Origin of the sequence: Idiomarina zobellii, from assembly GCF_900100855.1 — a bacterium.
In the GTDB taxonomy this organism is placed as follows: domain Bacteria; phylum Pseudomonadota; class Gammaproteobacteria; order Enterobacterales; family Alteromonadaceae; genus Idiomarina; species Idiomarina zobellii.
The window spans coordinates 55443-111934 of sequence record NZ_FNCB01000004.1; the positions used below are offsets into that span (position 1 = coordinate 55443).

Annotated in this window: 58 protein-coding genes and 2 tRNA genes (2 of these 60 cut by a window edge); 31 read left to right on the top strand and 29 right to left on the bottom strand. The window is 47.0% G+C overall.

Annotation, left to right across the window (positions count from 1 at the left end; genetic code table 11):
- Positions 1–2024, top strand: partial view of a S9 family peptidase gene (locus BLT32_RS05605; protein WP_053953549.1) — the 3' portion only. It extends 469 nt beyond the left edge of the window; the window shows 2024 of its 2493 coding nt (coding positions 470–2493); its start codon lies off the left edge, out of view; it ends in the stop codon at positions 2022–2024.
- Positions 2025–2034: 10 nt separating this feature from the next.
- Here BLT32_RS05605 and rrtA read toward each other — a convergent pair whose 3' ends face one another.
- Entirely contained in the window at positions 2035–2604 is a 570-nt protein-coding gene (gene rrtA / locus BLT32_RS05610; protein WP_053953550.1) for a rhombosortase, read from the bottom strand.
- Positions 2605–2681: 77 nt separating this feature from the next.
- Between rrtA and ggt the strand changes: the two genes are divergently transcribed.
- Both ggt and BLT32_RS05620 read left to right on the top strand, forming a co-directional pair.
- Positions 2682–4421, top strand: coding sequence for a gamma-glutamyltransferase (ggt, locus tag BLT32_RS05615; RefSeq protein ID WP_053953551.1), 1740 nt, complete (start codon positions 2682–2684; stop codon positions 4419–4421).
- A gap of 1 nt (position 4422) precedes the next feature.
- Positions 4423–4866 carry a hypothetical protein gene (locus BLT32_RS05620; RefSeq protein ID WP_053953552.1) on the top strand — a complete coding sequence of 148 codons (444 nt, stop codon included), beginning with the start codon at positions 4423–4425 and terminating at the stop codon, positions 4864–4866.
- A 1-nt stretch (position 4867) separates the two neighbouring features.
- On the opposite strand, the gene BLT32_RS05625 is transcribed toward BLT32_RS05620, so the two are convergent.
- Both BLT32_RS05625 and hspQ read right to left on the bottom strand, forming a co-directional pair.
- Positions 4868–5236 (bottom strand): histidine triad nucleotide-binding protein, encoded by a 369-nt coding sequence (locus BLT32_RS05625; RefSeq protein WP_053953553.1) that lies wholly within the window; start codon positions 5234–5236, stop codon positions 4868–4870.
- A 61-nt stretch (positions 5237–5297) separates the two neighbouring features.
- Positions 5298–5609 (bottom strand): heat shock protein HspQ, encoded by a 312-nt coding sequence (gene hspQ / locus BLT32_RS05630; RefSeq protein ID WP_053953554.1) that lies wholly within the window; start codon positions 5607–5609, stop codon positions 5298–5300.
- 97 nt (positions 5610–5706) lie between these two features.
- Here hspQ and BLT32_RS05635 point away from each other — a divergent pair, with 97 nt between their 5' ends.
- On the top strand, positions 5707–6009 hold the full coding sequence (locus BLT32_RS05635; protein WP_053953555.1) for a PilZ domain-containing protein: 303 nt from the start codon (positions 5707–5709) through the stop codon (positions 6007–6009).
- Positions 6010–6022: 13 nt separating this feature from the next.
- Here BLT32_RS05635 and metG read toward each other — a convergent pair whose 3' ends face one another.
- The gene (gene metG, locus BLT32_RS05640; RefSeq protein WP_053953556.1) at positions 6023–8059 is read right to left on the bottom strand and encodes a methionine--tRNA ligase; all 2037 of its coding nucleotides are present in this window, start codon (positions 8057–8059) and stop codon (positions 6023–6025) included.
- Positions 8060–8167: 108 nt separating this feature from the next.
- On the opposite strand from metG, the gene apbC reads away from it, so the two are divergent.
- Positions 8168–9151 (top strand): iron-sulfur cluster carrier protein ApbC, encoded by a 984-nt coding sequence (apbC, locus tag BLT32_RS05645; RefSeq protein WP_053953557.1) that lies wholly within the window; start codon positions 8168–8170, stop codon positions 9149–9151.
- 46 nt (positions 9152–9197) lie between these two features.
- Positions 9198–9785 (top strand): dCTP deaminase, encoded by a 588-nt coding sequence (gene dcd / locus BLT32_RS05650; RefSeq protein WP_053953558.1) that lies wholly within the window; start codon positions 9198–9200, stop codon positions 9783–9785.
- Here dcd and BLT32_RS05655 read toward each other — a convergent pair.
- Entirely contained in the window at positions 9782–10678 is an 897-nt protein-coding gene (locus tag BLT32_RS05655) for a gluconeogenesis factor YvcK family protein (protein WP_053953559.1), read from the bottom strand. The genes dcd and BLT32_RS05655 overlap by 4 nt on opposite strands.
- Positions 10679–10796: 118 nt before the next feature.
- Between BLT32_RS05655 and BLT32_RS05660 the strand changes: the two genes are divergently transcribed.
- From BLT32_RS05660 to BLT32_RS05675, 4 genes are all read left to right on the top strand, one after another.
- Positions 10797–12230, top strand: coding sequence for a protein adenylyltransferase SelO (locus BLT32_RS05660; protein WP_053953560.1), 1434 nt, complete (start codon positions 10797–10799; stop codon positions 12228–12230).
- A gap of 75 nt (positions 12231–12305) precedes the next feature.
- Complete coding sequence (locus BLT32_RS05665; protein WP_176764947.1) at positions 12306–12827, top strand: DUF192 domain-containing protein; 522 nt, start codon at positions 12306–12308, stop codon at positions 12825–12827.
- 23 nt (positions 12828–12850) lie between these two features.
- Complete coding sequence (locus BLT32_RS05670; RefSeq protein ID WP_053953561.1) at positions 12851–14524, top strand: M28 family metallopeptidase; 1674 nt, start codon at positions 12851–12853, stop codon at positions 14522–14524.
- A 73-nt stretch (positions 14525–14597) separates the two neighbouring features.
- Positions 14598–14987, top strand: a complete 390-nt coding sequence (locus BLT32_RS05675; RefSeq protein WP_053953562.1) for an FxsA family protein — start codon at positions 14598–14600, stop codon at positions 14985–14987.
- Positions 14988–15067: 80 nt separating this feature from the next.
- Here BLT32_RS05675 and BLT32_RS05680 read toward each other — a convergent pair whose 3' ends face one another.
- The 9 genes from BLT32_RS05680 to asnC all read right to left on the bottom strand — a co-directional run bounded on the left by BLT32_RS05680 (position 15068) and on the right by asnC (position 27189).
- A complete protein-coding gene (locus BLT32_RS05680) occupies positions 15068–18169 on the bottom strand; it encodes an efflux RND transporter permease subunit (protein WP_053953563.1) in 3102 nt (1033 codons plus the stop codon).
- An 11-nt stretch (positions 18170–18180) separates the two neighbouring features.
- A complete protein-coding gene (locus tag BLT32_RS05685) occupies positions 18181–19332 on the bottom strand; it encodes an efflux RND transporter periplasmic adaptor subunit (RefSeq protein WP_053953660.1) in 1152 nt (383 codons plus the stop codon).
- A 70-nt stretch (positions 19333–19402) separates the two neighbouring features.
- Positions 19403–20419 carry a zinc-binding alcohol dehydrogenase family protein gene (locus BLT32_RS05690; RefSeq protein ID WP_053953564.1) on the bottom strand — a complete coding sequence of 339 codons (1017 nt, stop codon included), beginning with the start codon at positions 20417–20419 and terminating at the stop codon, positions 19403–19405.
- 90 nt (positions 20420–20509) lie between these two features.
- On the bottom strand, positions 20510–21520 hold the full coding sequence (locus tag BLT32_RS05695) for an ArsA family ATPase (RefSeq protein WP_053953565.1): 1011 nt from the start codon (positions 21518–21520) through the stop codon (positions 20510–20512).
- A 35-nt stretch (positions 21521–21555) separates the two neighbouring features.
- Positions 21556–21828, bottom strand: coding sequence for a cory-CC-star protein (locus BLT32_RS05700; RefSeq protein WP_053953566.1), 273 nt, complete (start codon positions 21826–21828; stop codon positions 21556–21558).
- An 11-nt stretch (positions 21829–21839) separates the two neighbouring features.
- Entirely contained in the window at positions 21840–23522 is a 1683-nt protein-coding gene (locus BLT32_RS05705; RefSeq protein ID WP_053953567.1) for a carbon starvation CstA family protein, read from the bottom strand.
- A gap of 120 nt (positions 23523–23642) precedes the next feature.
- Positions 23643–23813 (bottom strand): DUF1328 family protein, encoded by a 171-nt coding sequence (locus BLT32_RS05710; protein ID WP_074668909.1) that lies wholly within the window; start codon positions 23811–23813, stop codon positions 23643–23645.
- Positions 23814–23971: 158 nt separating this feature from the next.
- Positions 23972–26599: a M14 metallopeptidase family protein gene (locus BLT32_RS05715; protein WP_053953568.1), complete on the bottom strand. Its 2628-nt coding sequence runs from the start codon at positions 26597–26599 to the stop codon at positions 23972–23974.
- Positions 26600–26718: 119 nt separating this feature from the next.
- Positions 26719–27189, bottom strand: a complete 471-nt coding sequence (gene asnC, locus BLT32_RS05720; RefSeq protein ID WP_053953569.1) for a transcriptional regulator AsnC — start codon at positions 27187–27189, stop codon at positions 26719–26721.
- A 134-nt stretch (positions 27190–27323) separates the two neighbouring features.
- Here asnC and asnA point away from each other — a divergent pair, with 134 nt between their 5' ends.
- From asnA to BLT32_RS05735, 3 genes are all read left to right on the top strand, one after another.
- Positions 27324–28340, top strand: a complete 1017-nt coding sequence (asnA, locus tag BLT32_RS05725) for an aspartate--ammonia ligase (RefSeq protein ID WP_053953570.1) — start codon at positions 27324–27326, stop codon at positions 28338–28340.
- A 29-nt stretch (positions 28341–28369) separates the two neighbouring features.
- Positions 28370–29353, top strand: a complete 984-nt coding sequence (locus BLT32_RS05730; RefSeq protein WP_053953571.1) for an LLM class flavin-dependent oxidoreductase — start codon at positions 28370–28372, stop codon at positions 29351–29353.
- 65 nt (positions 29354–29418) lie between these two features.
- Entirely contained in the window at positions 29419–29805 is a 387-nt protein-coding gene (locus BLT32_RS05735) for a glutaredoxin family protein (RefSeq protein ID WP_053953572.1), read from the top strand.
- An 11-nt stretch (positions 29806–29816) separates the two neighbouring features.
- On the opposite strand, the gene BLT32_RS05740 is transcribed toward BLT32_RS05735, so the two are convergent.
- The gene (locus BLT32_RS05740; protein WP_235443978.1) at positions 29817–30653 is read right to left on the bottom strand and encodes a hypothetical protein; all 837 of its coding nucleotides are present in this window, start codon (positions 30651–30653) and stop codon (positions 29817–29819) included.
- 88 nt (positions 30654–30741) lie between these two features.
- Between BLT32_RS05740 and BLT32_RS05745 the strand changes: the two genes are divergently transcribed.
- Together BLT32_RS05745 and BLT32_RS05750 are read left to right on the top strand one after the other, a co-directional pair.
- Positions 30742–31251, top strand: coding sequence for an alpha/beta hydrolase (locus BLT32_RS05745; protein WP_053953573.1), 510 nt, complete (start codon positions 30742–30744; stop codon positions 31249–31251).
- 10 nt (positions 31252–31261) lie between these two features.
- Entirely contained in the window at positions 31262–31669 is a 408-nt protein-coding gene (locus tag BLT32_RS05750) for an HIT domain-containing protein (protein ID WP_053953574.1), read from the top strand.
- Here the strand turns inward: BLT32_RS05750 and BLT32_RS05755 are convergent.
- Positions 31659–33572 (bottom strand): methyl-accepting chemotaxis protein, encoded by a 1914-nt coding sequence (locus BLT32_RS05755; protein WP_053953575.1) that lies wholly within the window; start codon positions 33570–33572, stop codon positions 31659–31661. The genes BLT32_RS05750 and BLT32_RS05755 overlap by 11 nt on opposite strands.
- An 89-nt stretch (positions 33573–33661) precedes the next feature.
- Between BLT32_RS05755 and BLT32_RS05760 the strand changes: the two genes are divergently transcribed.
- The 3 genes from BLT32_RS05760 to BLT32_RS05765 are packed head-to-tail and all read left to right on the top strand — an operon-like array spanning position 33662 to position 35344.
- The gene (locus tag BLT32_RS05760) at positions 33662–34183 is read left to right on the top strand and encodes a biliverdin-producing heme oxygenase (RefSeq protein ID WP_053953576.1); all 522 of its coding nucleotides are present in this window, start codon (positions 33662–33664) and stop codon (positions 34181–34183) included.
- Positions 34173–34307: a hypothetical protein gene (locus BLT32_RS13105; RefSeq protein WP_268762562.1), complete on the top strand. Its 135-nt coding sequence runs from the start codon at positions 34173–34175 to the stop codon at positions 34305–34307. Before BLT32_RS05760 ends, BLT32_RS13105 begins: the two co-directional genes overlap by 11 nt.
- Complete coding sequence (locus BLT32_RS05765) at positions 34307–35344, top strand: Fic family protein (RefSeq protein WP_053953577.1); 1038 nt, start codon at positions 34307–34309, stop codon at positions 35342–35344. Before BLT32_RS13105 ends, BLT32_RS05765 begins: the two co-directional genes overlap by 1 nt.
- 9 nt (positions 35345–35353) lie before the next feature.
- Here BLT32_RS05765 and BLT32_RS05770 read toward each other — a convergent pair.
- Together BLT32_RS05770 and BLT32_RS05775 are read right to left on the bottom strand one after the other, a co-directional pair.
- A tRNA-Pro gene (locus BLT32_RS05770) sits at positions 35354–35430 on the bottom strand.
- Between the two features lie 82 nt (positions 35431–35512).
- Positions 35513–37156 carry a DUF3413 domain-containing protein gene (locus BLT32_RS05775; protein WP_053953578.1) on the bottom strand — a complete coding sequence of 548 codons (1644 nt, stop codon included), beginning with the start codon at positions 37154–37156 and terminating at the stop codon, positions 35513–35515.
- A 67-nt stretch (positions 37157–37223) separates the two neighbouring features.
- Here BLT32_RS05775 and yejK point away from each other — a divergent pair, with 67 nt between their 5' ends.
- Positions 37224–38267, top strand: a complete 1044-nt coding sequence (yejK, locus tag BLT32_RS05780; protein ID WP_053953579.1) for a nucleoid-associated protein YejK — start codon at positions 37224–37226, stop codon at positions 38265–38267.
- A 74-nt stretch (positions 38268–38341) separates the two neighbouring features.
- Here the strand turns inward: yejK and cspD are convergent, their stop codons facing one another.
- Positions 38342–38557 (bottom strand): cold shock domain-containing protein CspD, encoded by a 216-nt coding sequence (cspD, locus tag BLT32_RS05785; RefSeq protein WP_053953580.1) that lies wholly within the window; start codon positions 38555–38557, stop codon positions 38342–38344.
- A 217-nt stretch (positions 38558–38774) separates the two neighbouring features.
- On the opposite strand from cspD, the gene clpS reads away from it, so the two are divergent.
- Together clpS and clpA are read left to right on the top strand one after the other, a co-directional pair.
- Positions 38775–39083, top strand: a complete 309-nt coding sequence (gene clpS / locus BLT32_RS05790; protein ID WP_053953581.1) for an ATP-dependent Clp protease adapter ClpS — start codon at positions 38775–38777, stop codon at positions 39081–39083.
- Positions 39084–39109: 26 nt separating this feature from the next.
- A complete protein-coding gene (clpA, locus tag BLT32_RS05795) occupies positions 39110–41377 on the top strand; it encodes an ATP-dependent Clp protease ATP-binding subunit ClpA (RefSeq protein WP_053953582.1) in 2268 nt (755 codons plus the stop codon).
- A gap of 50 nt (positions 41378–41427) precedes the next feature.
- On the opposite strand, the gene infA is transcribed toward clpA, so the two are convergent.
- From infA to ald, 5 genes are all read right to left on the bottom strand, one after another.
- Entirely contained in the window at positions 41428–41646 is a 219-nt protein-coding gene (infA, locus tag BLT32_RS05800; RefSeq protein WP_053953583.1) for a translation initiation factor IF-1, read from the bottom strand.
- Between the two features lie 27 nt (positions 41647–41673).
- Positions 41674–42384 (bottom strand): arginyltransferase, encoded by a 711-nt coding sequence (locus BLT32_RS05805; RefSeq protein ID WP_053953584.1) that lies wholly within the window; start codon positions 42382–42384, stop codon positions 41674–41676.
- Positions 42369–43094 carry a leucyl/phenylalanyl-tRNA--protein transferase gene (gene aat / locus BLT32_RS05810; protein WP_053953585.1) on the bottom strand — a complete coding sequence of 242 codons (726 nt, stop codon included), beginning with the start codon at positions 43092–43094 and terminating at the stop codon, positions 42369–42371. Before aat ends, BLT32_RS05805 begins: the two co-directional genes overlap by 16 nt.
- Positions 43095–43101: 7 nt before the next feature.
- The gene (trxB, locus tag BLT32_RS05815) at positions 43102–44061 is read right to left on the bottom strand and encodes a thioredoxin-disulfide reductase (protein ID WP_053953586.1); all 960 of its coding nucleotides are present in this window, start codon (positions 44059–44061) and stop codon (positions 43102–43104) included.
- Between the two features lie 158 nt (positions 44062–44219).
- Positions 44220–45347, bottom strand: a complete 1128-nt coding sequence (ald, locus tag BLT32_RS05820; RefSeq protein ID WP_053953587.1) for an alanine dehydrogenase — start codon at positions 45345–45347, stop codon at positions 44220–44222.
- A 143-nt stretch (positions 45348–45490) separates the two neighbouring features.
- Here ald and lrp point away from each other — a divergent pair, with 143 nt between their 5' ends.
- From lrp to serS, 6 genes are all read left to right on the top strand, one after another.
- The gene (gene lrp, locus BLT32_RS05825) at positions 45491–45982 is read left to right on the top strand and encodes a leucine-responsive transcriptional regulator Lrp (protein ID WP_053953588.1); all 492 of its coding nucleotides are present in this window, start codon (positions 45491–45493) and stop codon (positions 45980–45982) included.
- A 73-nt stretch (positions 45983–46055) separates the two neighbouring features.
- Positions 46056–48437, top strand: a complete 2382-nt coding sequence (locus BLT32_RS05830; protein ID WP_053953589.1) for a DNA translocase FtsK — start codon at positions 46056–46058, stop codon at positions 48435–48437.
- Positions 48438–48440: 3 nt separating this feature from the next.
- Positions 48441–49043, top strand: coding sequence for an outer membrane lipoprotein periplasmic chaperone LolA (lolA, locus tag BLT32_RS05835; protein ID WP_053953590.1), 603 nt, complete (start codon positions 48441–48443; stop codon positions 49041–49043).
- Between the two features lie 59 nt (positions 49044–49102).
- Positions 49103–50389 (top strand): replication-associated recombination protein A, encoded by a 1287-nt coding sequence (locus tag BLT32_RS05840; protein ID WP_280512948.1) that lies wholly within the window; start codon positions 49103–49105, stop codon positions 50387–50389.
- A complete protein-coding gene (gene crcB / locus BLT32_RS05845; RefSeq protein WP_053953592.1) occupies positions 50382–50771 on the top strand; it encodes a fluoride efflux transporter CrcB in 390 nt (129 codons plus the stop codon). The genes BLT32_RS05840 and crcB overlap by 8 nt, the downstream gene beginning before the upstream one ends.
- Before the next feature lie 7 nt (positions 50772–50778).
- Entirely contained in the window at positions 50779–52071 is a 1293-nt protein-coding gene (serS, locus tag BLT32_RS05850) for a serine--tRNA ligase (RefSeq protein WP_053953593.1), read from the top strand.
- 8 nt (positions 52072–52079) lie between these two features.
- Here serS and BLT32_RS05855 read toward each other — a convergent pair whose 3' ends face one another.
- From BLT32_RS05855 to BLT32_RS05875, 5 genes are all read right to left on the bottom strand, one after another.
- Entirely contained in the window at positions 52080–52409 is a 330-nt protein-coding gene (locus BLT32_RS05855) for a TusE/DsrC/DsvC family sulfur relay protein (RefSeq protein WP_053953594.1), read from the bottom strand.
- A 5-nt stretch (positions 52410–52414) separates the two neighbouring features.
- A complete protein-coding gene (locus tag BLT32_RS05860) occupies positions 52415–52681 on the bottom strand; it encodes a hypothetical protein (protein ID WP_053953595.1) in 267 nt (88 codons plus the stop codon).
- The gene (locus BLT32_RS05865; protein WP_053953596.1) at positions 52678–52995 is read right to left on the bottom strand and encodes a DsrE family protein; all 318 of its coding nucleotides are present in this window, start codon (positions 52993–52995) and stop codon (positions 52678–52680) included. The genes BLT32_RS05860 and BLT32_RS05865 overlap by 4 nt, the downstream gene beginning before the upstream one ends.
- A gap of 4 nt (positions 52996–52999) precedes the next feature.
- The gene (gene tusD, locus BLT32_RS05870) at positions 53000–53344 is read right to left on the bottom strand and encodes a sulfurtransferase complex subunit TusD (RefSeq protein WP_053953597.1); all 345 of its coding nucleotides are present in this window, start codon (positions 53342–53344) and stop codon (positions 53000–53002) included.
- A gap of 76 nt (positions 53345–53420) precedes the next feature.
- Positions 53421–54089 (bottom strand): Bax inhibitor-1/YccA family protein, encoded by a 669-nt coding sequence (locus BLT32_RS05875; RefSeq protein ID WP_053953598.1) that lies wholly within the window; start codon positions 54087–54089, stop codon positions 53421–53423.
- A 232-nt stretch (positions 54090–54321) separates the two neighbouring features.
- On the opposite strand from BLT32_RS05875, the gene BLT32_RS05880 reads away from it, so the two are divergent.
- The 4 genes from BLT32_RS05880 to BLT32_RS05895 all read left to right on the top strand — a co-directional run.
- Positions 54322–54413, top strand: a tRNA-Ser gene (locus tag BLT32_RS05880).
- A gap of 126 nt (positions 54414–54539) precedes the next feature.
- Positions 54540–55334 carry a thioesterase family protein gene (locus BLT32_RS05885; RefSeq protein WP_053953599.1) on the top strand — a complete coding sequence of 265 codons (795 nt, stop codon included), beginning with the start codon at positions 54540–54542 and terminating at the stop codon, positions 55332–55334.
- Between the two features lie 30 nt (positions 55335–55364).
- Positions 55365–55958, top strand: a complete 594-nt coding sequence (locus BLT32_RS05890; protein WP_053953600.1) for a DNA-3-methyladenine glycosylase family protein — start codon at positions 55365–55367, stop codon at positions 55956–55958.
- A gap of 212 nt (positions 55959–56170) precedes the next feature.
- A protein-coding gene (locus BLT32_RS05895; RefSeq protein WP_053953601.1) for a LuxR C-terminal-related transcriptional regulator crosses the window boundary here: on the top strand, positions 56171–56492 show its beginning. 329 nt of this gene lie beyond the right edge of the window; the window shows 322 of its 651 coding nt (coding positions 1–322); its start codon is at positions 56171–56173; its stop codon lies beyond the right edge, outside the window.

Consider the following 56492-nt stretch of genomic DNA (forward strand, 5'->3'; position numbering starts at 1 on the left):
AAGCGCGCCAGCATAACTTACAAGCCATGACCGACGGTTCTTTAAGCTATCAGCAGGGCAATGACTTTTATGTGGTTGATGTTAACTCTGGTCTGACGCGTCAGGTTGCCTCCATTAAGTTTGAAGATGCGCCAAAAGCCAATGAAGAGCCAAAAGATTACTTAGCGAAAGAAGAACAACAGCTTATTCAGTACGTGCAAAAAGAGCGCAAAGCAGCGGAAGAGCGTTTTGAACGTCAACAGCAGCTGCAGTCTCAAAACGCAAGCTTAGCACCTAAGCCTTTCTATCTGGATAAGTCGAAGCAGTTAGTTCAGGCACGCTTATCACCTCGCGGCGATAAAATTGTTGCAGCGATTAGCGAACCCAACAAATGGCGTGAAGACGGCGATATTATGCCAAACTATATTAACGAAGACGGTCGTATATCCAGCGAACAGGTACGTCGCCGTGTTGCTGATGCGCAGCCGGATGAAGATCAGTTAGTGATTCTGGATTTGGAAAGCCACACCGACACGGCACTGACTTACAATACGTTACCGGGCTGGAATGAAGACGTTTTAGCTGACGTTAAGCGTGAAAACCACGAAGCGCGAGGCGAGGACTATGAGTCGGAAGAAAAACCACGTCCGATTCATTTGATGGCCGACTGGGGCTGGGAAAATGGCGCTATTCAATGGAATGACAACGGCACTGAGTTGGCGGTTATGCTGGAAGCCTGGGACAACAAAGATCGCTGGATTGCGACCGTAGATTTCGCTGGCAAAAAATTAGTGCCTCAGGATCGCCTGCACGATGATGCCTGGATTAACTATACCCATAACGAGTTTGGTTGGTTAAACGACAACAGCCTGTGGTTCATGTCTGAAGCCGATGGTTATTCGCATTTGTATGTGAAGCCGCTGAACGGTGACACTCAGCAGCTCACTGAAGGCAACTATGTTGTCGAAACCGCTGAGTTAAGCAACGACGCTGAGTACCTGTATTTTCAGGCGAACATTGAACATCCTGGCATTTACGAAGTGTATCGAGTAAAAACCGACGGTAGCGGTGAGCCAGAAGCCATGACGGATTTAGACGGTATGACCGCGTTTGAGCTGAGCCCGCAAGCAGACGAACTCATTCTGACGCATTCAACGCCGCTTATGCCACCAGAGCTTTATCATAAAGAGGCTAACGCCAGTGATGCGCCTGAACGGATGACGCATACGGTGTCAGAGAAGTTCCTTAGCATAGACTGGACGGCGCCGGATGTTGTCGGGGTAGAGTCGAGTCATGTGGACGAACCTATTTATACGCGTATTTACACGCCAGAAGGATTTGATGCTGAGCGAGCAGAAGAATATCCGGCAGTGGTGTTTATCCACGGTGCGGGTTATTTGCAAAATGCACACATGGGCTGGTCTGGTTATTTCCGTGAGTTTATGTTCCATAGCCTGCTGAACAAGCACGGCTACGTGGTTGCGGATCTTGATTACCGTGGCTCTAAAGGTTACGGCCGCGACTGGCGTACGGCTATTTATCGTCAAATGGGCACGCCGGAAGTAGAAGATTTAGTCGATGTGGCGAGCTATTTGGAAAGCAACCTGAATGTCGATGGTGACCGCCTTGGCACGTACGGTGGCTCCTATGGTGGCTTCTTAACCTTTATGGCGCTGTTTAAAGAACCGGGATTATTTGAAGCTGGCTCTGCATTGCGTCCGGTCACTGACTGGGCACACTACAATGTTGGTTATACATCGAACATTCTGAACTTGCCACAGGATGACACTATAGCCTATCGCCGCAGTTCGCCAATTTACTTCGCCGAAGGCTTAGAAGATGCGTTGCTTATCAATTCACCGATGATTGATGACAACGTATTTTTCCAGGACAGTGTACGGTTGGTACAGCGTTTAATCGAGCTGAAGAAAGAAGACTGGGAAACGGCTATTTACCCGGTTGAACCGCACGGTTTCCGTCAGCCGGAAAGCTGGCTGAACGAATACCGTCGTATTTTCAAACTGTTTGAGGAAAACCTAAAGTAAGCAACTCGGCTTAGTCTTTATGGGGAACGGCGTCGCTCAAACGGCGCCGTTCTAGTTTGTAAAGTAATAAGGCGGTTAATAATCCGGCTGCATGTATGTAGCTTACGTGCTGACCCACGAAATGATCTGGTTGCCACCCCAACAGTTCAACCACGACCTTGCCAATAAGCGCAATAAGAATAAGCCACATCCACTTTTTACCGGCTTTAATGTCCTTTATTAAACAATAGCCCAGGAGCCCGTGCAGAACGCCGGACAAACCGACAAAAATAATGGTAATAGGCAGTAACCACAAAATAAGAGACGTCGCTGCTGAACTTAATAGTAATGCGTTGACGAGCCAGCGCGTATTCCAGTATTCCCGCCAAATAACCACAATGAGCGTCAGGCCTGCAAGATTAAACAATGCATGAGTCCAGTTTAAATGAATAAAGTGGGTGGTAATTAGCGGCCAGCCTTGTGACATAACAGTTTCACTGTGAAAACTTAGCTGCTGATGCCACTGTGGCAACAGCTGTAAAACGCAGGAAATGCCTAAAACAAGAACAAGACCAACCCAGTACCGATTTAAATAGTGCATCTAGCGTCCTTTTCATTGCGTGCGCAAACTCAGCTTCGTATGATAGGGGAATTAAACATGAATATGAATGAGGTTATATGAAATATCGCATTACTACACTGGTTGCGGCAATGCTTGCCGTTAGCGCCTGTCAGCCGCAGCAACAAGAAGTGCGAGAGCCTGAAGCGGCGACCGGTTTTCAACAAAAACAGTCAGTAAAAGCCGATGAATTTATGGTGGCTGCGGCAAACCCTCATGCGGTTGATGCGGGTTATAACGTCTTAAAAGCCGGTGGCTCAGCAGTAGATGCGGCCATAGCCGTTCAGGCAATGCTGGGGCTGGTTGAACCGCAGTCGTCAGGTATTGGTGGCGGCGCCTTTATTTTATATTGGGACAATGAAGCAAAAAAACTGTACTCCATTGATGCTCGCGAAACGGCACCAATGGCTGCAACAGAAGAGCTGTTCTTAGATGAAAACGGTAATCCGCCGAAGTGGATAGATGCAGTCGTTGGTGGGCGCTCTGTTGGTACCCCAGGTATTTTGAGAGGGCTTGAGTTGGCCCATTCTAAGTGGGGCGAAAAAGAGTGGGGCAGTTTGTTTGACGACACTATTAAGCTGGCGGAACAAGGCTTTGAGGTATCTCCCCGACTTGCCAAACTGGTCGAGCTTGAAATTAACCCGGGTGTTAAGAAAATGCCGGCAGCCAGTGATTACTTTTTTCCAAACGGCAAGCCGCTAAAAGCAGGCCAACTTTTGAAAAATGAAGAATACGCCAATAGCCTCAGTTTGATAGCCTCGCAAGGCGTTGATGTCTTTTACGAAGGCGAAATTGCGAAAGACATTGTCGAAGCCGTACAAAATAGCCCAATTGAGCCGGGCGTTTTAGCCTTAGAAGACCTGGCAAATTACGAAGCGAAACTGCGTGAACCCGTATGTAGTGAATATCGGGTGTATCAGGTATGTGGTATGGGGCCGCCGAGCTCCGGTGGCATTACTACGCAGCAAACCTTAGGCATTCTGGAGAGCTTTGACATTGGTAATTTAGAGCCTAACAGTGAAGAGTTTGTTCATCTGTTTGCGCAGGCATCTAAGTTAGCTTTTGCGGACAGAAACCAATGGATAGCCGACAGCGACTTTGTCGATGTGCCGGTAGAGGCTATGTTAAATAAGAACTACTTAGCCAAACGAGCTGAGCTGATTAGCGATAAAGATTTAGGTAAAGCGCAACCCGGTACTGAGCTATTGCCGAAGTACCAGCAAGATATCGCTTATGAGCGGCCGAATACGAGTCATGTTTCTATTGTCGATGACGAGGGCAATGTGGTGTCAATGACCACCAGCATTGAAATGGGCTTCGGTTCTACCGTTATGGCGAGAGGCTTTTTACTGAATAACCAGTTAACTGACTTTTCATTAGCGCCAGATGACGGAGAGCACAAATACGCCAATAGAGTTGAACCGGGTAAACGGCCGCGCAGCTCTATGGCACCGGCTATTGTGCTTAATGAGAGCGGAGAACAGGTTCTTCATGCTATTGGCTCTCCCGGCGGCAGTCGCATTATTAACTATGTGACTCAAAGCCTGGTGGCACTTCTGGACTGGAACATGGATATTCAGGACGCTATAAACCTGGGGCATGTTACTAACCGGAATGACTATACCTCGCTTGAAAAAGGGCGGGATATCAGCCAATTAAAGAGTGCTCTTGAAAAACGCGGTCACAATGTCAAAGTGCTTGATTTAAATAGTGGCTTACATGGTATAACCCTAACTGACAGTGGCAAATTAATTGGAGCAGCTGACCCGCGCAGGGAAGGTGTCGCGAAAGGGGAATAAAATGAAAAAACTGTTAAGTGGTTTATTAATGGTCGGTGCTCTAATTGGGCTAAGTGGCTGTAGCGATGACGAGGCCGTTGATCTGAATACAGCAACGCCAACGGAGGTCATTCAGGGGTTTTATCAGGCCGTTTATGAAGAGAAAGATCTCGAAAAAGCCAAACGTTTTGCATCACCGCGAATGGTTGACCTTATCAGCCATTATGCGGCGGTAAGCTCAGTTCAACGCTATGTGCTTGGCCGCTATTACGACAAAGTAGAGTTGGAAGTGGTTAGTGATTCGCTGGGTGACTATTTAAATCACTCGGATGAACTCCGGGCAACTGTTTTGTTTGAGGGAGAGTATAAAGGCGAGTACAACAAGGACAGCCGCGATGTTGTACTCATCCAAAATGGGGACAGTTGGTTAGTCGACAGAATTCTCGACCCCAGATACCGTCCTTAAGTTATCCTTGCTTTAGGGTGTCTGTGTACGGAGGCCAGCCAAGAGGCTTACCTGCTAGCAAGTGCAGGTGAATATGATAAACGGTTTGGCCGCCGTGCTCATTGCAGTTCATGACTAAGCGGTACCCGTCTTTTGCAAAGCCATACTGAACGGCGAGCTTTGAAGCAACGACGTATAAGTGACCCACTAAATGGGCATTTTCTTCGTCAACGTCATTAACGGTCGCTATGGGCTCTTTCGGAATAATCAGCAAATGCACAGGCGCTTGCGGGTTAATGTCTTTAAACGCGAGTGCTTTTTCGTCTTCGTAAACAATATCCGCCGGAATTTCACGATTGATAATTTTAGAAAATATGGTTTCTTCTGCCATGCCCAATTCCTTGTATCTTAGTGTCACTCAATGGTAACCACAGCAGCTCTACGGGGCAACTTTAGTTAAGGTTTTCAGCAAGCTTATATTGACCATGAGACTTGCCACAGAAAACCAAATCAACCATTGGGTGTTGAATTTCCTGCTCAGATAAGTCCATTTCCAGGCTACTTTCGCTAACGTATGTTTGAATAGACGAGTTGTTCACCAGAATATGATACCAGGGCTGATTTTTTGATGGTTTCGTCGTCGCCATTTTGTCATACCAGCTGTCGGACAGGGTAAACTCCGGGTCGGCATCAATAATCACTCCGCGGTATCCATATATTGAATGAGTGACAAGTTGTCCTATTGAAAATTTGGCTTCAACCATGATGACGGTTCCTTGTTATCTAACAATGTTTTTTTATCGGCCAAAGCGTGCTAAAACTGAAGTGACATTTACACTTTAATAACAGTTGGAAAAACGCATGCTTGAGTCGAATGACAATCGAAACTTTATGCGAATGTCGATAAACGCAGATGCCAAGGTGACTTTTCATAAATCTGGTGAGACACAGTCTTTTAATGCGGTTTGTCTGGATTTAAGTGCAGAAGGGCTGTCGTTGAAAGTACCGGTGGAACTTGAGAAAGGGCAGCAGCTAACAGCGGAAGTTGTTTCAGCGGGTGGCGTGCCATCGTTAAAAGCAACCGCTGAAGTCGTTCACAGCCAAAGGCTGGAAGACAACAGCGGCGATTACATACTGGGTTGTCGAATTATCTCAATGGACTAATTTCGACCTTTAGTTACATGACTCGCATGCCTGGTTTTGCACCATCGTGAGGGTTCAGGATATAGATTTCATCCTTCCCGGGGCCTGCGGCTAACACCATACCTTCTGACATGCCGAAGCGCATTTTCCGTGGTGCCAGGTTGGCAACCATCACTGTGTGCTGACCAATCAGCTCTTCAGGCTTATAAGCCGATTTAATGCCCGCAAAAACCTGACGCTGCTCGCCGCCCAGGTCCAGCGTTAACTTAAGTAGCTTGTCTGCACCTTCAACATGTTCAGCGTTTGCAATGAGTGCCACACGCAGGTCAACTTTGGCAAACTCATCAAACGAAATTTCATCGGCGATAGGCTCTTTTTTTAATTCATCGTTTGCTACTGCCGGCTGCTCTGCCGTTTGTGGTTGCTGCTGTTTAGAATCTTCAATCATGGCGTCAATGTCTTTCATGTCAATGCGCTGCATTAGCGCTTTAAACTTGTTAATTGGGTGGTCAGTCAATGCGGTTTTGTGACTTTCCCAAGTGAAAGTGTCGTTCAGGAAGTGCTGAACGTCTGCTGACAGCTTCGGAAGCACCGGGGTCAGGTAAACCATAAGTACACGGAACAAGTTAATCCCTAATGAGCAAATTTCGTGAACTTCCTGCTCGGCACCTTCTTTTTTAATAAGCTGCCAGGGTTCTTTGTCCGCAATGTATTGGTTGGCGCGATCCGCCAGCGCCATTATGTCACGCATGGCTCGAGAAAATTCGCGCTTCTCGTACAGCTCAGCAATGTCTGCTCCTGCTGACTGGAAGTCTTCCAATAATGCTGAGTCAGCCACATTTGAGGACAATTTGCCGTCAAACTTTTTCTGAATAAAGCCGGCGCAACGACTGGCGATATTAATGACTTTACCCACTAAGTCAGAGTTTACGCGTTGCGCGAAGTCCGTCAGATTCAGGTCTAAATCATCGATACGGCTCGTGAGTTTGGCAGCAAAATAATAGCGCAAATACTCAGGATCTAAGTGATCCAGGTAGGTTCTTGCTTTTATAAAGGTACCTTTAGACTTCGACATTTTGGTGCCGTTAACGGTAATAAAACCGTGCGCCCATACATTAGTCGGTTGGCGGAAGTCCGCGCCTTTGAGCATGGCTGGCCAGAATAAGCTATGGAAATAGATAATGTCTTTGCCAATAAAGTGATACAGCTCTGCCTCGCTGTTGGCTTGCCAGTAAGTGTCCCAGTCAGCCTTGCCGGTAGTATCGCAGTAGTTTTTAAAGCTGCTCATGTAGCCAATTGGCGCATCCAGCCAAACGTAGAAATACTTGTTTTCGGTACCCGGAATTTTAAAGCCAAAATAGGGTGCGTCGCGGGAAATATCCCAACGCTGTAGGCCTTGCTCAAACCATTCATTAAGCTTATTGGCCATTTCGTTTTGCAACGAACCAGAGCGCGTCCAGCTTTTTAGCATGTCGCCAAACGCGGGTAAATCGAAGAAGTAATGTTCGGATTTACGCAGTTCGGGTTCTGCGCCAGAGACAACAGACTTCGGATTCTTTAAGTCTGTGGGGGCGTAAGTTGCGCCACAAACGTCACAGTTATCGCCGTATTGGTCTTCCGCACCACAGTCAGGGCAGTCCCCTTTAACAAAACGGTCGGGCAGAAACATTTCTTTTTGCGGGTCATACAACTGCTCGATAACTTCGGTTTTTATATGTCCTGCTTTGTCGAGACGGTTATAAATCGTTTCGGCCAGCTCTTTGTTTTCGTCACTGTGGGTGCTGTAGTAGTGGTCAAAGCCCACCAAAAAGTCGCTGAAGTCCGCTTCGTGTGAGCGCTGCATATCGCCTATCATTTGTTCCGGCGTAATACCCAGCTGCTGAGCTTTTAGCATAATGGGGGTGCCGTGTGCGTCATCGGCGCACATGAAATGGCATTCATGGCCTCTTAGCTTCTGGAAACGTACCCAGATATCGGCCTGAATGTAGCCCAACATGTGGCCTATATGAATAGGTCCGTTAGCGTATGGTAATGCATTGGTCACTAGAATTTTTCGTGCGGATTGGCTCATGCGAAATTATGCTTCCATATTCGTTAATTAATTTAAGTCAAACCCAAAGTTACTGTGACTCATGTTACCATAGGCTATGCTCGATACACAGCTACAACAGGACGTCCAATGGCAAATTTTTTCGACAAAATATTCCCGAACGGCATACCGAATGAGTGGGTAACAGGCTCTGGTAATACGCGAGTGCTGAATGTGCCTTTTGCTGCTGGTGAGCCGCTGTTAAAGTCGTTAAAAGAGCAAGACTCGCTGGCCGGGTTTGACTGGGAAATAAACAGCCAAGTTGAAAAGCTTAAAAACTCGCAGCCCGATTTTCCGTTAACGACCGGTAATGTCATTGTGGTGTCGTCGGGCAAAGGCGGCGTTGGTAAGTCGTCTGTTAGCGTGAATTTGGCGTTAGCACTCAGTCAACTCGGTGCCAAAGTGGGTTTGTTGGATGCGGACATTTACGGACCTTCAATTCCGACAATGTTGGGTAAGGGCGATAAAGAGCCGGAGCTAACCGCAAATAACAAGATGGTTCCCATGGAGCGCCATGGTATTTACGTGCATTCACTGGGTTATTTGGTGGATGAAAAAGACGCCACAATTTGGCGCGGACCAATGGCCAGTGGCGCCTTGCAGCAGCTATACAAAGACACCGCATGGCCTAACTTAGATTATCTAATTGTTGATATGCCTCCGGGTACCGGCGATATTCAATTAACCATGGCGCAGAAACTGCCGGTAACAGGCGCTATTGTGGTAACAACGCCTCAGTCGGTGGCATTGCGAGACGCCGAAAAAGGCATTGCTATGTTTAATAAACTGAACATTCCGATGATAGGCGTGCTGGAAAACATGAGTTATTATCAGTGTCCGAGCTGTGGGCATGAGGATCCTGTATTCGGGCAGGGCGGCGGACTCGCTATCGCCAAGGAAAATAAGCTGCCGGTGCTGGGACAGTGGCCGCTGTCGACAGAGCTACGCGACAGTCTTGATGGTAACGAACCATTGCTGTTAAAACAGCCAGAGCACAAGTTGAGTCAATTAATTCTGGAGTCAGCACAATATGTTGCTGCCAACCTCTATTATCAGCAGAAAAATTCGCTATAGTACGCGCTATAGAAAGGATAATGACAACAGTCACAGGTGAATAAGAATGCGCTTAACCGATACCGAAATAGAACAACATTTAGCGGAAGGAAAAATAGGGGTAACACCGGCGCCTAAGGCGACGGATATTTCAGGTGTTACTCTGGATATTCACCTCGGTAATGAGTTTCGGGTTTTGCAAGACCACGCAGCGCCGTTTATCGACATAAGCGGTTCGCGCGAGGCGATAGAAGCGGCTATTCATGAAGTGATGAGTGATGAAATCAAACTCAAAGATGGTCAGGCGTTTTTCATTCATCCGGGGGAATTTGCGTTAGCGGTAACTCATGAGTCTATTCAGCTGCCTGCGGACATGGTCGGTTGGCTTGATGGTCGTTCCTCATTGGCGCGCTTAGGATTAATGGTGCACGTTACGGCTCACCGCATTGATCCGGGTTGGTCAGGGCAGATTGTTCTTGAATTTTACAACAGCGGGAAACTGCCGTTGGCGTTGCGTCCTGGAATGAAAATTGGCGCCATCAGCTTCGAGCCGTTAGGGCAGGAATGTGCGCGCCCATATAATAAAAGGGACGACGCTAAATACAAAGATCAGCACGGCGCGGTTGCGTCACGCATTTCTGCCGACGGCGGTTAAGCGCTTTCCACCAGAAGCTGGTGTGTCGCCTGCTCTAAGGTATTCAGCAGGCTGTTGGTATTATGACGATAATGAACGTCAGTGTCGCTGGTAAGCCCACCAATAACAGGCACTGGCAGCCCTTTCTCTTTCTTGTTACTCAAAATAAGGTCGACAACTTGTTGGCCCAGTTCGTACTTCATAAACTCCAGCTTTTCTGCCAGTGACAACTCACCAGCAGGTCCATGCTCGTCGACCAGGTTATCAATAAATACGACCTTGGCTCGGGTGCTTTTCAGCGCATCACAAATACCCGGAACTAATAAGGGCGGCATGACAGACGTCATAAAGCTGCCCGGACCTATAAGAATAAGTTGACTGTTCTTAATATGGCGAACGGCCTCAGGAGTTGCTTCGACCTGACCAGAAAGCTCCAGCTTGTGAGGCATGCTGGGCAGTTTGTCGATATGAATTTCACCGTGACATTGAATGCCGTCACTGGTGGTTGCGATAAGATCCGTGGGGCATTCCGACATAGGAAGAATGCGGTTGTCGACATTAAGCAGTCGGCTTAAAAGCTGAATGCCATCGAGCGGGCGCGCGCTTAACTGATCCAGTGTATAGAGCAGTAAGTTACCTAAATTATGGCCTTTTAGCGCCGAATCCGAGTCAAAACGATAGTTAAGAACTTCGGCAGCCAACGGCTGCTCAACCAGTTGCGACAGACAGTTACGAATATCGCCCCAGGCGATGCAGTGCTGGGAAGCTCTTAAAAGACCAGTTGCACCGCCGTTATCGGTTGTAGCCACAACACCAACCAGCTTATGCTTCATGAACGACAACGTCGAAAGTACACGACCCAGACCGTGTCCGCCACCAATCGCGGTGATACATCTTAGTGATTGCAGTTGCATGTGGCTCCTTTATCTGCCAAGGCCGTGCTGTTTGTGTCTTTTAGCGCACCTTAGCCGATTTTTTGTTAGTTATGCAAGCCTCGTCGACTGTGTAACAATAGATGTCGCAGGAGGACGTATGCCACTAATTTTCGATAATCAGTTTGCTAATAAGTTCCCGGAACTTTGTCACGCACAAAAAATACAACCTGATGGTCAGGCAAAATTGCGATGGGTCAATGACACTTTGTGGAAGTCACTCAGTCATGACTCTCCTCCGAAAGAACTGGCGGACTGGATTGCCGGCAACCGCGACTGGCTGGGTACTGAGCCGGTAGCACAGAAATACGCAGGGCATCAGTTCGGGCATTTTAATCCATACTTAGGTGATGGTCGCGGTTTGTTGGTGGGTCAGGTAAAAACGGCTAACGAGCGTTATGATCTGCACGTAAAAGGTGCGGGGCCAACACCTTACAGTCGAGGTGGTGATGGCCGTGCGGTGCTGCGCTCATCTATTCGTGAGCTGTTAGCCAGTGAGGCGTTTCAAGCACTGGGTATTCCAACGACACGTGCGTTGGCCTTGGTATCGACAGAAGGGCGAATTCAACGGGAAACGATAGAGCCAGGAGCAATGCTGGTTCGAGTGGCCCGCACACACATTCGCTTTGGTCATTTTGAACACTGTTTGTACCGAAACTTAGAAGACAGTGCTAAGCGACTCTGGCAGCACAGCATTGAAGAACTCTGGCCTAGTACGGCGGACAAAACTGTATCTGAACAATTCCGCTATGTCGTTAACGCGACGGCTGAGATGATAGCAAAATGGCAGGCGTACGGTTTTGTGCATGGAGTTATGAATACAGACAATATGAGCCTGGCCGGAGAAACCTTCGACTATGGTCCCTATGCCTTTTTCGACGCCTATAAGCCTAACCATATTTTTAATCATACTGATCACGCCGGTCGGTACGGCTTTATGCAACAGCCCGGTGTGGGTTTATGGAACTTAAAAAGACTTGCTCATGCGTTGGGTTTATTTGCCGGTGACGCGCCTGTTGATGACGTATTGGACGACTATGAACCGGTGTTAAGGCAAGAATTCCTAAAGGTTATGAAGCAACGGCTTGGGTTAACTCATGTCGATGATGATGAAACTTGTTGGTCGCTAATTAGTGGCTGGCTGATGCTTCTGGAAACTTATCAGCTCGATTACAACCTAAGTTACAGGGCGTTGGGCGCGCTGTTCAATAAAAATTCGCAAGCGCTGAATGGCCCGTTAGAAAAAACAGCGACAGAAATAAAAAGTAAGGGACAGAGCTGGTTGAGTGATTACAGCAAGGCAGTTGCCAATAAGCCTGACACGGCAACAATGAAGCAAGTGAATCCGCTGGTGATTTTACGCACTCATCATGCGCAATATGTTATTGAGCAGGCTGAACAGGGCGACGATAAACCGCTGACTGATTATGTCAGCGCACTGATGACACCCTTTGATGAAACCCATAATAATACTCGCTGGGTATTACCACCAGAGCCGGGCCAAGCGCCGGCTGAGCTGTCATGCTCCAGTTAATGAGCATTGCGGTTAGTGCCGGGATAGGACAAAATCAGTCATAACTAAGACTTACTATAAGAAAGGAAGCCGATAATGGGACTAATAAAGGGGTGTTTGCTGGTATCTGCCGCTATGCTTTCAATGAGTGCAGCAGCCCAGCAATGGTCTGTACCGGCACCGCAAGAGTTCGAAAAAACAACGATATGTATGGAAGGCGTTGATTCACCTCTGTCGGTTGAACTGGCTGATACTCAGCCTCAACAAGCCCGGGGCCTTATGCAGCGAGAGTCACTGGGTGAGTACGAAGGCATGTGGTTTCGCTATAATCATGAGCGCCCTGGGTACAGTGGTTTTTGGATGTATCAGACCTTAATTCCGCTGGATATCGCTTACCTCAATAAACACGGGGAAATTGTTAAGACATTCACGATGCGCCCTTGCCGGAGTACCGATCCGAGCCAGTGTAAAAGCTACTCACCGGGTAAACCTTACTGGAGCGTTTTGGAAGTGAACGCGGGGTTCTTTTCAGAGCATGATGTTCGACTGGGCGATAAAGTGTCTTTAGCGAGCGAGAATGGTTCGTGCATAACGAACAATAAAAACGAACAAAAATAACGATATAACAAAAAGGAGATGAAATGAAATACGCACTAGCAGGCCTAATTGGGCTTACCGTATTAACCGGCTGCGGTCCGGCAAGCGAAGAAGCGAAGCCGACTGAGAAGGCTGCCGCCGATATTAAAGATTCCGCGTTTAACCCAAATTATAAAAACTACTTAAAAACGTTGGCGTCGGACGAATTTGAGGGACGTGCGCCCGCGTCAGAAGGTGGAGAGAAAGCGGTTAGCTTTATTGAAAACCATTTCCGTGAGTGGGGCTTAAAGCCGTATGACGAAGAAAATAACTCATACCGTCAACCGTTGCCTTTGGTGAAGTTAATGCCTTACAAAGTCAGTTCGTTGAGCTTTTCGGGTGAGTCAGCGCCGGAGTCGATGGAGTATCGTACTGAGATGATGGCGTGGACACCACGAGTTGTTGAAGAAGTTAATCTAAACGACAGCGATGTAGTCTTTGTGGGTTACGGTATTGTGGCGCCAGAGTATGACTGGAATGACTACGAAGGTCTGGACGTCGAAGGAAAGACGGTTGTTATGTTCGTCAATGATCCGGGTTACGCAACGGGCGATCCGGAGCTTTTCAACGGTAATGCAATGACGTACTACGGTCGCTGGACGTACAAATATGAAGAAGCGGCTCGCCAAGGCGCAAAAGCAGCCTTTGTTATTCACGAAACAGGCCCTGCCGGCTATGGCTGGGGTGTCGTTGCTGGAGGCTCACCAGTGAAATTCGACTTGAAGCGTGACAACAAAAACATGGATCGCGCTGCTGTTGAAGGCTGGATTACTGAGAAAAGTGCCAACGCACTATTTGCCTCTGTGGGTAAAAGTCTGGAGGAGATGAAAGAGCAGGCAGTAAGTGGTGAGTTCAAGCCTCAGTCGCTTGATATTCAGGCCGCAATGACCATCAATAACAAGTACGAATACTTAGATACCAATAACGTTATTGGCTATATCGAAGGCACTAAGTATCCGGAAGAGCACGTTATTTATATGGCTCACCATGACCATTTAGGTATGGATCCGGTACGCGAAGACGACCCTATCTACAATGGGGCTCAAGATAATGCCTCGGGTACTGCAGCCTTGATGGCCATGGCTGAAGAGTTCTCAAAACAACCGCGTCCTGAGCGTTCTATTGTCTTTGCTGCGGTAGGCGCAGAAGAAAGCGGCCTGCTGGGCTCGGCCTGGTATGCAAATAATCCGCTGTTACCTCTGGGTAAAGCTGTTGGCGGAATTAATATGGACGTAATGAATGTCTATGGCCCTATGAAAGACATGGTGGTTGTCGGTTATGGTAATTCAAATATGGATGACTACTTGAAACTTTACGTTGAGGCCCAAGATAGATATATAGCACCTGAGCCAACACCAGAAAAAGGCTTTTTCTACCGTTCAGATCACTTCAATCTGGCGAAGAAAGGTGTACCAATGCTGTATGCAAAAGGCGGTAATGATCACTTTACGAAGGGTCGTGAGTGGGGCGAAGAGCAACGAGCTATTTTCAACCGCGATGCTTACCATAAGCCTGCTGACGAGTTTGATGAAAACTGGGATTTACGAGGCGTACAGCAAGACATGTCGCTATTTTATGCGGTAGGTGAAGAGTTAGCGAACTCTCGCGAGTGGCCTAAATGGGCACCAGGTAATGAGTTTGAAGCTGCCCGTAAAGCGACACAAGATATGCGCAAGTAAAACCTTAGATAACTTGGCTGGAACAGATATTCTGTCTTGTTGTCTTAACTGATAGAGAGTTGTAGGAGTCGTTATGACAGATAAACGAGATAAGCTTTATATACGTTTCAGCCAGGGCGGGCAAAGTGCCCGGGGGCGTTCATCCGCTTCCGGGAACTGGTTTACCCGCATTCTTGGCTTATTATTGCTGTTGGTCATTGTTGGTTTGGGGCTGGCTTTTGGCTTGGTTATTGCCGGTATTTTGCTATTACTGATGATACCGGTGCTTTGGCGCCAACGTCATACCATTAAACAAGTATGGCGTATGCGCAAACAAGCGAAACAACATTACCAGAATCAACAACGTCAATATGAACAGCAGGAAAGTTACCGTCAGCAATCGAACCACAAAGAGAACAGTTCCAATGGCTCAGTCATTGACGGTGAATACGAAGTAAAAGATAAAGACGAAACAAAGCGTTAATTAATTTTTTTGTTTCACTTAAAAGAAAACCGGAGCCCTGAAGCTCCGGTTTTTTTATGGCTATTTACTATTGCGCCAATTTATTCTTCAGCCTGTTTGGGTGGGAATATCTTTCTCACCACATAGAAGAATAGGGGCACAAAGAATATTGCCAATACCGTACCACCAATCATACCGCCGATAACCCCGGTACCAATAGCGTTACGACTTGCGGCACCCGCACCGTCACTTAAGGCCAATGGCATAACACCAAAGATAAAGGCAAGTGACGTCATCAGAATAGGGCGCAGACGTAGTCTAACCGCTTCCATGGTGGCCTCAAGCAACTCTTTACCTTGTGCTTGCAAGTCTTTGGCAAACTCAACTATGAGTATAGCGTTCCTTGCTGAGACCCCCACAGTCGTTAATAGGCCGACCTGGAAGTATACGTCGTTGGAAATACCGCGCAGCATTACCGCAACTACAGCACCTAAAATACCTAAGGGTACAACCAGCATAACTGAGAATGGAATAGACCAACTCTCGTATAATGCGGCCAGGAACAGGAATACAACTACAATAGAAACGGTATACAGTATCGGTGCAAAGTTGCCGGACTGGCGCTCCTGTAACGAAATACCTGTCCACTCAAAACCAATACCTGGCGGTAACTGAGCAATTAAGTTCTCAATTTCCGTCATGGCTTCACCGGTACTGATACCTGGAGCCGCCTGACCTTGAATTTCCAGTGCGGCAACGCCGTTATAACTCTCCACCCGCTGCGGACCATAGGTCCATTCCCAGCTTGAGAAGGAGCTAAAGGGCACCATATCGCCTTGGTTATTACGTACGTACCATTCGTTAATATCCTCAGGCAGCATACGGTCGTCAGCTTCACCTTGCAGATACACTTTTTTGACTCGGCCGCGGTCAATGAAGTCATTAACGTAGGCAGAGCCCCAGGCGGTACTCAGGGTGTCGTTAATACTAGCTATGGTCAGACCTAAGGCTTGTGCTTTTTCAAAGTCGATATCAATACGCAGCTGCGGCGCATCGGGTAAGCCATTAGGGCGAACCTGCACTAGTTTCTCGTTCTGTGATGCCATTCCCAGCAATTGGTTACGGGCTTCAGTAAGGCCTGCGTGACCAATGTTGCCACGATCCTGCAGGAACAGGTTGAAACCACTGGAAACACCTAGCTCGGGAATAGGTGGCAGGTTAAAGGCAAAAACCATGGCTTCTTTAATACCAGCAAAGAATCCAAAAGCACGACCAATAACTGCATCGACGCTTTGGCTCTCATTACGCTCGTCCCAGTCTTTCAGGCGAACGAAAGCGATACCATTTGCCTGACTGCGCCCTGAGAAGCTAAAGCCAACTACGGAGAATACAGATTGTACCGCGTCTTCCTGGTTGAGGTAGTAGTCTTCTATCTTATCCATAGTCTCGACCGATTGCTCAAGCGTTGAGCCAACCGGAAGTTGCATCTGCGTTAAGAAAACACCACGGTCTTCATCGGGCAGGAATGCAGCGGGCAGACGAGTAAATAAGAAAACCAGTACGCCAATAATACCTAAATAGATAAGCCCGAAACGCATGGTACGACGCAAGATATAACTGATTGAGTTGGTATATTTAACCGTCCATTTTTCCAAAGTGCGGTTAAACCAGCCTAATGGTCCCCAACCTTCGTTTTTGTCATGTTTTACTGGCTTCAACAATGTTGCACAAAGAGCCGGCGAGAAAATGATTGCGACAAGCACAGACAGACCCATAGACGTAATTATGGTCAATGAGAACTGTCGGTAAACTGCACCGGTTGAGCCGGGGAAAAAGGCCATAGGCGCAAATACTGCAGCCATGACGACACCAATGGCTATTAATGCGCCGGTAATTTGCCCCATAGACTTAATGGTGGCTTGTTTTGGTGACAAGCCCTCCTCAGACATAAGCCGTTCAACGTTCTCGACAACAACGATGGCGTCATCCACCAGGAGGCCTATCGATAGCACCATGCCGAACATAGTTAGCGTGTTTATCGAGAAGCCGGCTAGCGCCATAACACCCATGGTACCGAGAATAACAACAGGTATTGCCAGGGTAGGAATGAGTGTCGCCCGCAGGTTCTGCAAGAAGATAAACATGAGCAGGAACACCAGAATAATGGCTTCTATTAGTACCTGCGCAACCTCTGAAATCGAAATTTTGATAAACGGCGTGGTGTCATAAGCGGTCACCATTTCCATGCCGTCAGGGAAAAACTCTTGCAATTCCTCTATGCGCGCATTAACGGCTTCAGCTGTCTCAAGCGCATTAGCTCCCGTTTGCAGGTTAATAGCAAGACCAGTTGCTGGTTTACCATTGTAATTGGCTTCAATTGAGTAGTTTTCAGCACCTTTTTCAACACGAGCTACGTCTTTTAAGCGTACCTGAGAACCGTCAGGCATAACTTTCAGAGTAATGTTTTCAAACTCAGACACCTCGGATAAGCGTGTTTGCGCAATAATCGTCGCATTCAGTTGCTGGCCTTCAACAGCTGGCGTTCCGCCGAGTTCACCGGCAGCAACCTGAGCGTTCTGTGCACGTATTGACGACTTAAGGTCGTCCATGGTCATGCCGTAGTTAACCAGCGCTGAAGGGTCAACCCAAATACGCATGGCGTAAGGCGCACCAAACAACTGGACGTTACCAACACCGGTTGTCCGCGCAATAGGGTCCTGAATATTGGAGGCAATGTAGTCACTTAAATCGGTTTGGGTATAGCGATCATCTTTTGCGACCAGCGCCAAAACCATTAAGAAAGAGCTACTGGACTTACTGACGGTAATTCCCTGTGCCTGTACTTCCTGGGGCAGCTGTGGCGTTGCCTGGGAAAGCTTATTCTGCACCTGTACTTGCGCAATGTCCGGATCGGTACCGGACGCAAAGGTCAGGCTGATAGTCGCGTTACCAAAGTTACTTTGTGATGAGAAGTAGAGCAGGTTGTCGATACCTGTCATATTCTGCTCAATGACTTTGGTTACAGTATCAGACACTGTTTCCGCGTTTGCGCCAGGGTAGTTGACTTGTATCTCAACTGCCGGTGGCGCAATGGTCGGGTACTGGGCTACCGGTAGCTGAATAGTCGCAATGGCACCTGCCATCATGACCAACAGCGCGATAACCCAGGCAAATATGGGTCGATTAATAAAAAACTTAGCCATTGATGAATCCTTTACTGCTGTTCATTAGAGGCAGAGTTCGAAATTTGGACCGTTGCGCCCGGACGAACTTTCTGAAGGCCTGAGATGATAACTGTGTCACCTTCTTTTACACCGTCACTGACTAACCAGTCACTGCCAATGGCTCGCTCAGTAGTTATCATGCGCTGCTCAACCTTGTTGTCGTCGTTGACGACCATGACATAAGGGCGACCTCGCGGGTCACGAGTCACTGCTTTTTGTGGCAGCAACAGGGCAGTGTTGATAGTACCTTCACTGACAGCGGCTCTAACGAACATGCCCGGATAAAGAGTTTTATTCGGATTAGGGAAAACGGCTCTTAACAAAATAGCGCCGGTATCTTCTTCAACGCTTACCTCTGAAAACAGCAATTCGCCTTGCTGGTCAAAGTCTAAACCGTTCAGTTTTAAACGAACCGGCGCATTGCCTGACTCATTCGCTTCGATACGACCTGACTGAATATCGGCCTGCAGCTGCATAAATTGTTTGCTGGATTGGCTGATATCAACATAAATAGGATCAAGCTGGTTGATAGTCACTAAAGGTTCCTGCTGAGAAGCCGTAACCAAGGCGCCCTCGGTAAAGTTGGAGCGACCAATAATACCATTGATAGGCGCATTAACTTTCGTGTACTCAAGGTTGATTCGTGCGTTTTTAAGTTGAGCTTCCGCCAGTGCAACCGCTGCTTTATTTTGAAAATAAGTCGCCTCTGCACTATCGAACTCGTCTTGGCTTACTGCATTTTCCTGAAGAAGCTCTTTAAAGCGGTTGTAACGCAGTTCTGAACTGCGCAGTACTGCTCTGGCACGCTGCACTTCCGCTTCGGCGCTGGCTAATTCAGCTTGATAAATAGCTGGATCGATCTGGTAGAGCTGTTGGCCTTTCTCAACGTAGGTACCTTCTTCGAAGGTTCTTTCTAACAGTACGCCACTCACTTGAGGGCGTACTTCGGCCACTCGAAAAGCTGCCGTACGACCGGGCAGTTCAGTACTTAACTCAAGAGACTCTGGCTGCACGGTAATGACGTCAACCTGAGGAGCTCGCTGTTGTTGACCTTGCTGCGGCTGGTCACCACAGCCGCTTAGTACTGTGGTTGCTAAAATGCCCGCTGCAAATAACGGCGCAATTTGAAAGCGCTTTTTCATCAAAATACCTCTAGCTTGTCCATTTTTGAATACCGCAGAATTATACATACATTCATGTATGTTTGTAAAATTATTCCTCGACAGTTAAGACGATTTTGCCAATCGTTTTATGTGTTTCTAACGCCGAGTGCGCCTTTCTCAGGTTCTCGGCATTCATAGGGCCGAAATTCTGACCCAATGTCGAGCGTACCTGATGGTTGTCGACTAAATTAGCAACGGATTGCAGTAGCTCTTGCTGCTTAATCATATCGTCGGTAGTAAACATCGAGCGGGTGTACATGAACTCCCAATGCAGGCTAATGCTTTTTTGTTTCATCAGTCGAATATCGAGAGGTTCGGCCGGGTCGTCAATTAAGCTAAACCGGCCTTGCGGTGCCATAAATGCCATACTTTGTTCGAAGTACTGCTCGCTGTGAGTGAGGCAGGCGACATCAGTTACCTGGCCAATACCAAGGCTTTCAATTTGCTCACCCAATGGTTTGCTGTGATCGATAACATGGTGTGCCCCTAAGGCCTTTACCCATTGCTGAGACTCAGGGCGTGAAGCGGTTGCGATAACAGTAGCGTTTGTTAGTTGTACCGCAAGTTGCGTGAGTATTGAACCAACACCGCCGGCACCACCTATAATGAGCAAATTCCGCTTTTTGTGGGGTGACGGCGCATCAATCTGTAAACGATCAAAGAGCAGTTCCCAGGCAGTGATAGTCGTCAGTGGCATAGCTGCCGCTTGAGTATCATCTAAAGTACTGGGCGCGTGTGAGGCAATGCGGTAATCAACGGCTTGATACTCTGCGTTACAGCCGGGGCGTGTTAAATCACCGGCATACCAGACACGGTCACCGGCGCTAAAGCCTTTCACCTTGCTTCCTGTTTCAACCACTTCGCCAACGGCGTCCCAACCAATGACTTTATAACCTGAGTCGGGTTCGGCACGCATTCTGATTTTGGTATCCACCGGATTAACCGCAATAGCTTTAACCTTAACCAGTAAGTCATGGTCACCGGCAGTGGGTTTGTCAATTTCGATATCTTCCAAAGACTTAGGATCATCAATAGGAAGGGAACGTTGGTATCCGACAGCACGCATCGTCTACTCCTTATTTCGGACGTTAAATGTTTTATATATACGCAGTTTAGGTCAAAACGATGACTTTGCGATGAAAGAAATTAGAAAGGATTAGGCTGAGAAGCCACTTTTTTCCAGCTCCTTGGCAAACGCTGAAAGGGCATCGACCCCTTGAATATCTTCTTCTTGCAGATAAAGTTTGAAATTAGGCCACTGGGCAAACGTCTGTTCAATAGTCTCTAAATAGGCTCGCTCTTGTTCTTTGCGCTTCGCCAGAAAGCCACCATCTGCTGACTCAGGTAATATACGATTCACGACCACTCCTGAAACCGGTAGTTTTTCTTCAGTGAGTGACTGTAATGCACGTTGAGTTTCGTTAATTGGCAAACGTTCAGGCGTTAGCACGAACAAAATGCCGGTGTAGTTCGGGTCTTGTAACAGTCTACGAGTACGTTGAAACAGACGTTGCCGATTGAGTAACTGTTCGGTAATGGCTTTGGTTTTATCCGACATTCCGTCACTGGCGTTGTCAGAAGGATCCGCCATGGGGTTATTAATGTCCTTACCGGCTTTCGGTGACAAATGTTCCAGGACACTGTCGAATTCATCGGAGCGCTTTTGCGAACGCAGCATGCCTTGTGTCCACGCTGCCATCGCTTCAGGGAGCGATAATAAACGCAATGTATGGCCGGTCGGTGCAGTATCAAATACGAGCAAATCGTAGTCTTTCTCGGCTTGGTCGATAATTTTGCAAATGCGTTCAAGCATAGCTGCTTCCTGCGCACCTGGTGACTGCTGTGTCAGTCGCATTTGCCGTTCAATTTCAGGAAATAGGTCGGGGTTGGTAAAACGCTTCATTTGCGAGCTAACACGAGCAACGTGCTCTTTCACTTCTTTGTCGGGATCAATCTCCATAACCGTGAGGTTGTCAGAAACGTGGTGTAAACGATCACCAATATCCATATTGAAGACATCGGACAGGCTGTGAGCCGGGTCAGTGGATACCAGTAGCACCTTTTTGCCGTTCTTGGCAGCTAACATGGAAAGCGCGGACGAGACTGTTGTCTTGCCAACACCACCTTTACCGCCAACAAGTAAGATTTTTTTACTGGATAACTGCATACAACGGGCTCTTTAGTGGAGAGTGAAAAAATTGATTAGCAGCAACGGAAGTGATCAAGCGGTGAGTGCTCCATCCCTATTCTTTTGTGCCATTCGTGAAAGCGTTCGAGCATTAAGGGTTGTAATTCTAATGTGTAATAGGCGGCCGGATTCGGCACGCCCATTATCTCGGAGTAAACCAAGAGCATGAACAAGTCATCTTCGTCGCGTTTAGCGCGAGCAATGGCAGAGCGGTAGGGCGCATTATAAAACTCGTTTACCAACTCGCCTGCACGACTGAACCAACGTTTTACCGAATGAATGTTCATACTCAATTAAATTACCCGTTTTGTTTCTCTGCTTTTTGTTCCTTTTTAATTTTCGACAAGCTGGCACTTGCTTCCAGAGCTATCCAGATAGCTGCTACCAGAACCACCAGGTCGAGCGTTAACAGGAACCAGTCGCCTTTATCGTAGAAGCCTTTAAGCTGAACGATAAGAGCGAATACCGTCATTATTAATAAGAAAATAAGCGGTAATAACGTGTAGTACATTGGGCGGCCTAAGCGCACCAGCATAACGGTAATAACCAACAGTGTCAGACCGGCAAGCAGCTGGTTGGTCGTACCGAACAGAGGCCAAATTAACAGACCGCCAGAGCCGTCAGCGCCGCCAGCACCAAATGCCAAGATTAAGCATGAGCCTACCGCCAGCAGGGTTGCCGGTAAGGCTTTCTGCATCCAGCGGATGTTATACAAGCCACCCCATTCCTGGAAAATATAGCGCTGCAAACGAAGGCCCGTATCCATGGTTGTACCGGCAAACAGCACAGCCATAACTGTCAGTAGGGTTTCAGCGATATTGGCTTCAAGGCCAAGTCCCTGGCTGATAATGTTTGCGCCACCTTCAACGAAGGCAGCCACACCACCTTGACCGAATGAGGAGTAAACAGCCTCCCAGTCAGCCAGTGTCGCAAAGCCAGCTGTTGCGGCAATGATGGTCGCCAGCGACAGTGAACCTTCGCCGATGGCACCAAAGTAACCGACAAAGCGAGCGTCAGTTTCTTTGTCCAACTGTTTAGAGGTGGTGCCAGAGGCAACCAAGCCGTGGAAACCGGAAATTGCACCACAGGCAATGGTAACAAAGAGCAACGGCAGCATGGATGGCGTGCCTTCAGGCGTATTGGTGTTGAATGCCGGCGCAGAAATTTCAGGCCCTAGTAGTAGGGTTGCGCCGTAAAGAAGAATCAATCCAATAAACAGCTGCAGGCCGTTAATGTAGTCGCGCGGTTGCAACAACATCCAAACTGGCAGTAACGAAGCAATAGCTGCATAGCCGAACAGAATCAGTACCCATTGTGCGTTATCGCTGACACCCATGAAGGTTTCAGGCAACGCCAGCGGCACTGAAGGACCAACGAAAATAAGAATGTATAAAGCAACAACGCCTATGACCGATATCGCTCCAAGTCCCATCCATTTACGGAAAATGATTTGGCCGATAATCAGCGCCACAAAAATAGCCCCCCAGACCGGCACCACTGAACTCGAGAACTTAATGAGCAAACCTGAGATAGCGGTGGCGAATACAGCGTTAACCATTAGTAGTACTAAAAAGATAACGATCATGAATAAGGTCTGAGATCGTTTACCGACAACATCACCGGTCAAGTTACCAATAGACTTAGCTTTGTTGCGGCTACTGGCCCAGATAGCGCCAGCGTCATGTACACCTGCAAAGAAGATAGTGCCAAAAACGACCCAAAGGAAAGCAGGAACCCAGCCCCATATAACAGCGATAGCCGGCCCAATGATAGGTGCCGCACCAGCGACAGAAGTGAAGTGGTGGCCCCAAAGAACATATTTATTGGTCGGAACAAAGTCGACGCCGTCTTCGAGTTCGTGAGCAGGAGTTTTAAAATTTGGATCGAGCTTAAAGATTTTTTCGGCAATGAATTTTGAATAAAAAACATAACCGAGAAACATGGCGCCCAAACCCAAAAGCATCATGACGATAGCGTTCATGGCGTTAGCCTCGTTGTTATAGGTTAGAAAGACATTGATCGAACATCACACGCTAGTGTAGCGCATATTCAATAATACTGTGCATTCGACCAATGTCTAATTGTTTGTCTAACCTCTTAACTACCTACCCGGGCCTTTAACCAGTCGAACGACAAGAGATATCGCAAACAGAATGATGAATATGTAGAAAATGATTTTGGCAATTTCAGCGGCGGCACCTGCTATTCCACCAAAACCAAATACGGCAGCGATTACAGCGACAATTAAGAATATTAGTACCCAACGTAACATAAGCACCTCTTTTTTATGAGATTTTAAGTGTCACTAGTTAAGGTAGACCAGGATTTTCGGCTTTGCCAGAAAAGGAAATGTAAAGATAAAGGCGATTGAGAGAAAAGTCACTGCCCGTTGAGGACAGGCAGTGACAGGTTTAAAGGGCTTAAATAGCCTTAGTGAGCTTGCTCAGCCGCTTCTTCATCGGCGGCGGCTTTGTCTTTAAGAGGCTTCGCATAAACGTTGATGCGGTCGCCTAAGTAAATAGCGTTACTCAACAGTTTTGCCGTGCCCCAGAAATAAGCGCGGAAGTTTACGTTATCGGTAAAGGCTATAACATGACCGTCACCAAAGCGGTGGGCGGCGATGTTGGTTTTGCCTTTAAGAATGTCGCGGTTACGTTTGTCGGCATAACCACTTAACAGTGGGGCATCGCTGTATTTAGCAACGGAGACAAAAGGCGACTCTGGTGTTTCAAAGGCTTCTAACGAGCTTTTGAATACCGGCATGGTTGAACGCGGGAAGCCATAGAACAACGGATGCGAAGTGTCCACGTCCATTGAGAAAATAGCTCCGGCAATGCGTTGTTCGGCATAGAAGTCGTCGCGCTCTTCATACGTCAGGCCTTCTTTTGCAAACGCATTTTGATAGACCTCTTCACCGACGTAACGAGCGTGCAACAATCCATTATTTGAAAGCCATTCAGCGCCACCACGCTGACCAATAATGACACCGCCTTGCTGTACCCATTGTTTCAGTTTCTCTTTGACGTCGTCAGACAGGTAACTGTTGTACCAGCCATCGACCATAATAATGTGAGAATAACGAGTTAAATCAACGCGTGATAACCGGTCTGTGTCAACCATGGACAGAGGAACACCCACGTGGCGATCGAGGTAGTACCAGGTTTCACCAGCTTCGTACAGGTTCACACCGTCGCCGGTTAGCATCATTACCTTAGGCTCTTCTACCGGCTGAATATTACGGCTACCTAAGTCGACACCTTCAGGGGTAAGCCCCGTGCCAATAGATGTAACTTGTACGTTTTGCTCTTTAGCCAGAGTGGCTAAAATGCGTTGTACCTGATGCCAGTCTTTATTTTGGTAAGCCTTTGGTACAACAACGGCACCCGGTTCAAAGGTTTTGCGTTCGCCCTGAGCTTTAACTGCGAAAGACTTGGTTGACTGGCGCGCGTGAATGTCGTTCTCCAGCAGGCTTTGCAATAACGCCGGGGCTTTGTAGTCGTCCCAGCTAAAGGCATAAGCGTAGGCGTCTTCCAGTGTCGTTTGTTGCTTAACCGGAGCATCCCAGGCTGCATCAGCAATTTGAATACGTCCACGGTGTGTTGTAAACGGCAGGTTAAAAGCGTGAGCTAAGGTCCAGCCTGAAACATCGTAGAAAGTATTATCCGGGAAGTCTTTACGAGTGCTAAAGATACCCTGAATAAGGCCAAACTGGTCTTGCTCAGCCGGAATATAATAGCTTTTACCTGCTTTGTAGACTTGTCCGTCTTTTTCGATATCTTTTTCAACGCGATAGCCTTCAATACCATGTTGTTGAAGAATATCGATAAAGCCTTGCAGGCGAGACGCATCGGTAGCATCGCCGACAAGGTAGCCGTCGAAGTTCTGGCTAGCCGCTGCTTCTAATGCGTTGTCATAAGCCTGTTCCTGGAAGCTTATAAAACGCGCTTTGTTTTTATGAGCGCCATAAATGGTGCTAAGTGACGCCACAAACTGATTGCGAATAGTAAATGGGAAGGCAACTTCACCGTTTACGGAGTCTTGCAAGTGACCACGGCTTGACGCCTGCTCAAACAAAATACCAACGGCGCCCTGGATATCAGGGTAAGTAGAACCTTTGCCGTAATAAAAGTCATCGAATGACTCTTCGGTGTAGTAAAGGCTGCCAATATCATCCAACGAGTCCGCATGCTCAGCCGCTAAAATCTCAGTTAAACGCACATTTTCATCGGGCGTCAGCGGATTTTTGCGCGACGGGATACCCGGCTGGAAGAAAAACGTACTGTTGGTTCCCATCTCGTGGTAATCGGTGAGCACGTTTGGCTTCCACTTCTGGAAGTTAGCAATACGAGCGCGTGACTCTGGGTGTTGCAACAGCAACCAGTCACGGTTCATATCAAACCAATAATGGTTAACGCGACCGCGTATAAAGGGTTGTACGTGTTCACGACTTTGCGGGTCAGCGACCAGGTTTTGGCTTTTATGCTGATTTGCCCATTGTGCAAAACGCGCCAAGCCGTCAGGGTTAAACGCAGGGTCTAAAAGTACTACTGAGTCTTTTAGAACGGCCTCTATTTCTTCACCTTGCGCTGCCGCCAGGTAATAAGCCAATAAAATAGCGGCGTTACTGCCACTGGACTCATCGCCATGAATGCTGTAACCCATGTAAAGGACTAATGGCGTGTTCTCAGGATCGGCGTCACGCGAAGTGTCAGCTGCTGCTAAGTGGCGCTCGCGGACGTCATCAATATTCTTATGGTTGTCAGGTGAAGTGACTGTCAGCAAAACCAACGGGCGCTGTTCGTGAGTGCGGCCAGTTTCTTCAAAGGTAATGCGATCAGACTCTTCTGCCAGTTGCTTCATGTAGTTAACAATTTGCTCTGGGCGCGCGTGCCAGTCACCAACGTTATAACCCAGCGCTTCTTTAGGCTTGGTTATGCTTTCGTCATAACTGACATCTGCAGGTAAGTAGTACGACAGGTTCTCAGCGGCAGCAATCGAGGGTACAGCAACGATAGCGACCGTAAGCGCACTGACGTAACGAATGCACTTTCGTAACATACGGGCTTCCTTCTTTATTCTAGTTAGTATTATCAGTGACTTTACCCTAACAGATACTGATGTATAAGCGCTTCTTTTTCGGTGTTTCGTTTCATTCCTGAGGTAAATGACCAGACAGATTAAGGCTGCAAGTCTCGTTTTATAGGCTGCTGCAAAGAAATAAGTGTTTCAGTTGACTGTATTTCAGGGATGGCCTGAATGCGGTTAATAAGAATGTTTTGTAAGTCATCTATTGAACGAGTCAGTATTTTTATGAAAACGTTGTACTGACCGGTGGTGTAATGCGCTTCGATAACTTCTTCTAACTTTTCCAGCTTAGCGATAGCCGAGGGGTAATCGCCCGCCTGACGCAAGGTAATGCCAATAAAACAGCAGACTTCATAGCCTAGAGCTTTAGGATTAACGGCTAAGTGGGTGCCTTTAATAATTCCCGCAGCGCGCATTTTTTCGACGCGTACATGAATGGTTGCCGGGCTCACTTTGTAGCGTTTGGCAATTTCGCTATAGGCTTTGCGAGCGTCGTTCATAAGCTCTGACAGTATGTTTTTATCCAAATTGTCGATTTGATAATTTTGCGCTGATTTTTTCATGGTTATTTAATGTTTTTGTGAATTTATCGGGTTTTATCTTAAATTAATTACAGTGAAAAGCTAATTTTGTTTTTATCTGTTGAATATTCCTTCTTATTTGGTGTTAATGAGTTAACAGAGAACAGGAGAGACTTATGAAACATTCATTTATAAAACGACAGCAACTTATTCGCCAAATTAAAACGCAGTTTACTCAGGAACTTGCATCGGCATTAAACCTTATTGAGGTTCAGGCGCCGTTACTGAGCGAATGTGGAACTGGCGTGCAGGATGACCTGTCTGGCAAAGAGCAATCGGTTAAAGTGTCAATAAAGGCGATACCTAACAAGACCTATGAAGTCGTTCACTCGTTAGCGAAATGGAAGCGACAATTACTCGGTGAGTATGGATTCAGCGAGGGAGAGGGCATTTTAACCCACATGACCGCGTTACGACCCGATGAAGAAAGCTTAGGTCGCAAGCATTCAGTGTATGTCGATCAATGGGACTGGGAAAAAGTCATTGCTGAGCATGATCGCAGCGTGGCTTGCTTAAAACGGACTGTCAGGCGCATCTATGCGGCGTTGCTTCGCACTGTTGAGTGCATTCCTGAAATTAGAGCGAGCGGATTAGAGCTGCCTGACGACATTTACTTTATTCACAGTGAAACTCTCGCGCAGCAGTACCCCGAACTGAGCTCGAAACAACGCGAGCGGGAAATAACTAAAGCGTACGGCGCCGTTTTTATTATTGGTATTGGTGCGCGCTTAAGTGATGGACAAGCGCATGATGCACGCGCGCCCGACTACGACGACTGGAGCACGGTGTCAGAAACCGGTGAAACCGGATTAAACGGTGATTTACTCGTCTGGCACGAGGCTATCGACGATGCGTTAGAGCTATCCTCTATGGGAATTAGAGTTGATAAGGTCGCATTAAAACGTCAGCTAGAATTGAGCCAGCAGCAATCTAAAGCATGCTTACCTTGGCATCAGTCGCTTATCGGTGGGAAAATGCCTTTAACAATTGGTGGCGGTATAGGTCAGTCGCGAGTGGTTATGTTCCTTATGCAGGACAGTCATATTGCCAAGGTGCAGGCGAGTGTGTGGCCAGAGGAGGTTACGCAGTCATTGCAATCAGACCTTGAAAATAAAGAAGCCATGCCAATATAGAGAGTATCAATCACTGTTTTTGAGTTGTTATGAAATATTCATTATTAGACCTGGCTCCGGTGACCGAAGAGGGAACAGCTGCAACCGCTTTGCATAATGCAGCAGACATTGCTCAGCACGCAGAAAAGTGGGGCTACTCCCGCTTCTGGATGGCGGAGCATCACAATATGGAAGGTATAGCCTCGGCCGCAACGGCGGTTGCGTTGGGTTATGTGGCCAGCAAAACTGAGCACATACGAGTGGGCTCAGCCGGTATTATGTTGCCAAACCATGCGCCTTTTGTAGTAGCGGAGCAATTTGGGACTTTAGATGCGTTATACCCGGGCCGAGTCGATTTAGGGCTGGGCAGGGCGCCGGGCACTGATGGTGCAACGTTACGGGCATTGCGCCGCAGTCCGAATGACGCAGAAAACTTCCCGCGTGATGTGCAAGAGTTACTCGGTTATCTGGCAGAAGTCCAGCCTGCTGATGTCATTAAAGCGGTACCTGGCTATGGGCAAAAGATACCGGTTTGGTTGCTGGGGTCCAGTACCTTTGGGGCGCAGCTTGCAGCTCATCTGGGGCTACCGTACGCCTTCGCCTCACACTTCGCACCGGACTATCTGCACCATGCACTAAAAGCGTATCGGGACAATTTTAAGCCTTCACAATATTTGGATAAGCCTTATGTTGCGGCAGCAATGAATGTGTTTGCCGCAGACTCTGAAACCGATGCCCGATACATGATGAGCTCAATGCAACAGCAGTTCATTGCGCTTAGACGAGGTATGCCGGGTAAGTTAAAAGCGCCGGTTGAGGATATTAGCCGGATGGGCTCACCGCAGGAAATTGCAGGCGCGAATCACGCACTGACTTATACCGCAGTTGGCACAAAAGATACCGTGAGCCGTCATATGAATCAGTTTATTGATGACACCGGTATCGATGAATTGATTTTAACCTGCCATGGGTATGATCACGACGCGCGCTTGAGGAGTTTTGAAATTGCCAGCGAGGTATTAAACGAGCGTTAAGCAATAGACCGATATGTGCTAGGCTATCGGCCTTTCTTTGTTATTAATAGTTGAGTTTTTGCTTTATGCGCATTGTGATTCGTTATTTCTTCCGCTTAGTTCGTCTTATTTTAATGCCATTTATGATTATTGGTGAAAAGCTGACAACCCCGAAAGGTGTTGAACGCAGTACTGAAGAGCAAAGCAAGGTGGATGAACAGTGTAAGAATTTGGCGTTATATCAATTCAAAACCTGTCCATTTTGTATAAAGGTTCGCAAAACCATTGCGCGTTTGTCGTTACCCATCGAACTGCGTGATGCACAACACAACCAAGCTCATAGAAATGAGTTAGAGCAGGGTGGCGGTCGAGTGAAAGTTCCATGCTTACGCATAACCGAAAAAGACGGCTCTGCCACCTGGATGTACGAGTCCGATGATATTAATCTATACTTAGAAAAGCGTTTCGGTTAACTCTACCGACATTAACGTGGCCGGTTTGGTCCCAACCACCGGTCTAACGCTCGCTGAAACTCTGAATTGCTTTGTACGGAACTTATCGCGCTGTTCAGGGTTTCTATGGTGCGTTTGCCCCATTCGTTTCGTGTACAACCAACCGCACCTTCAATAACCTGACCGTCGTATTCTGCAATAGGAATAAAACTCAGTTTGGCACCGTCATCATGAGTGCGCTGGTAATATTTTTTTATCATTTCGTAGTCGACAGTGTAGTCAATACGATCATTCAGTATCATAGCAAGCACGCTTACGTGTGACTTCTGTCCACTGATAAAGCTAAAGTTACTTGAGTTAAGCAGGTAGTCATCGATAAAAGGCTGTAATTTGCCGTAACGGCGTTCATCGGGTTGTCCAAAGCGCAAGTCGGTGTCTTTGGCGAGCTCTTCGAACCGAACAGGGTAGCCATATTTGGCAGTGATATACTGGGCGGTATCTCGGTTGGTTATTACCCCATGTGGCGCATACTTGTGGGTTGTATCGCTGTAAAGAAAGGTGTCGTTATAGGGGCTATTTTTAATGACACAGGGAAAGCACAGGTTTTTACTGCGTTTCATTATCATTGTAATGCGTTTTGACGGCAGCTTTCTAATGTTATGAATGTTTTGCGGCAGCTCTTGCTGGAACGCACTGACCAGAGCATCGCAAACACCGGCGTCTTTATATTCGCCATCGTAAATATGAAAAGGCGGTGCCGAGTTAACGCCCCAGGTAATGTCATCGTTAGCCACTGCTTTTGCAGACAGGAATGAGCCCATTGAAGCAGCCACCATTACAAGTAGCGATACACCATTTTTTAGCGGCATAACGTCCTCCTGTGTGCATTATGTTTGTTAACTCAATCTATACTGTAGTTTTAGCGCAAGTTAAACAAAAAATATAGGGTTTTGATACATGAATGTTGTTTTTAGTCACGGAAAAGAAAGCGGACCTTGGGGAACCAAGATCAAAGAACTCGCTAAAAAAGCTGAAGAAAAAGGCTTTGAGGTTGATAGTGTCGATTATCAGGGGATCGACAATGTTGATGAACGCGCTCTTAAACTTCGAGAAAAATTAACATTTATAGAAGGGCCGGTTGTATTGGTGGGCTCAAGCATGGGCGGTTACGTGGCAACAGCCTGCGCCGGAGAACCCGCGTGTAAAGGCTTATTTTTGTTGGCTCCCGCCTTTTATTTAGGTGGCTCGGTTAACTTCGATACTGTGGCTCTTCCCGAGTCGACGGCTATTGTGCATGGTTGGCGTGATGATATTGTGCCAGTAGAAAACAGCTGGCGCTTTGCCAAGCAACACTCAGCAGAATTGCATATACTGGATGATGATCACCGACTGATAAGTACGTTACCTAAAATAAGTACGTTGTTCTCTCAGTTTTTAAGCCAGCTTGAAACGCAGGACGCTAATTAAGGAGTCAATAATGAGTGAATTCCCGGTTGCGAAGGCACTGCTAGAAGACAGTTACTTTTTATCCGACTGGCCGTTATGCCAGGTGCGTGTGATGGACGATGCGCAGTACCCTTGGTTTGTGCTGATTCCGCGAGTCGATGACGTGCGGGAACTCTGTGACTTAACCGAAGAGCAGCAAATTCAATTTTTGCATGAAAGCTCCTTTTTAAGTCACTGGCTAAAGGCAGAGTATAAGCCCGATAAACTCAACGTCGCTGCGTTGGGAAACCGAGTGCCTCAGTTGCATGTGCACCATATTGCCCGGTTTATGAGTGATGCGGCATGGCCGGATCCAGTGTGGGGTAAGCAGCCAATGCAACCCCTTTCAGACAAGGAAGTTGCACGGCTGCAAGAGTTATTTGCCGATATTACGTTTTAAATTGCTCTAATTGCTTACGAAGGCTGTCAGCGAGTGAGGACATTTGTTCACACTCGCTGTGACTTTCGCGAACCGCTGTCGACACCTGCGTCGCAAAGTCAGCAATAGACTGAATGTTGGCGGCAACATCCTGACTAACCGACGCTTGCTCTTCTGTTGCGGTTGCGATTTGAGTACTCATATCCGCAGTTTCCTGAATGAGGTTAACTAACTCATTCAACTTATTGTCAGCATCGCTCAGTTTTTCACTGGTGCTTTGCGCTTGCTTACGGTTATGCTCCATAGCGGAAACCGCATTGCGAGAGCCCTCTTGCAGGCGAGTTATTTTCTGACGAATTTCTTCGGTTGACTGACCGGTACGCTGTGACAGCGTTCTGACTTCATCGGCAACTACGGCAAAGCCTCGACCGGCTTCACCGGCGCGGGCTGACTCAATGGCTGCGTTTAACGCAAGCAAGTTGGTCTGCTCTGAAATACCTTCAATGGTATCAATAACAGTAACAATACTTTCGACGTCGTTTGCTAAGCTTTCAACAGACTGTGCCGCACTTTGCATCGAGTCAGACAATTGGTGCATGGTATTGACGGCTTGTCGTAACTGCTCTTGGTTTTGCTCTGTGGTTGAGCGTGACTCTGACGCATGGCTGGCCGTTTGGTTGGCATTTTCGGCAATTTCACGAACGGTGGTTTCCATTTCGTTCATAGCGACCGCAACCTGGTCTGTTTTATTCTCCTGCTCGTTGGAGAGGCCATCAATTTGCGTCATGGACTTATCAATTGATGTCACTTTCTCGTTAACCTCATAAGCGGTATTGCGCACATGCGTGATAATACTGCCGAGGTTGGCCACAAACGCATTGAAGCCTTTTGCTAAGTCGCCAATTTCGTCGTTGCTGTCTATTTCCAGACGTTGGGTTAAGTCGCCACCTTCGTTAGACATACGGTTTAGGTTTTTGGCCACATACTTAATAGGACGAACAATTTTCTTGGCATAGAACCAGCTGCCTACAACAAAGGCGGTGCCAATAATAATACTTAAAACAATAATAGCGGTGATAGTATTGTTCAGGCCTGAGTATAGCTCGAACTCGGGCATTTCAATAATGATACGCCAGCTAGTATTCGGCAGGTTAGTGCTGGCAATAATCCAGTCTTCACCGTTGTGGCTGCTGTAGCCGGCCTCAAAATCTGAGTTGCTCAGCATTTGGTTAGCAACATCAGAGCCAACCTCTGACGACAGGCTTCTGAAGTCGTTAATTGATGGGTGGATCTGAATTTTCCCGCTGTCATCAACGAGGTAAGCAATACCTGTTTCACCTACCTGAAAGTTCGCAATGGCGTCTTGTAACGCTTTCAGGCTTTGGCCAATACCGCCTACACCTAAGGTTTCGCCATTGTCGGAAATACGGACATTGACAAAAACCGTTGGCGTGCCAGAGTTTTCATCAACGTCAAAGTTTAATGCTTGCTCTTCACCGCTATCGACAAAGTCATAGAACCACTGGTCACGCTCAACCGACGGAGAAACTTGCTTTAAGATGCCATCTGCGGTGTAGTAGTTGCGACTTAAGTTACTGACGGCAAAGGCTGCGACAGCATTTCTGTTGGTGTAAACACGGTTAAGGTATTGGGTGATTTCATCTTGAACCTGACGGCTATCGTCATTTTTAAAGGCATCAATGAGGTATTGGTTATTTGCCATTTCCTGTGAGACCAGCATAGGAGTGTTTATAAGCTCGCTGATTTCGCCACGAATTTCACCTAAGGTAGCGGGTAATTCTTGCTCAATGACTCGCTCTTCAATCAGTGAGCGCATCATGTAAGTAGAGATACCCAGTGCAATGACTAACAGTGTTGTTAAGGCAATGGCCATGCTTAGGGTCAATTTATTTTGCAAATTCATGCTTACCTCATTAATACAAACTATTTGTGTGACTGTGTCGTAGCTATTATTGCTATCGGTTAATACAGCGAAATAATTAGGAGAAGTTTTTGACGTCCTTTCCTTTATTAAATGAGCTTAGAACAAAGACTCAAAAACTGCACAGTAAGCTAGAACAAGAGTCTTGTTTTGCTGACTTGATGAAAGCCGATATTAGCTATGGACAGTATGTTGCTGCGTTAAATAGCCTGAATACTTTTCTGGCAACACTTGAGCCTGCTATAGAAGCTTATTTAACAAAGAGTGACTATGTGTATAAGCCACGACTTTGGTGCGTTCAGAGCGACCTAGAGGCTTTGGGCCACCCTCCAGTATTGGACACACCCCGACGAACAATGACTGACACTGAGGCTATAGGGGCTGCATATGTTATTGAAGGCTCGACTCTGGGCGGAAAAATACTTCATAAAAGACTGCAAAAACAGGATTTCATTGCTAATGCTAACGCCCTGAGCTACTTTAGCTTTTATAAGGAAAATACTTGGTCAGATTACATTAATTGGTTGGCAAAGCAGTCACTCAGCCCAGCAGAAAATAATGAGGTATGTGCAGGGGCAATAAGTGCTAGATAGTGAAAGAAAAGCGGCTATTAACTTAGCTGAAGATGAAACTCGCACTCAGCTGATAAAACGTGTTGATGATGCGCTGTACGATGCGAAAGAAAATGGGCGAAACAGGGTGGTGACCGCAGAATAATGATAAATACCGAGGGGGCGCTTTCGACGCAAAGCATTAACCTGGTTGCTGATGTTAGTAAAAAGCTCGGCTATCTGGAGTGTTTGCTTGAAGATGCTCAGTCTGAACAAGTTGGGCTTAGTGACGTTTCGCGTCAGAAAAAGCTAAATGCCTCTATTGGTATGGACTTAAACGCAACGCAGCTTAACGGCGTGTCTTTAAGCGAGGCTTATGAGTCGCATTCGCGCTGGCGCATAGGCTCTGATGAGAGTCTTCGGGATGCTCATAGACAAACTTTCGCTGCCGTGACGCCGGAAGCCGGCAGTTATCGTTCCACGGGCATGGGTATTTACCAATATAACAAGCTGGTTCATACCACCGCGCCCGCCGGGCAAGTGCCTAAGCAACTCCGCTCATTACTTGAGTGGGTGGAGCAAGCGGACGAGCATCCGCTAGTTAAAGCCGTCATATTTTTGCGTCAATACGAATTCATTCAGCCTTTTTCTATTGGGAATAGCAGTATTGGCCATTTGTGGGTCAGCCTAATTCTTGAGCAGTGGCATGGTTTGCTGCGTTGGCTTAACTTTGAAACTAAGTTAAAAGAAAAGCGTAGCGAATATTATGACTGCTTAAGGTTGTCTATTGGCAATAATGACCTGAGTGTCATGGTTGAGTTTGTACTGAACCGTTTGGATGAGGCTTTCGATGAACTTCTGGATAGCGTTAAAAAGACACTAACGGAACACGATAAACCTGTAAATTCGATGAAAGCTTCGGTAATAAGTTCGGATATAAATTCGGAGAAAGGGCGTTTTCACGAAATTAGGCCTTACTTTACCACTCGTGAGAACATTCTTGCGTTATTACAGGAACATCCAGAGTGGAGTGCCGCACGATTATCAGAAGTGCTCGGAATTTCTGACCGTGCTGTCGAAAAGCACATTTCCAAATTAAAGTCTCGCGGGCAATTAAAACGTGTTGGCTCAGCAAGAGGCGGATACTGGCGAGTTGTTGCGCCGTTGAATGAACAGTTAGGTTTGCTTCAGGGAGATAGTTAAAGGAAGAATTGGTCGGCGTGAGAGGATTTGAACCTCCGACCCCTGACACCCCATGACAGTGCGCTACCAGGCTGCGCTACACGCCGACCGAGGGAAGCTATCTTACTGTATTTGACGTATTACGCAAGCCTCAGAAGCCTTTTAGCTGCTCAAGTGCTTCTATTTTCATCAATTACCTGACTCTTGAGTTTCGGTAAAGCGTTTAAGGTCTTTTAATGCGTCTATTAAAACCGGAACCGGTGGTTCAGAGCCTTTTTTCAAAGTAAATTCAGGGCTGCTGTAGACGTTAAACTGGCCACTATTATCCAAAATCGTTATTTCCGCTTCGTCATAAATAACAATATAAGGACTGTAGGTTTCGATAAGCGGCCAACGAGGCTTCTGAGAGTGTAAACTTTCACCGTTGGTGTAGTTTTTAAAAGACCCTGCGCAGGCAATGCGATCATCCATAACAGTCGGAATAATATCCATTAAACCGGCAATAGGTTGCTTAGGAAGCTCTAGGTTCGATTGCCACAAGGGGACAGTCATGTTTGCAAGTGCAAACTGCTCCTTGCCTAACAATCCGGACTGCTCCTTAGGCGACAAATAACTGACCAAAACTTGATGTTGTCGCGCTTTAGTGAGAATGCCTGATAACTGATCAGTATTGTCTTCTGTCAGCAGTATGACATTAATGCGCTGATTATTGCGGCCCGTAAAGCTTTGAAGACTCTCTGTACTAATTTCATCAGTAAACTGTGACAGGCTGAGCTCATCAGTATTCCACTGTTCACTGAGGTACCAGTTCATTTCAATATTAAAGTCGTTCAAAGGTTTCAAATAAGCAGGCATTACTTTCTGACGTTCAATTGTATCCTGATAAAAATCGGGAAGTCCGTATAGAAACTGAAACAAGCCGCCTTCCTGCCGGGGGTGGGCAAGCATAGTTACCTGTGTTTGAGTTAAGCCTGAGCCTGCCAGAGCAGCATTGATGTTCTCGCTATATTCATTAAACAGAATAATTGTCGCAGGCTGTTCAAAGTCTTTCTTCGAGCATAAAAGCGGCTGCTTAGGGTACTTCAGTTTAATTTTATCGGTCGCCATAAGCATCTGTTGACGAGCCTGATAACTCTCAACATCAATAACCCCGTGTTTCGCCATAAGCGTTTTTGCTGTGGTCGGGTAGGACAATGGGAACATATCGTCCTGTTGGGTAATGGGGGTATATAAAGACGCGTCTGCCCAAACGTGGACGCTATGACTCACAAAAAAGCACAGGACAAATACTGCTGTTGCCGGTGCACCTATTTTTTTACGCTGCAAGTCACTCAAGCGTTTCCAGGCAAGGTTAGCAAGTAGCAACTCGATACCGACAATTAACAAGAACCCTAACAGCACTGCTGAAATTATAACGAAGCTAGCCCCGGTAAATACGGCTTCAGCGTCTTTAGTCATTTGAGCCAGAGAATAGGTGTTTAAGTGGTAGCCGTACTGTCTAAAAAATAAGGCGTCGGCAATAAGAGCGATAAGCCCAAACGAGGCGACTAACGCCGCTAAGCCGCGCAGAACCTTTGAGTAGGGCACAATAAGACAGAGCGGGAATATAAGAATAATGAAGAACACGAAGGGCAAAAAGGCAAAATGCCCAAGCCAACTCACCAGCATATATAAGGTGCCAATAGCACTCGGTGACTCTGGCGATGCCTCAACATAGAGCAAACCAATGAATAAACACAGAATAATGTTGGCAAACGTAAACCAATGCCCCCAGCTAATTAGCCGTGCTATTTTGTCCCGGCGTTGGTATTTTCCGCGTTGGTCCTTTCCCATTGTCTACCAGTCTCGTGTTACAATCCGCTTATAGTAACACAGCAAAACAGCAAGGATAGTCCCTGATATGCAATTGCGAATTGAAGAAAGTATTATTCACCAGTTTTACCAAAACGATGGTCAGGTTGGCTTACGATTAGCCCCTTCAGCATTGAATGAAGACGAGCAATTGCATGATTTACTGGTTGAGTTAACGGACGTTTATACCAGTAAACCGGCTAAAGGTTACGCCAGTTTTCTGACCGAAACCGACGAAGGTGATGCCAGCCCGTTTCCGGAGCAACTGAAGTCCTGGTATGACAAAGAGCTCGACTTTGTTGAGTTCAGTCAGCAGTCGGCCAAGCTATTATTAGAGCAGTTGCAAAGTTATAACTTATTGGAAGCTGGCTTTTTACTGATAACCCGTTATCAACACTTAAGTTCAGAATACCTGTTGGTATGCTTCTTACCGGTAAAAGAAGGCGTCACGATAAGCCCGGATTTAGCGGTTGACCGTTCATCACAGCTGGACATTAGTAAAGTGCAGCTGGCTGCGCGTATTGATTTAACCGAGTGGCGCACGGCGCCCGATGCTGAGCGCTATATTTCCTTTATTAAAGGACGTGCGGGTCGCAAAGTCTCAGACTTTTTCCTGGACTTTCTGGGGTGTACCGAGCGTGTGAATACCAAAGAGCAAACTCAGCAGTTGGTTGATACTGTTCAGGAATACGCGAAGCAGTCAGGGCTTGAAGCAGAACAGCGCCAGGCATTAAATAAAACAGCGTATGAGTATTGTGACGAACAGTGGAAGCAGGGCGACTCGGTAAAAATTAAAGACTTGTCGGAGCAGTTTGCAGAACAGTATCCGTCAGATAACTCTTTTGAAATGTTCTCTAAAGAGTTTGCCGAGCAGCGCGAAAAAGAGATTGCCGACGACTTTCCGGCCGATAAGTCGACGCTAAGAAAATTAGTTAAGTTCCAAGGTCAGGGCGGTGGTGTCAGTGTCGGTTTTGACCACACAGTATTGGGTGAGCGAGTTCATTATGATCCAGCAACCGATACTTTGACTATAAATGGAACACCGCCGAACTTGCGTGATCAATTACGTCGCTATTTTGGTATCGACAGCTAGGGTTATGCGAGTTAAGCAAAAATAAAGGCGCAGAGTGTGAGTCCGCGCCTTTATCTTGTTTAGAGTTACCTCGGTTATTTTTCAGTGGAACCGGGGACAATGTTGGAGGCGTGTAGGCCTTTAGGGCCTTCCTCTAATTCGAACTCAACAGGCTGTCCAGCTTTCAGAGTGCGATAACCTTCCATTTCAATGGTCGAGTAATGTGCGAAGATATCGCCTTCGCGATCTTCGCTCTCGATAAAGCCGAAGCCTTTCGAATTATTGAACCATTTGACTTTTCCGGTAGCCATACATCTACTTCCTTCTTTTGCAACAGACTATGTTTATTATTATTGGAGGTGTTAACTTGAAATTAAGCCGTTCAAACACCATCTTTAACTCTAGGTGACATGAGTTATTAGTCAAGCTTTTTTGGTTAAAAAATGCGCTCTGTTGTTAAAATTTTGAGTGGATTTTTGCAAGTAATTACGAATTTTTAGACTACAATTTATGATAGGTTGTTAACAAATGAGTCAATTTGACCAACAACATCTTAGCGACACAGAGGAAAAACAAGAGCTCAAGCCACCGTCCATGTATAAAGTCATTTTGAACAACGATGACTTCACACCCATGGATTTTGTGATTGAAGTGTTGATGAAATTTTTTAAGATGGATCAGGAAAGAGCAACAGATACGATGTTGCAGGTGCATTATAAAGGTAAGGCCGTTTGCGGTGTTTATTCTGCGGAAATCGCCGAAACAAAAGTAGTACAAGTCAACCAGTACGCTCGCGAAAATCAGCACCCATTGCTTTGCACAATGGAACAAGAGTAAGTGAGTGAGACGGTAAGGAGTGGTGTATGTTGAACAAGGCCCTTGAACTGACGTTGAATGATGCGTTTCGGCTGGCACGAGAGCGCAGTCATGAGCTTATGACTGTCGAACATTTATTGGTAGCGCTGCTGGATAACCCAGACGCGTCAAAAGCGCTGCGCGCCTGTGGGGCTAATTTTCAACAACTGAAAGAAGAGTTGTTGAGTTACATTGACCGCAGTACACCGCTATTTGGCCCGGACGAAGAAGAGCCGGACACACAACCTACATTAGGCTTTCAGCGCGTTCTGCAACGTGCCGTATTCCATGTACAGTCGTCGGGCAATGCCGAAGTAACCGGAGCCAACGTGTTGGTCGCTATTTTCAGTGAACAAGAGTCCCAGGCGGTCTATTTGCTGAATAAGAACGATATTACCCGTTTGGATATCGTGAATTATATTTCGCACGGCATTTCGCGTATCGATGAAGAGCCGGCGGAAGAGTCGCTGGAAGATGAAACCATTGAAACTCAGCAGGAAGAGCAACAAAGTTATCTGCAGAAGTTCTGCACTAATCTAAACGAGCAGGCCAAAGAAGGAAAAATTGACCCGCTGATTGGGCGTGATTACGAGGTAGAGCGCTGCGCTCAAATTCTTTGTCGCCGTCGTAAAAACAATCCGCTACTGGTGGGGGAAGCCGGCGTTGGCAAAACCGCCATTGCAGAAGGCTTGGCGTATCGTATCGTCAAAGGTGACGTGCCGGAGATATTGCTGGACGCGAAAATTTACTCGCTGGATATGGGCGACTTGCTGGCCGGTACCAAATACCGGGGCGACTTTGAAAAACGCTTTAAGCTGCTATTAAAAGAGCTACAAAAGCAAGAGCACGCAATTCTGTTCATCGATGAAATTCATACCATTATTGGGGCAGGTGCCGCCAGTGGTGGGGTGCTGGATGCCTCTAATCTAATTAAACCGTTACTGTCTAGCGGTCAGCTAAAATGTATTGGCTCGACCACTTATAACGAGTTTAAGAATGTCTTCGAGAAAGATCGTGCGTTAGTACGTCGTTTCCAAAAGGTAGATGTTGTAGAGCCGTCCGTTGAAGACACCACAAAAATTCTGATGGGCTTGAAAGATCGTTATGAAAGTCATCATGGCATTCGTTATACCCAGCCAGCGATAAAAGCAGCGGCAGAGCTGTCAGCTAAGTACATTAATGAACGTCATTTGCCAGACAAAGCCATTGATGTCATGGACGAGGCGGGCGCATCACAGCGTTTGCTGCCACCGTCGAAGCGCCGCAAAACGGTGGGTGTATCTGATATTGAAAATATCATTGCGAAAATTGCACGAGTGCCTGAGCAGTCGGTCTCTCAGTCTGATCAGGAAACGCTTAAACAGCTCGACCGCAACTTGAAAATGGTGGTATTTGGTCAGGACGAAGCTATTGATAAATTAACAGCGTCTATTCGCTTGTCCCGCTCAGGTTTGGCGAACGAGAATCAGCCTATTGGTTCGTTCTTATTTGCAGGGCCTACCGGTGTCGGTAAGACGGAGGTCACTCAACAACTAGCCAAAGCTATGGGTATAGAGTTACTTCGTTTCGATATGTCGGAGTACATGGAACGCCATGCGGTCAGCCGTTTAATTGGTGCGCCTCCTGGCTATGTAGGTTATGAGCAGGGTGGCTTATTGACCGACGCGGTTATTAAGAACCCGCATTGTGTTCTCTTGCTGGACGAACTGGAAAAAGCGCATCCGGATGTCTTTAATATCCTGCTACAGGTTATGGACAACGGTACGCTTACCGACAATAACGGCCGTAAGGCAGACTTCCGCAATGTAATTATCGTCATGACCACTAATGCTGGTGTTCGTGAAACAGTAAGAAAATCCATTGGCTTTAAGCAGCAAGACCACAGTCACGATGCGATGGCGGAAATCAATAACACCTTTACGCCAGAGTTCCGTAACCGTTTGGACGGAGTAGTGTGGTTTAACCACCTGACACCGCAAGTGCTGGAGCAAGTGGTTGATAAATTCATTTGCGAGCTGCAGGCTCAACTGGATAAAAAAGGTGTATCACTGGAAGTTGACCCAAGCGCTCATGCCTGGATAGCTGAAAAAGGCTATGACAAGGAAATGGGGGCAAGACCAATGAGCCGGGTTATTCAGGAGCACCTGAAAAAGCCGTTAGCCAATGAAATTCTGTTTGGTCAGCTGTCAAAAGGTGGCAGTGTCAAAGTGAGTGCGTCGGACAAAGATGAACTTAAATTTGACTACGACAGCAACAATGAAACGGTAGAGAGCTAGAAGAAGTGCTTAAGGCCGGTTCGGTTGAGCCGGCCTTAACCCCGAACGGATTAACGTGCGCGGAAGACGATGCGGCCTTTTGTCAGGTCGTATGGAGTCAACTGAACCGTTACTGTGTCGCCCGTTAAAATGCGGATATAGTGTTTACGCATTTTACCGGAGATGTGCGCAGTAACCACGTGGCCATTTTCCAATTCTACGCGGAACATTGTGTTGGGAAGTGTTTCCAGAACCGTTCCCTGCATCTCTATATTGTCTTCTTTCGCCATTAAAATCCTCTGATTTCTGTTAGTAGCCTAAAGTGTGTGCGATTTTAGCGCTTTTTTCCAATGATTGCCAACCAGTCGTTCATATGGGGCAAAGCGAGTTTTGTAATTCATCTTATTACAGGCATCTATTTGATAGCCTAAATACAAATATTCAAGCTCTTGCTGTCGACTGTATTCAATTAGCTGCAAAATGGCATAGGTGCCCAATGAGCGCTTGTGAGCCGCCGGATCAAAAAACGTATAAACGGCTGATAGCGCATGAGGAGTTTGATCTGCCACTGAAACAGCCAGTAAATTTTCGTCGTTGTCCCGCCATTCCAGAATAAGTGGCGTCATCCAGTCACAGGATACCCAACGCCAGAAGTTAGCCGGGTCGGGTGGGTACATTTCGCCGTCAGAGTGGCGCTGCTCGATAAACTCGCAAAATAAGCGGCTGTGCTCTTCTGTAGGCTCAAGTACAACCTTTAATGATAAATCTTTATTTTTGTTTGCTATGCGTTTTTGGTTTTTGCTGGCAACAAATTCGTTAACTATCACCCGAAGTGACTCACACGCGCTGCACAGCCGGCAATGCGGACGGTACACATCGTTATGACTACGCCTAAAACCGTTCGCCATAAAGTACTCATAGGCTTCAGGGTTTAACCGCTGGTGCTCTTCCGGCACAGCGACAATAAGCCGTTCTTGCTTATCGCTCAGGTAGTTGCAGTGAGACTCCCGTGTTAATCCGAACTGCATGTGGTTACCTCTGAAAACTCGAGTACTCTTGGCAACCAGAATTGGCTAGGCATAGTTGCGCTTTGAGAGCTGTGTAATTTAACCAGAAAACGTTCACGGGACAGTTCTCGTGCTCCTAATGAAAATAAGTGAGGGTTGCCAACCTGGCAGTCAATCAGTTCACCGCCGCTTTTGTGGAAGGCATTGGCAAACTGAATCAAAGCAATCTTTGAGGCGTTAGTGGCGGTGTGAAACATACTTTCACCGCAGAACGTTTTGCCAACCGAGACACCGTACAAACCACCCACTAGCTTTTCATCCAGCCAAACCTCAACGGAATGAGCACAGCCCAGACGGTGCAGGTTGATATACGCATCCATCATTTCATCCGTTATCCAGGTGCCTTCATTGTCGGCACGTTGGCGGGCACAAGCATCAATAACCTCGGCGAATTGGTTATTAATGGTCACTCGCCATGGCTGCTTACGGGCCGCCTTTGCTAACGAACGACTGACATGAATATTGTCCGGATAAAATACAGCACGCGGATTAGGGGACCACCACAAAATAGGGTCGTTGTCTGAAAACCAGGGGAAAATACCGTGTTGGTAGGCATAGAGTAATCGCTCAGCCGATAAGTCGCCTCCAACAGCGAGTAGCCCGTTAGGCTCGTGAAGTGCTGTCGCTGCAGGAGGGAAGCTTATCGATAATGAATCAAGCTGAACGATCACGGTCGTATCAGGACTTGGTTAACGCATCCAGATAGCGTTCAGCGTCGAGCGCTGCCATACAGCCGGTACCGGCAGACGTAATAGCTTGACGATAAACATGATCCATAACGTCACCGGCTGCGAATACGCCAGGTACGCTGGTCGCCGTTGCGTTACCTTCTAAACCACTTTGGACACTGATGTAACCATTCTGCATGTCCAATTGACCGTCAAAAATGCCGGTATTAGGTTGGTGGCCAATGGCAATAAAACAGCCTGCGACGTCCAGCTCTTCAGTGCCGCCGGTTTGTGTGTCCTTAATACGAACACCTGTTACGCCAGCGTCGTCACCTAAAACCTCGTCTAAGGTTTTGTTCAAGTGGAAGGTGATATTGCCGTTTTTCTCTTTTTCATGCAGGCGATCAACCAAAATTTTCTCAGCGCGGAACGTGTCGCGACGGTGAATAACGTGAACTTCACTGGCAATGTTAGACAGGTAAAGGGCTTCTTCAACCGCCGTATTACCGCCGCCAACAACACAGACTTTTTGTTTCTTATAGAAGAATCCGTCACACGTTGCACAGGCAGATACACCTTTACCCATAAAGGCTTCTTCAGAATCCAAACCTAAATATTTAGCTGACGCTCCGGTACTGATAATAACCGAGTCCGCTGTATATTCACCGACATCGCCTTTTAGTTGGAAAGGGCGCTTAGAAAAGTCGACACTGTTAATATGGTCAAACACAATTTCAGTGTTAAAGCGCTCTGCGTGCTGCTGCATGCGAACCATCAGGTCAGGGCCGGTTAAACCTTCAGCGTCACCGGGCCAGTTTTCAACATCGGTGGTGGTGGTTAACTGACCACCTTGTTGCATACCGGTCACCATGACAGGGTCTAAATTAGCGCGTGCCGCATAAACTGCTGCGGTATAGCCCGCAGGACCTGAACCTAAAATTAATAACTTGCAATGCTTGGCGTCTGCCATCGATAACTCCTGACTGCTTGTATTCTTTTAATGTAAGATAACTAGTGTATGGGGACTGATTGTAGGGTTTGCAAGCGTGTGGAACAAGTCAAAAATAAAAAAGCCCCAGTGAACGCATTCACCGAGGCTTTTCAAAAGCTTCTAGTCGCTAAGGGGTATTAACCTTGCAACGCTTCACGTGGGTCTTGGTAGTCCAGACCTAACTGTTCACCTAAATCATCGTGAATAGCTTTGTAGGTGATTTTACCTTTGTGCATGTTCAGACCTTTCAACAAGTGGTCGTTTTCCAGCATTGCTTTCACGCCTTTGTTGGCCAGCGCAATACCATAAGGCAGGGTTGCATTATTCAGCGCGATAGTTGAGGTACGAGCCACGCCGCCCGGCATGTTTGCAACACAGTAGTGAACCACATCATCAATGACATAAACTGGGTCTTGGTGAGTCGTCGCTTTTGACGTTTCAAAACAACCGCCTTGGTCGATAGCTACGTCAACCAAGACAGAGCCTGGCTTCATGTTTTTAATGTTTTCACGAGTCAGAAGTTTCGGAGCAGCTGCGCCTGGAATCAGTACCGCGCCAACAACTAAATCTGCTTCGCGCGAGTATTTGTCGATAGCATCAACGGTTGAATAAACCGTTTGTACGCGTCCAGCGAAAATATCGTCCAGCTCACGTAAACGAGGCAGTGAACGGTCTAAAATAGTGACTTCTGCGCCAAGGCCAATCGCCATTTTCGCTGCGTTAGTACCAACAACACCGCCACCAATAATTAAGACTTTGCCCGGAGCAACGCCTGGTACGCCACCTAATAAAGTACCGCTGCCGCCGTGAGCTTTTTCTAAGTAGTGTGCACCTGCCTGAATTGACATACGGCCAGCAACTTCACTCATTGGTGCTAACAGCGGTAACCCGTTGCGGTTGTCGGTAACTGTTTCATAAGCAATAGCGGTACAACCGGCTTTACCCAATAACTCGGTTTGAGTTGGGTCAGGTGCCAAGTGTAAGAAGGTATAAAGAATTTGGCCTTCGCGCAGCATTTTGCACTCGTTTGGCTGAGGTTCTTTGACCTTAACAATCATGTCAGCGCGTTCAAAAATCTCTTCAGGCGTATCGACAATGCTTGCGCCCGCTTCTGTGTATTGTTCGTTTGTAAAACCAATAGCGGCGCCGCCATTATTTTCAACAATAACGTCGTGGCCATTTTCAACATATTCGCGAACTGCAGCAGGGGTTAATCCGATGCGATATTCGTGGTTTTTAATCTCTTTTGGTACACCAATTAGCATTGTCTGCCTCTTACTTAGTTAACGGTTTTCGGTGAAATAATTTGGCGCAAATTATAGACGCAAACCTAAGTGCATGAGTTACTTTTTTTAAGTTATTTTTTAGTGTGATATTCTATTAATAATTACTTTTTCAGAGATTTATTATGTTTAATGCGGAAATTCCCATAGAAATCACTGTTGATAAAATAGACAGGAAGATCTTACGCCTGCTGCAAGACGATGGCCGCATGTCTAATGTCGAGTTAGCTAAGCGAGTTGGACTGAGTCAAACCGCTTGTTTAGAGCGGGTTCGGAAGCTGGAACGTGAGCAAGTCATTGAAAGCTATCATGCCAAAATAAACCCTGCTAAATTAGGGGCTAATTTAATGGTGTTCGTTGAAATTACACTGACACGAACATCGGCCGATGCCTTTGCTGAATTTAGTGAAGCCGCACGTAAAACTGGCGAGATTCTTGAGTGCCACTTGGTTGCCGGAGACTTCGACTTTTTGATTAAAGCTCGCGTGCCCGATATGCGGGCTTACCGAAAGCTGCTTGGTGAAACCCTATTAATGATGCCTGGCGTTGATGAGTCTCGTACTTATGTTGTTATGGAAGAGGTCAAACAAGAAAATAAAGTATTAGTAAAGGGGTAACATTAGGGCTGACATTCGCTACAATCATGCAATTATTAAAAACAATAACTAACGAAGGCGCTACAACAGAATAATGACAGGTGTACAGAGAGTTCTAGAAGCCGGACTGCTTGTTAGCGGGGCTTTAGCTATTTTTATTTTCTTGTCCTTAGTCAGCTTTAATCCGGCTGATCCTAGCTGGTCGCAGACAGGCTATGAGGGCAGTATTCATAACGCCGGTGGTGCGGTTGGCGCCTGGGTGTCTGATGTCCTGTTGTTTGCATTCGGTTTTGTTGCATACCTTATTCCTTTTGGGTTTGCGGGCTTAGGCTATTTGTTGTTCCGCAAAACCTACCACTTACTGGAAATGGATTATTTGGCGGTCAGCCTTCGGATGATTGGGGCGTTACTAGCGCTCATTGGCGCTTCTGCGCTTTCTTCCATTAACTTTGACGACATTTATTACTTCTCCGCCGGCGGAGTTATTGGCGACGTGATTGCAGCATCACTCTTGCCGTACCTGAACTTTGTCGGCAGTACCTTATTATTACTCACGTTTTTTTTCACCGGTATCACTCTGGTTACAGGAATCAGTTGGCTGCAAGTGGCAGACAAGTTGGGGGAGTGGGCTATTGTCGGCGTATTGTGGTTGGTCGACAGAGTTAAACAGACCTGGCAAAAACGCGACAGCAACGATGACGAAGGTGAGCCAGAAGAGAACTCTACGGAAGCTTTAACCGATAACGAAGACAAAGAAACAAAATCGTTAACCAGTGATTTATTCGGCGCAGATAAGCAAGAGCCTGTATTAAGCTTGCCGTCAATTAGCGCGGTAGATGAAGAAGAGCCGGTGGAAGAAGAAAAAGCACCGCGCTTCAGCAAAGAGGCGGCCGAACGCAAGCGTCAGGCGAAATCCGCAAAGCAGGACGATAAAAGTGACGAGCCAGAAGTCGCAGAAAGCGATGTTGACCCCGAGGTGTTGCCACCTTTGCCGTCAATTGAGTTGCTGGACCGCCCCAATAAAAAAGAAAACCCTATTACGCAGGACGAACTTGACCAAGTATCGCGAACGGTAGAAACCGTGTTAAAAGACTTTGGTGTCGATGTTCGCGTAGCGCATGTTCAGCCGGGGCCGGTCATTACTCGTTTCGAGCTGGACTTAGCACCAGGCGTTAAAGTATCAAAAATTTCTAACCTGGCTAAAGACATTGCTCGTACCTTGTCGGCTGTTGCGGTGCGCGTGGTTGAGGTTATCCCCGGCAAGTCATACGTGGGGCTGGAGTTACCGAATAAGCATCGTGAAATTGTGCAGCTGAGCGAAGTTATCAATAGTGACCAATTCGGTAATAGTCAGTCGCCACTAACAATGATTCTTGGTAAAGACATTGCCGGCAAGTCTGTGGTTGTCGACCTGGCTAAAATGCCGCACTTATTGGTTGCGGGTACGACCGGTTCGGGTAAATCGGTGGGTGTGAACGTCATGATTCTGAGCTTGCTCTACAAGAGCACACCGGAAGACGTTCGCCTGATTATGATAGACCCCAAGATGCTTGAACTGTCAGTTTATGAAGGCATTCCACATTTATTGACGGAAGTGGTTACCGATATGAAAGATGCGGCCAATGCGTTGCGTTGGTGCGTCGGAGAAATGGAACGCCGCTATAAGCTGATGTCAGCTTTAGGGGTACGTAACCTGAAAGGCTATAACGCTAAGGTAAAAGCGGCAGAGGAAGCAGGGGAGCCGCTGCGGGACCCTATTTGGAAACCGGGCGATTCGATGGATGAGCTCCCCCCGGTGTTAGAGAAATTACCTAACATTGTTGTGGTTATCGATGAATTTGCCGACATGATGATGATTGTCGGTAAAAAAGTCGAAGAGCTTATTGCCCGTATAGCACAAAAAGCACGTGCAGCAGGCATTCATCTTATTTTGGCAACGCAGCGTCCGTCAGTCGACGTTATTACCGGTTTAATCAAAGCGAATATTCCAACGCGTATTGCGTTTCAGGTGTCGTCAAAAGTCGACTCTCGTACTATTTTGGACCAGCCCGGCGCTGACCAGTTATTAGGGCAGGGCGATATGCTTTACTTACCACCAGGAAGTGGCTCCCCAATACGAGTGCATGGCGCTTTTGTTGATGACCATGAAGTGCATGCCGTGGTGAAAGACTGGAAGAAGCGCGGTCGTCCTAATTATCTGGAAGAAGTTCTCTCAGGTGATCAAGGCGAAGAAGCGTTATTGCCGGGCGAGCAACAGGAAATGGATGACGCCGAGTCAGACCCGCTTTATGACGAAGCGGTTGCCTTCGTTACAGAGACGCAACGAGTGTCGGTGTCGAGTGTTCAGCGAAAATTCCGTATTGGTTATAACCGCGCTGCACGCATTGTCGAACAAATGGAAATGAGCGGTGTCGTAAGTAGTGCAGGTAATAACGGCCAGCGCGATGTTCTGGCACCTAAACCACCAAGGGACTAATTCATGAAAGCAGTATGGTTCGCCGCCGTTATGGCGGTATCAATGAATGCATTTGCCAGCGACAACAATTCGGATAAACAGGAGCTACAGCAGCTGTTAGAGCAAACTCAAAGTTTATCGGCAGAGTTCGAACAGCAAGTGAAAGACGAGCAGGGCAATGTTCTGCAAAGTTTAAGTGGCACTATGACGTTAAAGCGCCCAGCGAACTTGTATTGGCACACAATGCGCCCCGATGAAACGGTGATGGTCGCAAACGGAGAGAAGGTTTGGTATTACAACCCGTTCGTTGATCAGGTCACTATTTATGCGCAACAGGACATGGTCGATAACAGTCCGCTATTGTTAGTATTAGACAGTAATACCAACCAGTGGCAGAACTACTCGGTAACTTATACTGATGAGCGCTACCTTGTTAAACATAACAGCGATAACAGCCAGTTAGAGTTGGCTTTCGACGGCAATAAGCTCAAAGAAATTACTATGGTACAGGCGCATGGCGAGCGTACTGAACTGATGTTGAGCGACGTGGCATTAAATACTCAAATTGACGACCAGCAATTCACATTTAAAGTGCCTGCTGGTGTCGATGTGGACGATCAAAGCTAATCGTTGTGGCCAGCCTTGATCTAGATTTTCAGCCTGATTTCAAACCCCTCGCGGCGCGCATGCGCCCGCAAACCATTGAAGAGTATGTCGGGCAACAGCATTTATTAGCGCCCGGAAAGCCGCTGCGAGTGGCGGTTGAACAAGGTCATTTGCATTCAATGATTCTCTGGGGGCCACCGGGCACCGGTAAAACCACCTTAGCTGAGCTCATTGCTACTACCGCCAATGCCACTGTCAGTCGTATCAGTGCGGTTACCTCCGGTGTAAAAGACATAAGACAAGCCATTGAAGAAGCAAAGCAGGTTGCCCAACAGCAGGGACGCCGAACGATTTTGTTTGTCGACGAGGTGCACCGTTTTAATAAAAGTCAGCAGGACGCATTTTTACCTCATATTGAAGACGGCACCATTGTGTTTGTTGGGGCGACTACCGAAAACCCCGGGTTCGAATTAAACAACGCACTGCTTTCACGGGCGCGGGTGTATCGCTTGCAGGGGCTTTCAAAAGCAGACCTTGAGCTGGCCTTAAACCGAGCGCTGGAAGATACAGAGCGAGGCCTGGGGCAGCGTGGATTAAGGTTAGAAGGTGAAGCCCGGGCCAAGCTACTGGATTTAGCCGGTGGTGACGCTCGACGGTTGCTGAATTACCTTGAAGTAGTGGCCGACTTTGTTGAAAGCAGCAGTCAGCCTATTACGCCTGAGCTAATTACCGCCGCTATTGGTGAAAAGGCAACCGCATTCGACCATCAGGGTGACCATTATTACGATATTCTATCGGCGTTTCATAAATCGGTACGAGGCTCTTCACCAGACGGTGCCTTATACTGGTACGCGCGTCTATTAACGGGCGGCGGCGACGCTCTGGTCATAGCACGTAGGTTACTGGCTATTGCCTCTGAAGATATTGGTAATGCCGACCCAAGAGCCCTGCAGTTAGCGTTAAATGCCTGGGATACGTATCACCGAGTAGGCCCGGCAGAGGGTGAAAGAGCCATAGCTCAGGCCGTTATTTATTGTGCTTGTGCTGCTAAGAGTAATGCGGTGTACAATGCGTTTAAAGGGGCACTCAGGGCGGCAAAAGAGCACAGCGATGCGCCGGTACCGGAACACCTACGCAATGCACCCACTAAAGTGCATAAAGAGCAGGGCTACGGTGCTGATTACCAATATGCGCACAACTACCCAAATGCTTATGTGCCCGGTGAACGTTATTTACCGTCAGAACTGGCTGAAACGCAATTTTATCAGCCCGAGCCGCGCGGCTTAGAAATTAAGTTGCAGGAAAAGCTGCGCTGGCTACAAGATATGGATGCTAAGTCAGACTGGAAAAGGGAGCCCGATGAATAACTTATTGCTGCATTTTTTCTGCGTAGCTGCTGGCGGAGCCATTGGCGCCTCGGGACGTTACGCTATTGGCCTTGCGATGCAATCATTTGGACTGCGGGCATTCCCTTTTGCGACGCTGACCGTTAACATATTAGGCTCGTTTTTATTGGGACTGTTACTGGCGTATGGACAACAACAATCGCTGTCAGAAACAACCCGCTTATTCCTTGGTGTTGGGGTTTTAGGCGCATTTACAACCTTTTCAACGTTCTCGGTTGAGGTTGTGACGCTGGCCAGCCAGGGCGAAATGCTAAAAGCCGCTTTGCACGTCGGCTTAAACGTAATTATCTGTATTGCTGCTGTTGTTGCAGCAATGATGTTGTACTCAACAACGGTTAAATAGGACACTCATGCTAGACGCTAAATACTTCCGTGAGGAATTAGACAATACCGCAAAAGCACTTGCTAAAAGAGGCTTCGACTTAGACGTTGCTAAACTCAGCAAGCTTGAAGAACAACGTAAAGAGGTACAGGTACGTACTGAACAACTTCAGGCTGAACGTAACAGTCGCTCCAAAGCGATTGGTAAAGCGAAAGCAGCGGGTGAAGATATACAGCCATTACTGGATGCGGTGAGTGATTTGGGTGACCAGCTGGATAGCGCGAAAGAAGAACTTAAAGCGATTCAGGAAGAGCTTAACGACATTATTATGGGTGTCCCTAACCTGCCGGCAGACGAAGTGCCGCAAGGTGAAGACGAGAGTGAAAACCAGGAAGTATTAACCTGGGGCGAACCTAAGTCGTTCGACTTTGAAGTAAAAGATCACGTTGATCTTGGCGAAGCCTTAGCTAAAGGTATGGACTTTGAAGCCGCAGCAAAATTAACCGGTGCGCGCTTTGTTGTCATGCGGGGTGGCATTGCTCGAATGCATCGTGCGCTGACTCAGTTCATGCTGGATTTACACACACAAGAACACGGTTACCTGGAAACCTACGTGCCTTATATGGTGAATCAGGATTCTTTGCTGGGAACAGGGCAGTTACCTAAATTTGGTAAAGACTTATTCCACATTGAAGGGGAGTCACAAGACCAAATACCAATGTCATTGATTCCAACGGCCGAAGTACCGTTAACGAACCTATACCGTGACGAAATAGCCGACGAAGACGAACTGCCGCTTAAATTTACGGCGCATACGCCTTGTTTCCGCAGTGAAGCTGGCTCTCATGGTCGTGACACCCGAGGCCTTATTCGACAGCATCAGTTCGATAAAGTCGAGCTAGTTTGGTTAGTAAAACCTGAAGAATCAATGGACGCGCTAGAGCAACTGACCGGGCATGCTGAGACTGTGCTGCAAAAGCTGGAACTGCCGTATCGTAAGGTATTGCTTTGCACTGGCGATATGGGCTTTGGCGCCGCTAAAACCTATGATCTTGAGGTATGGTTACCAGCGCAACAGGCGTACCGTGAAATCAGCTCTTGCTCAAACATGCAGGACTTTCAGGCACGTCGTATGCAGGCTCGTTTCCGCCGCAAAGGTGCGAAAAAACCAGAGCTTATGCACACGCTAAATGGCTCTGGGCTAGCAGTAGGCCGGGCGTTAGTCGCGGTACTGGAGAACTACCAACAGGAAGACGGCTCAATAGTTGTGCCTGAAGCCTTGCGACCTTATATGGGTGGTCTTGAAGTTATTAAGGGCTAAGATTAACCCTAAATGCACTTAGCTGGTTTCGGCAGGCCCGCAATTCGTGTGGCCTGCTTAGCCGGGCCTTTCGGGAACAATTTGTAAAGGTAACGACTGTTGCCTTTATCTTCTCCCAACTGTTTTTTCATGGCTTTAACCAAAACACGCATAGCCGGACTGGTATCGAATTCTCGGTAAAAGTCTTGTACAAAATTGACAACTTCCCAGTGTGCCGGTGTCATATCAATACTTTCAAGCTCCGCAATATGCAGGGCCAGCTCTTCATTCCAGTCATCAATATTGGCTAAATACTCGTGCTTGTCGGTTTCGTATGTTTTACCGTTAAATTCAATCATGCGGACTACCAGGTCATTTGCTGCTGAAAACTGAGAACCAGTTCAACCCATTCTGCGTCCGATTTTACCACAAGGTAACTAGGTTCGGTCGCTTTTGAGCTCTCGATATCGCTTTTACGAGCATAAATAGTTTGCGCTACTGGCGAGCTGTCAGGAAGTGTTTTTAGGGCTTGTTCTGACACTAAAAAAGCATCGTCTTGCCCAAGCAGGTGGCTATGCATTTCTAACCATGCTGACAGTGAATTGTCCCGTACCCAATGCAATGTATTCATGAGAACTGCAGTACCTCGTCAAACTGATTCAGGTGTTGTTTCAGTTGTTCCATTTTTATAGTGGTAACTTCAATATTTGCCGGAAGGGCATCAATGTCTATGTCTGAGTTTGAACACAGAGCAATAGGCTCAGCATCTAATAAGTCCAACATAGCGTAACGCTTTGACGGTGCTTTCACTAATACATCAGTGGCGCTATTAATAAGAACAAGTTGTACCGGTGTGTCGAAGCTTGCCAGTGCGAGGGCCACATCGAGCGCCTCGGTAGCTGTATCTGGATTATTGCTGCTTTGTACTATGGCTATTTTTTTCATGGGACTAAAATTGTAATGTCCGGTCACTGGTGGCTATGGCTTTGGATAGGGCGGTGAGTCCTGTAGCTTGAAAGCTAGGATGAAACTCATCTATACCAATGCGCTCAGCCACGGTATGGCAAACCACCAAGGGGGTGCCAGATTGGTTTTTAAAATCACTCCATTGCTGAATCAGCGTCTCATTTTCTGCAGGTGTTTGCGCAACGGCATGATCAACCGCTTGTCGGTAAAAAAACAGGCAGGTTATTTCATGTCCTTGCTTAATAGCATTCTTAGCAAAGGTTAGAGCATCAATTGAACGTTTTTGATTCGATGCCGAGCTTTGAACAATAAGAGTTAATTTAGCCACGTCTTTCCAATGTTAATAGCTTAGATACAAAAACGCCCCGCATTGCGGGGCGCATTACATTACTTATAAATAACGATTACTCGTCGCCACCAAATGCCATTAGTAATGTTAGCAAATTGACGAACAGGTTATAAATAGACACATACAAAGTGACTGTCGCTAAGATGTAGTTGCGCTCACCACCGTTAATAATGTCGCTGGTTTGCCACATAATCAGCATAGCCATCAATGGAATCATTATTGCTGACAATGCTAAGTGCAGAGCTGGCATTTGGAAGAACAAGTTAGCAATAGCGGCAACAATAACCATGATGATACCGGCAGTTACTAAACCACCTAGCTTGGACATGTCTTTCTTAGTCGTCAGAACATAAGCTGAGGTAGCGAAAAAGGTAAGTGCGGTACCACCGAGGGCAGTAGCAACCATTTCGCCGCCGCCTGGCATTGATAGGGCCATATTAATAATTGGACCTAAGGTGTATCCCAGGAAGCCTGTCAGCCCGAAGGTGAAGACCAAGCCCATAGCACTGTCTTTGGTTTTATAAACACCAAACAGCAGACCAAAATAACCAACTAGGGTTAAAATCAACCCTGGGTGTGGCCAGTTCATTGCACTGCTAATAGCAGCAACAACGGCACTAAAGGCCAACGTCATTGCTAGTAAAGTGTAGGTGTTACGTAATACTTTATTGACGGCCAGAGCCGATTCATTCTGACCGACATATACCTGACTGCGATTGTTCATAGATTTCTCCGTGTTGAACTACTGTCTGTTAAGACGCTTTATTATTAAAAAAGTTTCCTAAATACTACAGCATAAATGGGGTCTTGGGGCAGTAATTTCCAGTAAAAAGTAGACAGTTTGTCTAATAAACGCCCAAACGATACCTTTATTTAAATTTTTCCTTTACAAGCGTAATTTAGGTCTTTAATATTCGCATCGTTCTCAACGACACAGTCATTGAAAACAACAATTCGGAGAGGTGGCAGAGCTCGGTTGAATGCACCTGACTTGAAATCAGGCGTGGGTTCATACCCACCGGGGGTTCGAATCCCTCCCTCTCCGCCAAATTTAGATGAAAAAGCCCGACTCATTGAGTTGGGCTTTTTCATTTCTGCCATTACATTCTTGTCATTCCCTTTTTAAATAGTATCCTAATCAGTAATTCAAACAGTTGTTTAACAGGGAAGCGATATGCAGTTTCACGAGACTTTAGCGTTAATTGAAAATGACAAGAACAACCAAACCATTACCTTACCTGAAGGCTGGGCGCAAGGGCGCGCATTTTTTGGTGGTTTTAGTGCAGCAATAGCAGCACAATTTTTATTGCAGCAATTTCCGAAAGACTACCACCTGCGTAGTTTTGCTATTTCTTTTGTTGCCCCGGCGGCAGCGGGAGATGCGACGTTAAATTATCGAGTGCTCCGTCAAGGTTCTTCAGTATTGCAGGTTGCCGTTGAGCTAACCCAAAATAATGAAGTGATGCTGGCTGGTTTAGCAAGCTTAGGTAAGGGGCGTCAGTCTTCAGTATCTGTCAGTGGTGAAACACCGCCAGATTTAAAGACGATTAATGATGGCCCGGGTTTGCCAGATATCGATATTGTCCCTGAGTTTGCTAAGAATTTCGATTATCGGATTACCTCCGGAGGTATGCCGTTTAGCGGGCAACCGGGGAGAACCTTTGGTGGTTGGGTGCGTTTTAGAAATGAACAGCAAGAACTGACCATAGCGGCTATTTTAGCGTTAGTGGATGCCTGGCCACCGGCCGTGTTGCCGCACTTAAAGCAGCCAGCACCCGCATCGTCGCTAACCTGGACCATCGAGTTTCCTGATAAGCCGTTAGAAAACTTCAGTACTCATGACTGGTATCAGTATGAAGCTTTTATCGAGCATGCTGAAAGCGGGTATGGTCATAGTAGGGCAGGGCTTTGGTCAGGTAACGATGAGCTATTGGCTATCAGCCGCCAGACCTTTACAGTGTTTGCTTAAGTAATTTCCCGGGTAAAACGGCGCACCACTATGAAAACAACCGCACAATCGATAAAGCAGCACCTTATAGGTACTCAACCGGGTTTCGACTTGGTGTTATTGCAATTGCCTGAGCGTGCGCCTCTTAAACCTTCAAATACGCCGGTCATTGACGCGCTACCACGGATTATTATTCGACAAATGCTGTCGCTTAAAGCGTCCGCAACCATCATTGAGCGTGCGGAACAAGCTGCAAAGTCGTTAGACCTACAATCGATTGCCTACCTTCCAACCGATAGCTTACTAAATTGTGGGGTGAGTCGCACAAAAGCGGCAGCAATTCAAAGCGTTGCTCATTGCCAGAAAACCGAGCCTGAGCGGATTGCAAATTGGGCAAGCATGACATCAGAGGCGCTTGTTAGTGATGCGACTAAGCTCAAAGGTATTGGTCCCTGGACTGCATCGATACTGGCCATGTTTCACTTTGCGCATGAAGATCTTTTCCCCATTCAGGACTCCTCATTACGAAAAGCCATCAGCCAACTAAAAGATCAGGACGTTTACATTATTCCTGAAAAAGCCACCCCATACCGTAGTTATTTAGCCTGTTATTTGTGGGACATGTTAGATCAAGCAAGACGATAAAGCCCACGCCAAACGTGCTCTGCAAGAGTAGCGCATAAAACCATCGACGTACGAATACTGCAAAATTGCTGGTTATTGTAAAGATTTGTAAAAGCAAGTTGCGAGGCTAATGAAAACCACTGAATATTCGCTCCCGAATTCGGGCAGAGGGGTACGAGTTCATCAACTTTAAGGACAATAATATAACCAATACGCAATAAGGAACATGGCTAATGAACCGTATTATTTTAGCGATACCTAACCCTATCACCAGCGCAGGGATGGCGGCTGTGATACAACAGCATTTTCATACGCAAATTGAAGTGGTTAATTCAATGAATGCGCTGAGACAAGCGTGTTACAAACACGATGATGCACTCGTTATTTTGAGCAGTCAACTCTCTGGAGTAGCAACCGTCGAGCACTGGCGACGCATTAAAAGGCGACATGTCGACTTACAGTTAATTGTCTGGGGCCGAAACCAGCAAGATATTCTTAACTTTCAGTGCGGTATTAGTCAGGTCGATGGCTATTTACTGGAATCCTCTAATAGTG

Excerpts from the sequence above, each read along its gene's own strand:
- BLT32_RS05690 (WP_053953564.1), bottom strand. The coding sequence starts at position 20,419 with ATGCGTGCTGTCGGATACCAACGTTCCCTTCCTATTGATGATCCTAAG.
- BLT32_RS05750 (WP_053953574.1), top strand. The coding sequence starts at position 31,262 with ATGAGTGAATTCCCGGTTGCGAAGGCACTGCTAGAAGACAGTTACTTT.
- ggt (WP_053953551.1), top strand. The coding sequence starts at position 2,682 with ATGAAATATCGCATTACTACACTGGTTGCGGCAATGCTTGCCGTTAGC.
- lolA (WP_053953590.1), top strand. The coding sequence starts at position 48,441 with ATGAAAGCAGTATGGTTCGCCGCCGTTATGGCGGTATCAATGAATGCA.
- apbC (WP_053953557.1), top strand. The coding sequence starts at position 8,168 with ATGGCAAATTTTTTCGACAAAATATTCCCGAACGGCATACCGAATGAG.
- BLT32_RS05710 (WP_074668909.1), bottom strand. The coding sequence starts at position 23,813 with ATGTTACGTTGGGTACTAATATTCTTAATTGTCGCTGTAATCGCTGCC.
- BLT32_RS05730 (WP_053953571.1), top strand. The coding sequence starts at position 28,370 with ATGAAATATTCATTATTAGACCTGGCTCCGGTGACCGAAGAGGGAACA.
- BLT32_RS05775 (WP_053953578.1), bottom strand. The coding sequence starts at position 37,156 with ATGGGAAAGGACCAACGCGGAAAATACCAACGCCGGGACAAAATAGCA.
- BLT32_RS05830 (WP_053953589.1), top strand. The coding sequence starts at position 46,056 with ATGACAGGTGTACAGAGAGTTCTAGAAGCCGGACTGCTTGTTAGCGGG.
- metG (WP_053953556.1), bottom strand. The coding sequence starts at position 8,059 with ATGAGCCAATCCGCACGAAAAATTCTAGTGACCAATGCATTACCATAC.
- trxB (WP_053953586.1), bottom strand. The coding sequence starts at position 44,061 with ATGGCAGACGCCAAGCATTGCAAGTTATTAATTTTAGGTTCAGGTCCT.
- BLT32_RS05670 (WP_053953561.1), top strand. The coding sequence starts at position 12,851 with ATGAAATACGCACTAGCAGGCCTAATTGGGCTTACCGTATTAACCGGC.
- BLT32_RS05875 (WP_053953598.1), bottom strand. The coding sequence starts at position 54,089 with ATGAACAATCGCAGTCAGGTATATGTCGGTCAGAATGAATCGGCTCTG.
- BLT32_RS05635 (WP_053953555.1), top strand. The coding sequence starts at position 5,707 with ATGCTTGAGTCGAATGACAATCGAAACTTTATGCGAATGTCGATAAAC.
- BLT32_RS05860 (WP_053953595.1), bottom strand. The coding sequence starts at position 52,681 with ATGAATACATTGCATTGGGTACGGGACAATTCACTGTCAGCATGGTTA.
- dcd (WP_053953558.1), top strand. The coding sequence starts at position 9,198 with ATGCGCTTAACCGATACCGAAATAGAACAACATTTAGCGGAAGGAAAA.
- clpS (WP_053953581.1), top strand. The coding sequence starts at position 38,775 with ATGAGTCAATTTGACCAACAACATCTTAGCGACACAGAGGAAAAACAA.
- BLT32_RS05715 (WP_053953568.1), bottom strand. The coding sequence starts at position 26,599 with ATGTTACGAAAGTGCATTCGTTACGTCAGTGCGCTTACGGTCGCTATC.
- BLT32_RS05890 (WP_053953600.1), top strand. The coding sequence starts at position 55,365 with ATGAAAACAACCGCACAATCGATAAAGCAGCACCTTATAGGTACTCAA.
- hspQ (WP_053953554.1), bottom strand. The coding sequence starts at position 5,609 with ATGGTTGAAGCCAAATTTTCAATAGGACAACTTGTCACTCATTCAATA.
- BLT32_RS05685 (WP_053953660.1), bottom strand. The coding sequence starts at position 19,332 with ATGAAAAAGCGCTTTCAAATTGCGCCGTTATTTGCAGCGGGCATTTTA.
- BLT32_RS05755 (WP_053953575.1), bottom strand. The coding sequence starts at position 33,572 with ATGAATTTGCAAAATAAATTGACCCTAAGCATGGCCATTGCCTTAACA.
- BLT32_RS05745 (WP_053953573.1), top strand. The coding sequence starts at position 30,742 with ATGAATGTTGTTTTTAGTCACGGAAAAGAAAGCGGACCTTGGGGAACC.
- asnC (WP_053953569.1), bottom strand. The coding sequence starts at position 27,189 with ATGAAAAAATCAGCGCAAAATTATCAAATCGACAATTTGGATAAAAAC.
- cspD (WP_053953580.1), bottom strand. The coding sequence starts at position 38,557 with ATGGCTACCGGAAAAGTCAAATGGTTCAATAATTCGAAAGGCTTCGGC.
- BLT32_RS05765 (WP_053953577.1), top strand. The coding sequence starts at position 34,307 with ATGATAAATACCGAGGGGGCGCTTTCGACGCAAAGCATTAACCTGGTT.
- BLT32_RS05660 (WP_053953560.1), top strand. The coding sequence starts at position 10,797 with ATGCCACTAATTTTCGATAATCAGTTTGCTAATAAGTTCCCGGAACTT.
- rrtA (WP_053953550.1), bottom strand. The coding sequence starts at position 2,604 with ATGCACTATTTAAATCGGTACTGGGTTGGTCTTGTTCTTGTTTTAGGC.
- BLT32_RS05705 (WP_053953567.1), bottom strand. The coding sequence starts at position 23,522 with ATGAACGCTATCGTCATGATGCTTTTGGGTTTGGGCGCCATGTTTCTC.
- asnA (WP_053953570.1), top strand. The coding sequence starts at position 27,324 with ATGAAACATTCATTTATAAAACGACAGCAACTTATTCGCCAAATTAAA.
- BLT32_RS05885 (WP_053953599.1), top strand. The coding sequence starts at position 54,540 with ATGCAGTTTCACGAGACTTTAGCGTTAATTGAAAATGACAAGAACAAC.
- lrp (WP_053953588.1), top strand. The coding sequence starts at position 45,491 with ATGTTTAATGCGGAAATTCCCATAGAAATCACTGTTGATAAAATAGAC.
- BLT32_RS05655 (WP_053953559.1), bottom strand. The coding sequence starts at position 10,678 with ATGCAACTGCAATCACTAAGATGTATCACCGCGATTGGTGGCGGACAC.
- BLT32_RS05695 (WP_053953565.1), bottom strand. The coding sequence starts at position 21,520 with ATGCAGTTATCCAGTAAAAAAATCTTACTTGTTGGCGGTAAAGGTGGT.
- BLT32_RS05665 (WP_176764947.1), top strand. The coding sequence starts at position 12,306 with ATGGGACTAATAAAGGGGTGTTTGCTGGTATCTGCCGCTATGCTTTCA.
- serS (WP_053953593.1), top strand. The coding sequence starts at position 50,779 with ATGCTAGACGCTAAATACTTCCGTGAGGAATTAGACAATACCGCAAAA.
- clpA (WP_053953582.1), top strand. The coding sequence starts at position 39,110 with ATGTTGAACAAGGCCCTTGAACTGACGTTGAATGATGCGTTTCGGCTG.
- BLT32_RS05620 (WP_053953552.1), top strand. The coding sequence starts at position 4,423 with ATGAAAAAACTGTTAAGTGGTTTATTAATGGTCGGTGCTCTAATTGGG.
- yejK (WP_053953579.1), top strand. The coding sequence starts at position 37,224 with ATGCAATTGCGAATTGAAGAAAGTATTATTCACCAGTTTTACCAAAAC.
- crcB (WP_053953592.1), top strand. The coding sequence starts at position 50,382 with ATGAATAACTTATTGCTGCATTTTTTCTGCGTAGCTGCTGGCGGAGCC.
- BLT32_RS05700 (WP_053953566.1), bottom strand. The coding sequence starts at position 21,828 with ATGAACATTCATTCGGTAAAACGTTGGTTCAGTCGTGCAGGCGAGTTG.
- BLT32_RS05840 (WP_280512948.1), top strand. The coding sequence starts at position 49,103 with ATGCGCCCGCAAACCATTGAAGAGTATGTCGGGCAACAGCATTTATTA.
- BLT32_RS05805 (WP_053953584.1), bottom strand. The coding sequence starts at position 42,384 with ATGCAGTTCGGATTAACACGGGAGTCTCACTGCAACTACCTGAGCGAT.
- BLT32_RS05625 (WP_053953553.1), bottom strand. The coding sequence starts at position 5,236 with ATGGCAGAAGAAACCATATTTTCTAAAATTATCAATCGTGAAATTCCG.
- BLT32_RS05865 (WP_053953596.1), bottom strand. The coding sequence starts at position 52,995 with ATGAAAAAAATAGCCATAGTACAAAGCAGCAATAATCCAGATACAGCT.
- ald (WP_053953587.1), bottom strand. The coding sequence starts at position 45,347 with ATGCTAATTGGTGTACCAAAAGAGATTAAAAACCACGAATATCGCATC.
- BLT32_RS05680 (WP_053953563.1), bottom strand. The coding sequence starts at position 18,169 with ATGGCTAAGTTTTTTATTAATCGACCCATATTTGCCTGGGTTATCGCG.
- infA (WP_053953583.1), bottom strand. The coding sequence starts at position 41,646 with ATGGCGAAAGAAGACAATATAGAGATGCAGGGAACGGTTCTGGAAACA.
- BLT32_RS05735 (WP_053953572.1), top strand. The coding sequence starts at position 29,419 with ATGCGCATTGTGATTCGTTATTTCTTCCGCTTAGTTCGTCTTATTTTA.
- BLT32_RS05740 (WP_235443978.1), bottom strand. The coding sequence starts at position 30,653 with ATGCCGCTAAAAAATGGTGTATCGCTACTTGTAATGGTGGCTGCTTCA.
- BLT32_RS05855 (WP_053953594.1), bottom strand. The coding sequence starts at position 52,409 with ATGATTGAATTTAACGGTAAAACATACGAAACCGACAAGCACGAGTAT.
- BLT32_RS05675 (WP_053953562.1), top strand. The coding sequence starts at position 14,598 with ATGACAGATAAACGAGATAAGCTTTATATACGTTTCAGCCAGGGCGGG.